Origin of the sequence: Pelagibacterium xiamenense, assembly GCF_021166475.1 — a bacterium.
Lineage (GTDB): Bacteria > Pseudomonadota > Alphaproteobacteria > Rhizobiales > Devosiaceae > Pelagibacterium > Pelagibacterium xiamenense.
Genome location: NZ_JAJOYS010000003.1, coordinates 168622 through 226292, shown reverse-complemented (window position 1 = coordinate 226292; position 57671 = coordinate 168622). Strand labels below are relative to the sequence as shown.

The 57671-nt window shown below is 62.2% G+C and carries 53 protein-coding genes (2 of these 53 only partly in view); 22 read left to right on the top strand and 31 right to left on the bottom strand.

Annotated elements, in window-relative coordinates:
• Together coaD and LSG43_RS13775 are read right to left on the bottom strand one after the other, a co-directional pair.
• On the bottom strand, positions 1-152 hold the 5' portion of the coding sequence (coaD, locus tag LSG43_RS13780; RefSeq protein WP_231805186.1) for a pantetheine-phosphate adenylyltransferase. It extends 337 nt beyond the left edge of the window; 152 of the gene's 489 nt are visible here — the first part of the coding sequence; it begins with the start codon at positions 150-152; the stop codon falls past the left edge of the window.
• Between the two features lie 71 nt (positions 153-223).
• Positions 224-793, bottom strand: coding sequence for a TetR family transcriptional regulator (locus tag LSG43_RS13775; RefSeq protein WP_231805184.1), 570 nt, complete (start codon positions 791-793; stop codon positions 224-226).
• Positions 794-860: 67 nt separating this feature from the next.
• Here LSG43_RS13775 and LSG43_RS13770 point away from each other — a divergent pair, with 67 nt between their 5' ends.
• The gene (locus LSG43_RS13770; protein ID WP_231805182.1) at positions 861-1388 is read left to right on the top strand and encodes a dihydrofolate reductase family protein; all 528 of its coding nucleotides are present in this window, start codon (positions 861-863) and stop codon (positions 1386-1388) included.
• Positions 1389-1391: 3 nt separating this feature from the next.
• Here LSG43_RS13770 and LSG43_RS13765 read toward each other — a convergent pair whose 3' ends face one another.
• Together LSG43_RS13765 and LSG43_RS13760 are read right to left on the bottom strand one after the other, a co-directional pair.
• Complete coding sequence (locus tag LSG43_RS13765; protein WP_231805180.1) at positions 1392-2009, bottom strand: LysE family translocator; 618 nt, start codon at positions 2007-2009, stop codon at positions 1392-1394.
• Between the two features lie 80 nt (positions 2010-2089).
• The gene (locus LSG43_RS13760; protein WP_231805178.1) at positions 2090-2788 is read right to left on the bottom strand and encodes a winged helix-turn-helix transcriptional regulator; all 699 of its coding nucleotides are present in this window, start codon (positions 2786-2788) and stop codon (positions 2090-2092) included.
• Between the two features lie 125 nt (positions 2789-2913).
• Between LSG43_RS13760 and LSG43_RS13755 the strand changes: the two genes are divergently transcribed.
• Positions 2914-3744, top strand: coding sequence for a class I SAM-dependent methyltransferase (locus LSG43_RS13755; RefSeq protein ID WP_231805176.1), 831 nt, complete (start codon positions 2914-2916; stop codon positions 3742-3744).
• 94 nt (positions 3745-3838) lie between these two features.
• On the opposite strand, the gene LSG43_RS13750 is transcribed toward LSG43_RS13755, so the two are convergent.
• Together LSG43_RS13750 and gyrA are read right to left on the bottom strand one after the other, a co-directional pair.
• Positions 3839-5071 (bottom strand): MFS transporter, encoded by a 1233-nt coding sequence (locus tag LSG43_RS13750; protein ID WP_231805174.1) that lies wholly within the window; start codon positions 5069-5071, stop codon positions 3839-3841.
• Between the two features lie 3 nt (positions 5072-5074).
• On the bottom strand, positions 5075-7849 hold the full coding sequence (gene gyrA, locus LSG43_RS13745) for a DNA gyrase subunit A (protein ID WP_369412492.1): 2775 nt from the start codon (positions 7847-7849) through the stop codon (positions 5075-5077).
• A gap of 232 nt (positions 7850-8081) precedes the next feature.
• Here gyrA and LSG43_RS13740 point away from each other — a divergent pair, with 232 nt between their 5' ends.
• From LSG43_RS13740 to LSG43_RS13730, 3 genes are all read left to right on the top strand, one after another.
• Positions 8082-9257, top strand: a complete 1176-nt coding sequence (locus LSG43_RS13740; RefSeq protein WP_439652043.1) for an MFS transporter — start codon at positions 8082-8084, stop codon at positions 9255-9257.
• Between the two features lie 86 nt (positions 9258-9343).
• Complete coding sequence (locus tag LSG43_RS13735) at positions 9344-9781, top strand: host attachment family protein (protein ID WP_439652036.1); 438 nt, start codon at positions 9344-9346, stop codon at positions 9779-9781.
• Positions 9781-10668 carry a YihY/virulence factor BrkB family protein gene (locus LSG43_RS13730; RefSeq protein ID WP_231805168.1) on the top strand — a complete coding sequence of 296 codons (888 nt, stop codon included), beginning with the start codon at positions 9781-9783 and terminating at the stop codon, positions 10666-10668. Before LSG43_RS13735 ends, LSG43_RS13730 begins: the two co-directional genes overlap by 1 nt.
• Positions 10669-10677: 9 nt before the next feature.
• Here LSG43_RS13730 and rocD read toward each other — a convergent pair whose 3' ends face one another.
• Entirely contained in the window at positions 10678-11880 is a 1203-nt protein-coding gene (rocD, locus tag LSG43_RS13725; RefSeq protein WP_231805166.1) for an ornithine--oxo-acid transaminase, read from the bottom strand.
• A gap of 11 nt (positions 11881-11891) precedes the next feature.
• On the bottom strand, positions 11892-12818 hold the full coding sequence (gene rocF, locus LSG43_RS13720) for an arginase (RefSeq protein WP_231805682.1): 927 nt from the start codon (positions 12816-12818) through the stop codon (positions 11892-11894).
• A 118-nt stretch (positions 12819-12936) separates the two neighbouring features.
• Between rocF and LSG43_RS13715 the strand changes: the two genes are divergently transcribed.
• The 3 genes from LSG43_RS13715 (at position 12937) to LSG43_RS13705 (ending at position 16251) form a co-directional block, all read left to right on the top strand.
• Entirely contained in the window at positions 12937-13380 is a 444-nt protein-coding gene (locus LSG43_RS13715; RefSeq protein WP_231805164.1) for an Lrp/AsnC family transcriptional regulator, read from the top strand.
• Positions 13381-13478: 98 nt separating this feature from the next.
• A complete protein-coding gene (locus LSG43_RS13710; protein WP_231805162.1) occupies positions 13479-15743 on the top strand; it encodes an efflux RND transporter permease subunit in 2265 nt (754 codons plus the stop codon).
• A complete protein-coding gene (locus LSG43_RS13705) occupies positions 15721-16251 on the top strand; it encodes a hypothetical protein (protein WP_231805160.1) in 531 nt (176 codons plus the stop codon). The genes LSG43_RS13710 and LSG43_RS13705 overlap by 23 nt, the downstream gene beginning before the upstream one ends.
• Positions 16252-16311: 60 nt before the next feature.
• Here the strand turns inward: LSG43_RS13705 and ssb are convergent, their stop codons facing one another.
• Positions 16312-16791 (bottom strand): single-stranded DNA-binding protein, encoded by a 480-nt coding sequence (ssb, locus tag LSG43_RS13700; protein WP_231805158.1) that lies wholly within the window; start codon positions 16789-16791, stop codon positions 16312-16314.
• A gap of 269 nt (positions 16792-17060) precedes the next feature.
• On the opposite strand from ssb, the gene LSG43_RS13695 reads away from it, so the two are divergent.
• The 4 genes from LSG43_RS13695 (at position 17061) to LSG43_RS13680 (ending at position 20956) form a co-directional block, all read left to right on the top strand.
• Positions 17061-17225 carry a hypothetical protein gene (locus LSG43_RS13695; RefSeq protein WP_231805156.1) on the top strand — a complete coding sequence of 55 codons (165 nt, stop codon included), beginning with the start codon at positions 17061-17063 and terminating at the stop codon, positions 17223-17225.
• A 209-nt stretch (positions 17226-17434) separates the two neighbouring features.
• Positions 17435-20329, top strand: coding sequence for an excinuclease ABC subunit UvrA (uvrA, locus tag LSG43_RS13690; RefSeq protein ID WP_231805154.1), 2895 nt, complete (start codon positions 17435-17437; stop codon positions 20327-20329).
• Positions 20330-20520: 191 nt separating this feature from the next.
• Positions 20521-20691, top strand: coding sequence for a hypothetical protein (locus tag LSG43_RS13685; protein ID WP_231805152.1), 171 nt, complete (start codon positions 20521-20523; stop codon positions 20689-20691).
• Positions 20692-20806: 115 nt separating this feature from the next.
• Positions 20807-20956, top strand: coding sequence for a DUF1127 domain-containing protein (locus tag LSG43_RS13680; protein ID WP_231805150.1), 150 nt, complete (start codon positions 20807-20809; stop codon positions 20954-20956).
• Between the two features lie 62 nt (positions 20957-21018).
• Here the strand turns inward: LSG43_RS13680 and LSG43_RS13675 are convergent, their stop codons facing one another.
• The 4 genes from LSG43_RS13675 to tpiA all read right to left on the bottom strand — a co-directional run bounded on the left by LSG43_RS13675 (position 21019) and on the right by tpiA (position 24415).
• A complete protein-coding gene (locus LSG43_RS13675) occupies positions 21019-21219 on the bottom strand; it encodes a DUF4169 family protein (RefSeq protein ID WP_231805148.1) in 201 nt (66 codons plus the stop codon).
• Positions 21220-21223: 4 nt separating this feature from the next.
• Positions 21224-22852, bottom strand: coding sequence for a CTP synthase (gene pyrG / locus LSG43_RS13670; RefSeq protein WP_231805146.1), 1629 nt, complete (start codon positions 22850-22852; stop codon positions 21224-21226).
• 113 nt (positions 22853-22965) lie between these two features.
• Entirely contained in the window at positions 22966-23508 is a 543-nt protein-coding gene (gene secG / locus LSG43_RS13665; RefSeq protein WP_231805144.1) for a preprotein translocase subunit SecG, read from the bottom strand.
• Positions 23509-23659: 151 nt separating this feature from the next.
• Positions 23660-24415: a triose-phosphate isomerase gene (gene tpiA / locus LSG43_RS13660; RefSeq protein ID WP_231805142.1), complete on the bottom strand. Its 756-nt coding sequence runs from the start codon at positions 24413-24415 to the stop codon at positions 23660-23662.
• Positions 24416-24574: 159 nt separating this feature from the next.
• Between tpiA and LSG43_RS13655 the strand changes: the two genes are divergently transcribed.
• The 8 genes from LSG43_RS13655 to lexA all read left to right on the top strand — a co-directional run bounded on the left by LSG43_RS13655 (position 24575) and on the right by lexA (position 32869).
• On the top strand, positions 24575-26446 hold the full coding sequence (locus tag LSG43_RS13655; RefSeq protein WP_231805140.1) for a peptidylprolyl isomerase: 1872 nt from the start codon (positions 24575-24577) through the stop codon (positions 26444-26446).
• Between the two features lie 4 nt (positions 26447-26450).
• Entirely contained in the window at positions 26451-27956 is a 1506-nt protein-coding gene (trpE, locus tag LSG43_RS13650) for an anthranilate synthase component I (RefSeq protein WP_231805138.1), read from the top strand.
• Entirely contained in the window at positions 27957-28553 is a 597-nt protein-coding gene (locus tag LSG43_RS13645) for an anthranilate synthase component II (protein ID WP_231805136.1), read from the top strand.
• Positions 28554-28572: 19 nt separating this feature from the next.
• Positions 28573-29586: an anthranilate phosphoribosyltransferase gene (gene trpD / locus LSG43_RS13640; RefSeq protein WP_369412490.1), complete on the top strand. Its 1014-nt coding sequence runs from the start codon at positions 28573-28575 to the stop codon at positions 29584-29586.
• A complete protein-coding gene (trpC, locus tag LSG43_RS13635; protein WP_231805134.1) occupies positions 29583-30386 on the top strand; it encodes an indole-3-glycerol phosphate synthase TrpC in 804 nt (267 codons plus the stop codon). Before trpD ends, trpC begins: the two co-directional genes overlap by 4 nt.
• The gene (moaC, locus tag LSG43_RS13630) at positions 30386-30862 is read left to right on the top strand and encodes a cyclic pyranopterin monophosphate synthase MoaC (RefSeq protein WP_255714353.1); all 477 of its coding nucleotides are present in this window, start codon (positions 30386-30388) and stop codon (positions 30860-30862) included. Before trpC ends, moaC begins: the two co-directional genes overlap by 1 nt.
• A 3-nt stretch (positions 30863-30865) precedes the next feature.
• Entirely contained in the window at positions 30866-32053 is a 1188-nt protein-coding gene (locus tag LSG43_RS16655) for a molybdopterin molybdotransferase MoeA (protein WP_231805130.1), read from the top strand.
• Positions 32054-32158: 105 nt separating this feature from the next.
• A complete protein-coding gene (gene lexA / locus LSG43_RS13620) occupies positions 32159-32869 on the top strand; it encodes a transcriptional repressor LexA (protein WP_231805128.1) in 711 nt (236 codons plus the stop codon).
• Here lexA and LSG43_RS13615 read toward each other — a convergent pair.
• Positions 32863-34977: a ComEC/Rec2 family competence protein gene (locus tag LSG43_RS13615; protein WP_231805126.1), complete on the bottom strand. Its 2115-nt coding sequence runs from the start codon at positions 34975-34977 to the stop codon at positions 32863-32865. The genes lexA and LSG43_RS13615 overlap by 7 nt on opposite strands.
• A gap of 78 nt (positions 34978-35055) precedes the next feature.
• Between LSG43_RS13615 and gltX the strand changes: the two genes are divergently transcribed.
• Entirely contained in the window at positions 35056-36486 is a 1431-nt protein-coding gene (gltX, locus tag LSG43_RS13610; RefSeq protein ID WP_231805124.1) for a glutamate--tRNA ligase, read from the top strand.
• Between the two features lie 201 nt (positions 36487-36687).
• Positions 36688-37977 (top strand): citrate synthase, encoded by a 1290-nt coding sequence (gene gltA / locus LSG43_RS13605; RefSeq protein WP_231805122.1) that lies wholly within the window; start codon positions 36688-36690, stop codon positions 37975-37977.
• On the opposite strand, the gene LSG43_RS13600 is transcribed toward gltA, so the two are convergent.
• The 17 genes from LSG43_RS13600 to proS all read right to left on the bottom strand — a co-directional run.
• Complete coding sequence (locus tag LSG43_RS13600; RefSeq protein WP_231805120.1) at positions 37964-39100, bottom strand: lipid-A-disaccharide synthase; 1137 nt, start codon at positions 39098-39100, stop codon at positions 37964-37966. The two genes, gltA and LSG43_RS13600, sit on opposite strands and share 14 nt — an antisense overlap.
• Entirely contained in the window at positions 39093-39920 is an 828-nt protein-coding gene (gene lpxI / locus LSG43_RS13595; RefSeq protein ID WP_231805118.1) for a UDP-2,3-diacylglucosamine diphosphatase LpxI domain-containing protein, read from the bottom strand. Before lpxI ends, LSG43_RS13600 begins: the two co-directional genes overlap by 8 nt.
• A complete protein-coding gene (lpxA, locus tag LSG43_RS13590; protein ID WP_231805116.1) occupies positions 39917-40726 on the bottom strand; it encodes an acyl-ACP--UDP-N-acetylglucosamine O-acyltransferase in 810 nt (269 codons plus the stop codon). The genes lpxI and lpxA overlap by 4 nt, the downstream gene beginning before the upstream one ends.
• The gene (fabZ, locus tag LSG43_RS13585; RefSeq protein ID WP_231805678.1) at positions 40723-41205 is read right to left on the bottom strand and encodes a 3-hydroxyacyl-ACP dehydratase FabZ; all 483 of its coding nucleotides are present in this window, start codon (positions 41203-41205) and stop codon (positions 40723-40725) included. Before fabZ ends, lpxA begins: the two co-directional genes overlap by 4 nt.
• A gap of 2 nt (positions 41206-41207) precedes the next feature.
• Entirely contained in the window at positions 41208-42173 is a 966-nt protein-coding gene (gene lpxD / locus LSG43_RS13580; protein ID WP_231805676.1) for a UDP-3-O-(3-hydroxymyristoyl)glucosamine N-acyltransferase, read from the bottom strand.
• A gap of 127 nt (positions 42174-42300) precedes the next feature.
• Positions 42301-44619, bottom strand: coding sequence for an outer membrane protein assembly factor BamA (bamA, locus tag LSG43_RS13575; RefSeq protein WP_231805114.1), 2319 nt, complete (start codon positions 44617-44619; stop codon positions 42301-42303).
• 189 nt (positions 44620-44808) lie between these two features.
• Positions 44809-45918, bottom strand: coding sequence for an RIP metalloprotease RseP (rseP, locus tag LSG43_RS13570; protein WP_231805112.1), 1110 nt, complete (start codon positions 45916-45918; stop codon positions 44809-44811).
• 58 nt (positions 45919-45976) lie between these two features.
• Positions 45977-46855, bottom strand: a complete 879-nt coding sequence (locus tag LSG43_RS13565; RefSeq protein WP_231805110.1) for a phosphatidate cytidylyltransferase — start codon at positions 46853-46855, stop codon at positions 45977-45979.
• A complete protein-coding gene (gene uppS, locus LSG43_RS13560) occupies positions 46852-47604 on the bottom strand; it encodes an undecaprenyl pyrophosphate synthase (RefSeq protein ID WP_231805108.1) in 753 nt (250 codons plus the stop codon). Before uppS ends, LSG43_RS13565 begins: the two co-directional genes overlap by 4 nt.
• Positions 47605-47651: 47 nt before the next feature.
• The gene (frr, locus tag LSG43_RS13555; RefSeq protein WP_231805106.1) at positions 47652-48212 is read right to left on the bottom strand and encodes a ribosome recycling factor; all 561 of its coding nucleotides are present in this window, start codon (positions 48210-48212) and stop codon (positions 47652-47654) included.
• A gap of 24 nt (positions 48213-48236) precedes the next feature.
• Positions 48237-48950 (bottom strand): UMP kinase, encoded by a 714-nt coding sequence (pyrH, locus tag LSG43_RS13550; protein WP_231805104.1) that lies wholly within the window; start codon positions 48948-48950, stop codon positions 48237-48239.
• Positions 48951-49086: 136 nt separating this feature from the next.
• Complete coding sequence (gene tsf / locus LSG43_RS13545; protein ID WP_231805102.1) at positions 49087-50013, bottom strand: translation elongation factor Ts; 927 nt, start codon at positions 50011-50013, stop codon at positions 49087-49089.
• A 164-nt stretch (positions 50014-50177) separates the two neighbouring features.
• Positions 50178-50990, bottom strand: a complete 813-nt coding sequence (gene rpsB / locus LSG43_RS13540; protein WP_231805100.1) for a 30S ribosomal protein S2 — start codon at positions 50988-50990, stop codon at positions 50178-50180.
• Positions 50991-51217: 227 nt separating this feature from the next.
• Positions 51218-54664: a DNA polymerase III subunit alpha gene (gene dnaE / locus LSG43_RS13535; RefSeq protein ID WP_231805099.1), complete on the bottom strand. Its 3447-nt coding sequence runs from the start codon at positions 54662-54664 to the stop codon at positions 51218-51220.
• An 805-nt stretch (positions 54665-55469) separates the two neighbouring features.
• Positions 55470-56156 (bottom strand): ABC transporter ATP-binding protein, encoded by a 687-nt coding sequence (locus LSG43_RS13530; RefSeq protein ID WP_231805097.1) that lies wholly within the window; start codon positions 56154-56156, stop codon positions 55470-55472.
• The gene (locus tag LSG43_RS13525) at positions 56149-57513 is read right to left on the bottom strand and encodes an ABC transporter permease (RefSeq protein WP_231805095.1); all 1365 of its coding nucleotides are present in this window, start codon (positions 57511-57513) and stop codon (positions 56149-56151) included. Before LSG43_RS13525 ends, LSG43_RS13530 begins: the two co-directional genes overlap by 8 nt.
• Positions 57510-57671, bottom strand: the final stretch of a protein-coding gene (gene proS, locus LSG43_RS13520; RefSeq protein WP_231805093.1) for a proline--tRNA ligase. The gene runs 1188 nt beyond the window's last position; the window shows 162 of its 1350 coding nt (coding positions 1189-1350); its start codon lies off the right edge, out of view; the stop codon is at positions 57510-57512. Before proS ends, LSG43_RS13525 begins: the two co-directional genes overlap by 4 nt.

The window sequence follows — 57671 nt, the reverse complement described above, 5'->3', positions numbered from 1 at the left end:
AGATCGGCTGAGAGAAACGGCTTTTTGGCCGCGTGCACGCCGATCCCGACGACGAGCCTGTCGACGAGTTTGGCGGCGCGCTCGATCACATCGAGGTGGCCGTTGGTCACAGGGTCGAAAGACCCGGGATAGAATCCGACGCGTTCTGTCATGGTCCGGTTTTTTGTCATGCGTAACGCTGCAGCGCAAGCCGGTACGCGCCGGGGTTCGCCGCGACGCCCCGCTAGCCGGGCCTGTCGGCAATCAGATCGCAGAAGGCGCGCAGATCGTTTTCGATGTCTTCGGCCGGCGCCGTGTCACGCTCGAAGGCCCACCACAATTGCGCGCCCTGCCATTGGGCCGCCATCAGCCGCCCGAGACGGTTCTGGCGGTCGGGATCGCGCGTCAGCCGCCGGCCAAGTGCCGCGGCGAGGGTTTTTCCCCATGCTGCCCCGCGCCGACGCAAGACCGGATCGCGCATATCCTCGCGCAGGAGCGAGAGCCCCTGCACGTAGTCTTCGATCTCAGGCGCCGATACCGAAAGTTGCATCAGCAGCGCCACCGCACCCTCGGGCGAATCCGCGCATACCGTGTCGGCATGCGCGGTGAGGGCATCGAGTTTATCCCAGAGCTGGGATAGCGCCGCCCGGATCATCGTCTGCTTTGTCCCGAACCGTTGCACCAGCGTTGCCGGCGATAGGCCAACGGTTTTCCCGACCGCGGCAAAGGTCAACGCATCCGGTCCTCTCTCTTGCATGATTGCGATCGCGGCATCGAGAACGCCCTGGTCAGTGATGGTCTTGGGACGCGCCATAGAAATTCCATTTGTAAACGAACATTCGTTTATTATTCTGGGCGCACGATAACAGGAGAGAATCATCATGGCCAGAATTCTTGGTTACATCGCCACCAGCCTCGACGGACGCATCGCAACTGCCGCTGACGGCCTCGACTGGCTGTTCAAATATGACGACATGGACCTCGGCGTGCACGACTACCGGACCTTCCTTGCGGGCATAAAGACGCTCGTCATGGGGCGGGCCACTTATGATTTTATCGCCCGTCAACCCTCCCCCTGGCCCTATGAGGGCAAGCGCGTCATCGTCGTGACCTCGCGTCCGATCGAGGCGCCGATGGGAGAGCTTACGATCCGGAGCGACGTCGACGCGCTCATTGCCGAGCTGCGTGCGCTCGACGATGGCGACGTGTGGATGCTCGGTGGCGGCAAGCTGCAGACGGCGTTTCTGGAGCGCGGGGCGCTGGACGAGATCGAGATTTATGTCATTCCCGAAATCATCGGCGACGGCCCCCTGCTCTTTCCCGCGAGCAGCGTCAGGGCATCGCCGACTCTCATTGCCGCCAACGCTATCGACAGGGGCTGTGTCAGGCTCCACTACGCCTTCAAGTAAGGCCTATGCGCGGCGTTGGAGCGCTAGCCAGACGCCGCCGCATATAAGCACCGCGCCCGAGACGCGATTGACCAGCCGGACACGTGCCGCCGAAAGCAGATGCCGCGCCTGCCCCGAGGCGAACGCATAAAGCGCGTCGGTCACCGTCGCGACCGCCATCACGATAAGACCCAGCACCATGATCTGCTCGAATGCCGGGCGGTTGAGATCGACGAACTGAGGCAGGAAGGCCCCGAGGAACAGCAGTGTTTTAGGATTGGCCCAGTTCACCAATGCACCCTGCCAGATATAGCGCCGCGCCGACATGCGGCGGCTGGCATGGAGGTCGAGCTCGCCCGAGGAGGTCAGCATTTTCCAGCCGATCCAGATGAGGTAGCCCGCGCCGATCAGCTTGATGATGGTGAACGCCTCAGCGACGACCGCCATCACGGCTTCGAGCCCGAGCGCCACGATCAGCACCATCGAGAACATCGAGATTTCCGTCCCCAGGATCGTCAAAAGCCCGGCCCGCGTTCCGCCGCCCAATGCATTGGCGACCACGACCGAAACCGACGGACCCGGTACGATGGAAAAGAGGAAACAGGCGGCGATATAGGTGATGAGGATTGTGGGATCGATCATGGGACAGCCTCCATTGTGCACCGAGCCATCCCGAAATCGCGGGAAAGATCAAGCGAAAAGAAATGCGTCCTGTATCCGCCTCAAACCGCAAGCCGTTCCCGCCGCGAGGCAACGCTCGCCAACGGCCCGAGATTGAGCCAATCGGCGAAACGCCGGCGCATGTCGCGCGATCCGTGCACCTCTACGCGGCCCTCCTCGAGCGCGCGGTTGAGCGGGACATCGCCACGGACCAGATAGGTCACGTCCTCGAGGCTTCCTGAAACGTAAAGGTCAACATCGAAGCCCGGATCGTCGACGCACAGGGCGCATCGGGCGTTTTCGTTGACGAACCACCATGTTGCCTTATGCGCCGGCTGGTCGTCGAATGCCATTTGCACCACAGACCGCGACTTGCCGAGCGCGCCGGGGTCGGCGCCTTTCTCGATCGCCCAGAGCAGCAGCCCCATGTCGATCTCGTGTTCGGCAAGTTCGCGGCGGGACCATCGCATGCCCCAGACGCCCAGCGTTTCGACGAGCGGAACGAATTCGCGGCCCGCCTCCGTGAGCGAATAGGCGCTGGAGCTTTCTCCTTTAAGGTGCACGCGCCTCACGACCCCCTCGGCCTCGAGTTGCTTGAGCCGGCGTGACAACAGGCTTGGTGACATCAGCGGCACCCCGCGCTGGAGCTGCGAGAACCGCCGCGGGCCGTCGCCGAGCTCGCGGATGATCAGCGGCGTCCAGCGCTCGCAGAACACCTCGGCGGCTTTCGCAACGGGACAGAACTGGCCATAACTGCGCATCGTATCCTCCCTCGCCATTCTGCACCGGCAGGCAGGGCTTCGCCACTACACATTGTGTACTAGTCAGCCGCACCCATTCGGCGATTATTTGACCCATGGCCAGCAAAGACACAGGAGGAACCGCCATGGAAAACCGTACCGCCGATGTCGCGGCCCATTATGCCCACCCGGACCTGATCGCCGTCATCGACGCCGGACTTGACGCGTCCGGTGTCTCCCGGGACCGCGCCGGGACGACCGACCTCGCGCCGGTCGACGAATTTCACACGCTGGGGCGCACCGGGACGATCGCGGCGCTCGACCTCATGAACCTGTCTCAGGGTGCCCGCGTCCTCGACGCCGGCAGCGGGCTCGGCGGCCCGGCCCGTGTGATCGCGGCCGAATATGGCTGCACCGTCGACGGCATCGACGTCACGCCCGACTATGTCGCGGCAGCGCGCGAGTTGACGCGCCGTCAGGGTCTTTCCCAAGACTGCCGCTTCACCGAGGGCAGCGTCACGGACCTGCCGTTCGAAAACGCCACTTTCGATGCGGCGATCACCTTTCACGTCGGCATGAACGTCGCGGACCGCGACCGCTTCTACGCCGAAGTCGCCCGCGTCCTGAAACCGGCGGGCATGTTCTGCGTCTTCGACGTGATGAAGGGGCCCGCGCCCGGCGTGCCCTACCCCATGCCCTGGTCGGAAACCGAGGCGAGGAGCCACATCAGGACGCGGGATGAAACGGTCGCCTTCCTTGAGGCCGCGGGCTTTGAGATCGTCGCCGAGCGCAATCTGCGCGAGGAGGCGGTCCCCTACTACCGCAAGGCGCTCGCCGAGACGGAAAAGAACGGCCCCGGCCCGCTCGGGCTGCATCTTCTGACCGGTGCCAATGCCGGGGAGAAGTTCGCCAACATCCTTTCGGCCTATGAGGCCGGGCAGATCGAACCGGTCATTCTGGTGGCGCGCAAGCGCTAGAGTGTTTCCAGGAAAAGTTGATAGACTTTTCCGTTTCGGAAACGCGACAAAACAAAGATCTAGAGCCCGGTTTTCTATCAAAATCGGAATAGCTCTAGGGCCTGCGAATGAGCAGCACCACGAGGGTGATCGCGCCCAGGGCTGCGAGCAACCCGCCGCCCGCAAGAAACGCCGCGCCGGTCCCGTATGCCGTCGCGACCAGGCTGCCAAGGAACGGCGCGGAGAGCATGACGATCATGGTCACCGCCTCCCCGGCCGCGTAGACCCGCGCGATCCGGTCGGGCGGGGTGTGGCGCTGGATGATGGTGCGGTACGGCACCATCATGAACGCGGTCGAGCCGCCCATCACGCCCAGCGCGACAAGAAAGGCGGCGAACGCAAGCGGATAGCCGGTCATTGCCGCGACAGCCAGTCCGATTGTGAACGCACCGGAAAGCAACGAAGTGGCCGCCATGACCCCCAGTGGCTGCCTGAGCGCCATCGCCCCGGCGATCAGCGCACCGACGAGGCCGCCCGCTCCCGAAACGGCAATCGAGAGCCCGAATGCTGTCGCATCGAAGCCGAACTCCGCGGTCAGCAGTGCCAGGAGGGCATCGAAGAGGAAAATCGCGAAGAACGCGACGCCGGTATAAATGAGTGCGAGCAGCAATAGCCGCGAACGTCCGAACTCGCGGACCCCCGCGAGCATTTCGCCGAAGAACCCTTCGGGCTTCTTCTCCCCGGGCAATTCGGCGCGCGGCAGGTCAAGTCCCAGGACCATGAGGGCGGCGATGAGCGACAGCACGGCGTTGACCCCGAACACGCCCTGCGCGGGCATCACCGCCAGAAGAAACCCGCCGACTGCCGGGCCCGCGATTTTCGATGTCTGGTTGATCGCCTGATGCAGCCCGTTGGCCGTGGGCAGAAGCGCATCGGGCGTCGAGGCCTGGATTGCCGATTGCCGGGCCGGCGTGAACGCGGAATCCACACAGCCGCGCGCAAAGACAAGCAAGAGCACGACAGCGGGATTGGGTGCGAAAACCAGCGCGAAGGTTGCAAGTCCGCGCCCGAGATTGCTCAGAAAAAGCACCCGCCCGAGCGGGCTGCAGTCGACCAGAAGCGCCGCGAACGGTCCGACAAGGATATAGGGCAAGGCCAGCGCCACGGCGAAGAACGCCAGGACGAACGGGCCCTCGCCCCAGCTGTAGACCAGCAGCGCGACGACCGCCGCATAGTCGAGCCAATCCGCGAAATCCGCCGGTACGCTCGCCAATGCGAGCCGGCGCGGTACCGGACGGGCCAGAAGGGCGCGATAGCCGTTTCGAGGCTGCGATCGCGCCGCTTCCATGGCTTATTCGCTGTCTGCCGGTCCGTCGTCTTCGGCGCCCTCGTCCTCGTCGCCATTTCCGCCTTCGGGCTCGGTGATCCGCTCGACCGAGACGACCTTCTCGTCCGCGGCGGTATGGAACACACGCACGCCCTTGGACGCCCGCGACGCGAAGCGGATGCCCTCGACGGGCACTCGGATCAATTGCCCGCCGTTGGAAACGAGCATCAGCTCGTCGGTCTCGTCCACCGGGAACGCCGCGATCAGGCTGCCGATCTCCTTGATCTTGGAGAGATCCGTTGCCTGGATGCCCTTGCCGCCGCGGTTCGACGTGCGGAAATCGTACGAGGAGGAGATCTTGCCGAAGCCCTTCTCGTTGATCGTCAGGATGAACTGCTGCGCAGCGTCCATCTGGGCGTAGCGTTCGACCGAGAGCGCTGTTTCGCCGGCTTCGTCGCCCTCCTCGGATGCGGGCACGTCGGTTTCGGCCTCTTCGCCCGTCGCCGCGCGCCTGTTGGCGCCATATTGCTTGAGGAACGTGTTGCGCTCGGCAGGCGTCGCCTCGAAGTGCCGCAGGATCGAGAGCGAGATGACCTCGTCGCCCTCTTCCATGCTCACGCCCCGTACGCCGGTCGAATCGCGGCCCTTGAAGACGCGCACTTTGTCGATTTCGAACCGGATCGCCCGCCCGGCCGATGTGGTGAGCAGGATGTCGTCGTCCACGCTCGCCGTTTCCACGCCGACAATGCCATCGCCCTCGTCGAGCTTCATGGCGATCTTGCCGTTCTGGCGCACCTCGACGAAATCGGAGAGCTTGTTGCGCCGCACATTGCCGCTGCGGGTCGCGAAGACCACGTCAAGCTCGCTCCAGCTCTCCTCGTCCTCGGGCAGCGGCATGATCGAGGTGATGCGTTCACCCTCCTCGAGCGGCAGCATGTTGATCAGTGCCTTGCCGCGTGCGTTGGGCGCGGCCACCGGCAACCGCCAGACCTTGAGCTTGTAGACGATCCCGCGCGAGGAGAAGAACAGAACCGGCGTATGCGTGTTGGCCACAAAGAGCCGCGCGACGAAGTCCTCGTCCCGCATCGCCATACCCGAGCGCCCCTTCCCGCCACGGCGCTGGGCGCGGTAGGTCGAAAGCGGCACGCGCTTGATGTAGCCGGCATGGGTGACGGTCACGACCATATCCTCGCGGGCGATCAGATCCTCGTCGTCCATATCGCCGGCGAATTCGTCGATCTGCGTTTGGCGCGGGGTCGCGTACTGCTCTTTGACCTCGTTGAGCTCGTCGCGGATGATCGTCAGCACACGCTCGCGCGAGCGCAGAATATCGAGATAGTCCTCGATCTGTTCGCCCAGGCTATTGAGTTCGTTGCCGATTTCATCGCGCCCCATCGCCGTCAGACGCGACAGCGTCAGCGCCAGAATGGCGCGGGCCTGTTCGTCCGAGAGCTTGAACGTGCCGTCCTCGTTGATCTGGTGGCGCGGATCGTCGATCAGCCGGATCAGTCCCTCGACGTCGCTGGCGGGCCAGTTCCGCTCGAGCAGCTTTTCGCGCGCCGTCGCCGGGTCGGGCGACGAACGGATGAGACGGATGACCTCGTCGACGTTATTGACCGCAACCAGCAGGCCGACCAGCACGTGGGCACGATCGCGGGCCTTGTTGAGCAGGAAGCGCGCCCGGCGGGTGACGACCTCCTCGCGGAACTGGAGAAAGGCCTCCAAGATCCGCTTCAAAGGCATCAACTCGGGCTTACCGCCGTTGAGCGCCACGAAGTTGCAGCCGAACGAGGTCTGCAGCATCGAATAGCGGTAGAGCTGGTTGAGCACCACGTCCGCAACCGCGTCGCGCTTGAGTTCAATCACCACCCGCATGCCCTGGCGGTCGGACTCGTCGCGAATGTCGGAAATCCCCTCGATGCGCTTGTCGCGCACCATTTCGGCGATCTTCTCGATCATCGTCGCCTTGTTCACCTGATAGGGAATTTCGGTGACGATGAGCGCCTCGCGCTCCTTGCGGATTTCCTCGACCTCGACCTTGCCGCGCATCAGGATTGAGCCACGGCCGGTCTCGTAGGCTGAGCGGATGCCGGATTTCCCGAGGATGATCCCCGCGGTCGGGAAGTCGGGACCGGGCATGATCTGCATCAGTTCTTCGACGGTGATATCGGCGTTGTCCATCACCGCAAGGCAGGCGTCGATCACCTCTCCGAGGTTGTGGCTCGGGATGTTCGTCGCCATGCCCACGGCGATGCCGCCGCCGCCATTGACCAGGAGGTTCGGGAACCGCGCCGGCAGCACCGAGGGCTCCTCAACGGAACCGTCATAGTTGTCGCGGAAATCGACCGTGTCCTTGTCGAGGTCGTCGAGCAGTTCCTTGGCGACCTTTTCCATGCGCGCTTCGGTGTAGCGCATGGCCGCCGGCATATCGCCGTCCACCGAGCCGAAATTGCCCTGCCCGTCAATGAGCGGCACGCGCATCGAGAACGGCTGTGCCATGCGCACCAGCGACATGTAGATCGCCGAGTCCCCATGGGGGTGGTACTTACCCATCACCTCGCCGACGGTAACGGCGGATTTGCGGTACGACTTGTTATGCTCGAACCCGAGTTCGTGCATGGCGTACAAAATGCGCCGGTGCACGGGCTTCAATCCATCGCGCACATCGGGAAGCGCCCGGCTTACGATCACGCTCATGGCGTAATCGAGATAGGACTGGCGCATTTCGTCCGTAATGGAAACAGGATTGATGCCGGTAGGCAGAATGCCGCCGGCGCCGTCTTCTGGGGTGTCTGTCACAATACTCGATCTGTATCGTTTCGCTTGAGTGAGATGTAGGCGATTCCGGAAGGAAAAGCCAATCGTGGCGTAGAGATATGGTGCCTTATTGGCACAGATTCCACACAAAAACACGCCGGCTCAAATTTGCCTTGCCGGACGCCTTGCACGCGCCGCAATTATAAGCTCATACCTAACATATCAGTGGCCGAAATGCCGGCTTCAGGGGATTCTTGGTATGAGTGAAACGACAATGCCGCGCCGCGGCACGAGCCTTCCGTTCGGCCTGCGCGCAGAGCGCGTTGCGGTCTCTGTGCTCTTTCTTGTCAATGGGTTCCTTGTGGGCAACTGGGCGCCCAAGGTGCCGCTTTTGATGGACCGGCTCGACATTGGAGAGGCGGTCGCCGGCATTCTGGTGCTGATGCTGGGCCTCGGCTCGGTTGTTGTCATGCCGGTTTTCGGCGCGCTTACGGCACGCAACGGTTCCGCCTTCGCGGTGCGCATCGCCGCCGTTCTCGCCTTGCCGACGTTGCTTTTGGTGACGCTGGCGCCCAATGTCTGGCTGGTCGGTGCCGCGGCATTCCTCTTCGGCGCCTTTATCGGCGGCATGGATGTCGCGATGAACGCCAACGCGGTCGCTGTCGAAAAACATATGCGCAAGGCGATCATGTCATCCTGCCACGGCTTCTGGAGCCTCGGCGGGCTCATCGGTGCCGGCTCGGGCGGCATTCTCGCCTCGGCGCTGGGCGAGGTCTGGCACGCGGTTGTGCTGACCCTCGCGGCAACGGCCGTGATTGCTTTGGTCTTTCCGCTCATCATCAAGGACCACCCCACGCCCGAGACCAAGGCGGCAACCAGGCTCGCGCTGCCACGTTCGCCCCTTCCCTACCTCCTGGGCATCATGGCGCTTTTTTCCATGATTCCGGAGGGGGCCATCCTCGACTGGGCTGCGGTCTATCTGCAGCGGGAGATGGGCGCCGATATTTCGTTTGCCGCGTTCGGGTTCGCTGCGTTTTCGGGCATGATGGCGCTGGTGCGCTTTGCCGGCGACACGATCCGTCACAAGCTCGGCGCGGTGACGACGCTGCGTGTGAGTGCCGGCTTCGCGCTCGTCGGCCTTGTCATCGCCGGTCTGGCACCCAATACGGCGGTCGCGATTTTCGGTTTCGCCTTTGCGGGTATCGGGATCGCCAATTTGGTCCCGATCGCCTTTTCGGCCGCCGGAAACCTGCCCGGCATCCCGGCAGGCATCGGCATGTCGGTGGTGACGGTGATGGGCTATTCGGGCATTCTGGTCGCACCGGGTGCAATCGGATTCATCGCAGAGCGTATTTCGTTTTCAACGATTTACATCTGCCTCGCCTTCCTCCTGGTGGTCACGATGGCCCTCTCGGGTCTTGCCAAGCCGGCCGATTTTTCGTCAGACTGATAAATCAGGAACAGTCGCCGCGTCCTGCGAGTTGCCTTTGGGACAACCAATGAAGGAGACTTGGCATGCAGGAGATGGATTTCAGGTTGGACAAGAAGGTCTGGGTATTGGTCGCCGATGGCGAAAAGGCCCTCTTCTTTGAGAACACCGGAAATCGGAAAACGCCAGTTTTCAAGGTTGTCCAGGAACTTGAACAGGAGAACCCGCCGACGCGGGAGCAGGGCACCGACGCGCCCGGCCGTATGAACGACAGCGGTCCGGGCCAGCGCAGTTCGGTGGAGCAGACCGACTGGCACCGGCTCGCAGAGGATCGGTTCGCCAAGGATGCCGCCGAATTGCTCTACAAATATGCGCACAACAATCGCTTCAAGCAGATCGTGCTGTGCGCCGCGCCCCGGATCTTGGGTGAATTGCGCAAGGAACTGCACGCCGAGGTCGCCGACAAGGTGATCGGCGAAGTTCCCAAGACGCTGACCAATCATCCGGTCGAAAAAATCGAGGCCATTCTCAGCAGTTCGTCGTGATGGCCCGCACCCTGCACGGCGCCTACAGACCGACCCGCATATCCCTGAGCGGTTGGGGCACCATCGTCTGGCGTACGATAAAGGCCATGGCGAACATGGACACCTCGCTGCGCTGCGCCGGGGTTGCGTTTTTCGGGTTCCTCTCGATCTTTCCGGCGGTTGCCATTGCCGTCCTTCTCGTCGGTCTGCTCGCCGATCCGGGGTTCATCGACGAGCAACTCCAGCGTATCGCCGCGTTCGTTCCGGAGATCGCACTGAATGTCATTGAAGAGCGGCTGCAGAACCTGATCAACCAGCCGCGCGACGGGCTCGGGCTGGGTCTGGTCATTTCGACAATCCTTGCGCTCTGGAGCGGCTCGCGCGGCACCAATGCGCTGATCTACGCGGCAGGTGCGGCCTATCACGAAACGGTGGACCGGGGCTTTGTGGCCTGGGTCCTGCTCTCGGTCGGCGTCACGGTCGGCGGCGCCATGTTCCTGATCGTGTCCTTGTCGCTCGTTGCCGCCCTGCCCGCGGTCGTCTCTTTCCTGCCGCTGCCCGGACCGACCGATGCGATCGCACTGGTCCTGCGCTGGCCCGCTCTTCTCGCCCTCGCTGTAATGGCATTTTCGCTGCTTTACAGGTTTGCTTTGGGCAAACGTTACGCGCGGCTGCGCTGGATCTGGCCGGGCGCGTTGCTGGGGTCGCTGTTGTGGATGATCGGATGCGTGCTGTTCTCGCTCTACGTCGAGAATTTCGGCACCTTCGAAACCAGTTTCGGATCGCTCGCCGCGGCTGTCGTGCTGCTGCTCTGGCTCTATAACTCCGCGCTTATTTTCGTGCTCGGCGCGACGCTGAACGCGGAGATGGAGTTGTACGCCAGGCTGGAAGCGAACATGCGGGCCTAATTCCGACGGTCAGGTCGACAGCACCGTGTCGAACACCTCCAGCGCGTCGTCGATCTGCGCCTTGGTTATGACCAGCGGCGGCGCGATGCGGATCGTGTCGTTATGCGTGTCCTTGGCGAGAATACCCTTGTCGCGCAGCCTGTAGCAGAACTCCCGTGCCCCGCCCGCTTCAGGGTGCAAGTCGACCGCGAGCATCAGCCCGCGTCCGCGCACATCCCGGATATGGTTGGATTTGATCGACTTCAGCCCTTCGAGGAAATAGGGCCCGAGATCGGCGGCGTTATCAATCATGCCCTCGTCCACCAGCACCTTGAGCGCCATGCGCGCCACGGCGCAGGCCAACGGGTTGCCGCCAAAGGTCGAACCGTGCTGGCCGGGTTTTAAAACGCCGAGCACCTCGGAATTGGAAAGCACCGCGGAGACCGGGTAGTAGCCGCCCGAAAGCGCTTTGCCCAGAAGCGTCACGTCCGCCTCGATGCCTTCGTGCTCCTCGGCGAGCAGCTTGCCGGTCCGGCCGAGGCCCGTCTGGATCTCGTCCAGTATAAGCGTGACGTTATGTTCCGTGCACAATTCCCGGACGCGCTTGAAATAGCCCGCAGGCGGAATGATCACGCCCGCCTCGCCCTGGATCGGCTCGACGAGAAAGCCCACGGTGTTGGGCGTAATCGCCTTCTCGAACGCCGCAGCGTCGCCGAAGGGAACGATCCTGAACCCGGGCGCGAACGGCCCGAAGCCGGTGCGCGCGTCCGGATCGGTCGAAAACCCGACGATCCCCATCGTCCTGCCGTGGAAATTGTTGGCACAAACGATGATCTCGGCCTTGTCCTTTTCCACCCCCTTGACCTCATAGCCCCACTTGCGCACGGCCTTGATGGCGCTTTCGACAGCCTCCGCGCCGGTATTCATCGGCAATACCTTGTGCGAGCCGGTGAGTTCCGCGATCTCCTGATAAAAATGCCCGAGCTGATCGTTGTGGAAGGCGCGCGAGGTGAGCGTGAGCTTTCTCGCCTGTTCGACCAGCGCTTCGAAAATGCGCGGGTGGCAGTGGCCCTGATTGACCGCCGAATAGGCCGAAAGGCAATCGAGGTAGCGCTTGCCCTCCACGTCGTAGACAAAAACGCCCTCGCCCCTGACGAGCGCGACGTCGAGCGGCTTGTAATTGTGTGCGCCGAGGCTGGACTCCAGCGCAATCAGATCTTCGGTGGTCGTCATCGTTTCAGCCTTTATGCAGGTTGCGTCGGGCGGTCGAATATGCGCCGGCCGAAGGCGCTGGCGGCCAGTTCGACCATCAGCCGCGCGCTCTTGCCACGGTCGTCGAGGAAGGGATTGAGCTCGACGAGGTCGAGGCTCGCCATGCGCCCGGTGCGCCCGATCATTTCCATCGCCAGGTGCGCCTCGCGAAACGTCGCACCGCCCGGGACCGTGGTGCCGACCCCCGGGGCGATGTCGGGCTCGATGAAGTCGACGTCGAGGCTCACATGCAAAAGCGCGTCATCGCGTTCGGCCTCCCCAAGGATTCGCCGCATGACGGCGCCGATGCCGTGCTCGTCGATCACCGCCATGTCGTTGACGTCCGCGCCCCGCGCATCGAGCAATTCGACTTCTGCGGGGTCGATCGAGCGCGCGCCCACGATGTGAAAATTGCCCGGTGGCAGCCTGGGGCTCTCTATCAACCCCTCGAACCCCGGCTCGCCGCAAAAGAACGCCGCGGGCATGCCGTGCATATTACCAGAAAGCGAGGTTTGCGGCGTGTTGAAATCTGAATGCGCATCGAGCCAGATCACGTGCAGCTTGCGCCCCAGCGCCTCGGCATGGCCAAGCGCTGCCGCGACCGTACCGAAGGCGATCGCGTGGTCGCCGCCAAGATAGACCACCGTCTGGCCATCGCCGAGCGCCCGCCGGCCTTCCGTGGCGAGCGCGCGCGCAAAGCCCGTCACGATTTCGGGGTTTCTTGCGTGGCCCTCAAAGCTGATCGGCACCGCCTCGGGCGTCACATCGCCCGCATCCGTGACGCTGTGTCCCAGCGTCGACAGCGCTTCGGCGATGCCGGCGATCCGCATGGCCTTGGGGCCCATGGAGCAACCCGGCCGGCTTGCGCCCTCTTCGAGCGGGGCGCCGATAAGCGTGATCGACTGCGATGGCCGCTGAATCATGAATCTCCCCTATGCCTCGATCCTAAGAGTGCCGCGCCCAGGCGCCGGCGAATAGTTGGTAGTATGATCAATATTGCGCTATATTTGCGCAGTTCGATGTCAACAGCTGCGCAAAATGATCAATATCGACGACACCGACCGCCGCCTCATCGCCCTCCTGCGCGACGACGCCCGCCTCCCCGTCGCCAGCCTTGCCGCGGCGCTGGGCATCTCCCGCGCCACCGTCAAGGCGCGGATGGATAAGCTCGAGGCGGCCGGCGTCATCCAGGGCTATACGGTCGTCCTTGCCCAGGATACCGCCAATGCGCCGGTGCGCGCGATCGCCATGATCGAGGTGGAGGGCCGCGTTACCGACAGGGTGGCCAAAGCCCTTGCGGGATTTCCACAGATCCGCGCGCTCTCGAGCACGAACGGCAGATGGGATCTCGTTGCAGAGGTCGAAACCGCCTCGCTTTACGATTTTGACAAGACATTGAATGCCATCAGGCTTATCGAGGGCGTCACGCTCACCGAAACCAGCATCCTTTTGGCATCACGATTGCGCCGCGAACGCAATTGATACTGGTCGGGCGGGTCTCATCTGCTGGACGGCGCACCGGCTAGCCATTACCACTGGCTAATCCATTTTAACTGACTCGCCGAAGGGGTCTTGGAACAGTGTCAATCGGTTTCGGACTGGAGCGCCTGGGCCTTCTGTCGCTCAAATGGCCGCGCATTGCCGCCGCCATCGTGCTTGCGTTTTCGGCGCTCTGCATTTTTGGCCTGACGCGGTTCGAGATCGACAGCGACCTGTTGCGCCTCTATCGCGGCACCGGCGCTGAATACGACCGCTATATGCGGCTCTCGGACAGCTTCGAAACCTTCGAGGACGACGTCTATCTGCTCGTTCAGAGCGACACCCTCACCGACCCTGCCGTCATCGAGGAATTGCGGTATCTGGGCCTCGAACTCGAGGTCAGCCCGTTCGCCGCCGGTACGCTTTCGCCCTTCTCGCTGCGCCAGCCGACGGAAGACGGGGCCAGCGTACCCGCGGTGCCCGAGGGCATGGAGACGCGCGAAGAGGTCGAGGCCGCGCTCGCGGAGCTGCGCGAGACCGACCCGATCATGCGCAACCTCATTGCGGCGGATAATTCGGGCATGGTCATGATCCTGTTCCCGAATGCCGAAAGGCTTGCCGCAGAAGGCGAGCGCGCGATGATCGAGAGCCTCCGGTCGCTGATCGCGTTCTACCAAACCGACGACATCTCCATAAGGCTCACCGGTCCGCCGGTGTGGAAACAGGAACTCCTCAACGCCGCCAAGAACGACCAGTGGATGTTCATGGTCGCGGGCGTGGTCCTGGGCTTCATCACCGCGCTCATCAGCTTCCGCACCTTCTGGGGTGCGCTGATCGCCACGCTGACGCCCGCCATCAGCGCGCTCTGGCTCATGGGGACGGTAACGCTTTTGTTCGGCGCGTTCACTTTCCTCACCAACATCGTCTCGGTTCTGGTGCTGGTCATCGCGTTCGCCGAGAGTATGTATTTCTGCCTTTACTGGCTGCGCATGTCCCAGGAGGGCATCGCACCGCGCGCGGCGCTCTGGCGCACCGTCGAGCGCGTCAGCCCCGCCTGCGCGCTGACGACGCTCACCACCATCATCGCGTTCGCCACGCTCACGCTTGCGCCCGGACAGGGGCTGCAGGAATTCGCCATCTCGGGGGCCATCGGCATGTGCGTCGCCTTCGTCGCGCTCGTGACGTTCCTGCCGCTGACCCTGCTCGCCGCGCTGCGGCTGGGTTACAAGACGCGCAAGCCGCCTTCGATCGCGCTGACGGCGCCCATTCCGGTCGCGCGGCGGCTGGCACGGGTTATGCCGCGCAAGATCGCGATTGCATCCGCCGCGATCGCGCTGTTGCTGCTCATCCCGCATTTCCTGCTCGAACCGCGCTTCGCGTTTCAGCACTTCCTGCCCACCAACAGCGAATCCCTCGCGATCAGCGCGGAAATCGACGAAGGCGTGGGCGGTGTGAGCCCGATCTATATTCGCGTGCCGCTTTCGGGTCCAACCGAAGCCATGAGCGATGCGGACTATGCGCGCGTCGAAGCCGCCCATCGCGTGGCCCAGCGCTATTTCGGTCAGGGCAAGGTGATCTCGGCCGCGAGTTTCGAACGGTATACGGATGCCGGCTTCTCCCGCGACGAGGTGTTCGATGCCGTGGGCGACTTCCTGCGCGCCCGGTTCGTGTCCGAAGACGGCTCGCAGGCGCTCGTGACGGGGTTTTCGCAAACGTCCGAGAACGCCGACCAGACCGAGGACCTCGTCACGCGTTTGCGCGCGGGGCTCGACGCGGCCGGGCTGGACGACGCCGAAATCAGCGGCTTCCGTGTCCTCTCGGCGGCCGCCAGCACGGACATGATCGGGACGCTGCAGATGAGCCTCGCGCTGGCGGTCCTGCTCTCGATCGTTCTGATCGGCGTCGCCTTCCGCTCCTGGAAGCTGTCGCTCGCGGCCATCATACCCAACAGCATGCCGATCCTTTTTACCGAATTGGTGCTCTATTCATCCGGCGTTCACCTGCAATTTACGACAGTGATCTCGCTGACGGTGGCCTTCGGCATCGCGGTCGACGACACCATCCACTTCCTTGCCCATTATGCCAGGGCGCGGGAGCGGGGCGAGACGATCGCGGAGGCCGTCGACACCACGCTCGATCGCGTCGGCCCGGCGCTGATCGCAACGACGCTGATCCTCGTCGTGGGATGTTCGGTGCTGATGGTGTCCGTTCTGCCGCAAGTGGCGATGTTCGGCATGCTCTCGATCATCACGCTGCTTGCGGCGCTGGTCGGCGACCTCATCGTTCTGCCCGCCATTCTTATCGGCGGGGCACGTCTATTTGCTCCTCGGAGAGAACTGTCTCATGAAGAAGTCACATCCTCTTAGCCCGCTTCTGGCTCTCGGCCTCGCAATCGTGGCGCTCGGCGCCGCCCAGCCGGCGCACGCCGCGCAGGAAGATATCGATCTGCTCAAGAGCTATGTCGGGGACTGGCGCGGCCGCGGCGTCGCGCAGGTGGCCTCGACCGGCGAAAGCGAAACCATGGTGTGCCGCCTGGGCATCACGGATTCGGGCACCGCGCAGGTGGCCTTCGACGGCCGCTGTACCGTTGCCGGACGGACGCTCGCGGTCGCGGGCACCCTCGCCTATGTCCGGGAGCGCGACCGCTATGAAGCGATCATGTCCTCGGTCGCGAGTTTTCGGGGTGTCGCGATCGGCGAACGCTCCGGCGACGACGTCAGCTTCGATCTGGTCGACCGGAACGCCGACGACGGCGACAACACCATCGCTGCCGGGATCAATCTTCTCGGCTCGGAAATCGTCATGGACCTGACAATCACCGACAACGAAACCGGCGAAGTCACTACGGCCAACGTGCCGTTCGCGGGCCAGTAGGCCGCAACATCGCCGCAAGGACAAAGGGCGGCCCTTCGGCCGCCCTTTTTTTCGTCCCGATCAGAACGGGATGTCGTCGTCCATGCCGCCGGGCTCGAAGGCCGGCTGGCTCGAGGGGCGCCGGTTTTCGGTCTGGCGCTGGTTGGAATAGCCGCCGCCGCCCCCGCCGCCGAAGTCTCCGCCCTCGCCGTTGCGTGCATCCAGCATGGTGAGGTTGGAATTGAACCCCTGCAGCACGATTTCGGTGGTGTACTGGTCCTGGCCGTCGCGTTCCCATTTGCGGGTCTGCAACTGCCCTTCAATATAGACCTTGGAGCCCTTGCGCAGGTAGTTCTGCGCCACCTTGACGAGCCCTTCGGAGAAAATCACCACCCGGTGCCATTCGGTGCGCTCGCGCTGTTCGCCGCTGTTGCGGTCGCGCCAGCGCTCGGAGGTCGCGATGCGCAGATTGGCGACCATGCCGCCATTGGGCAGGTTGCGCACTTCCGGGTCCGCACCCAGATTGCCCACCAATATCACCTTGTTGACGCTTCCCGACATCGCCTTAAGCCTTTCGTTCGTTCCGGCCGGATGCGCCCGGCCCCTTTCGTGCCGCGCACTATAGTCGTTCCCGGTCCCCGCGCGAAACCGCGCGCCGGGCTTTTGCACAGCGCAGCCAACGCTATGTTCTATTTTTGTTCATATTGTGGGTACTGTGTCAATGCTCACCCTGCCAAACCGGGTGCTGTGCAAAAGAGGGCTTGACGCGATTCTACTTGTTCCTATTATGTTCCTATTGTTGTCAGCGTGGGGAACAAGAGAACCGGCCAATGACTTTCGCCTTCGACACACTCGGCTATACTAAGGCTCGTGAAGCGGCAGGCGTCGCGCGCACGCAAGCTGAAGCCCGCGCGACCGCTGCGCGGAACATTATTGTGGCCGAGCTGGTTACGAAAACCGATTTAAACGATGCTTTGGAGCGCTACACGCTCTAGCTCACCATCCGCATTGGCGGTCTTTTGGTTGCAGGGATTGGCGCGCTGGCGCCGCTTCTGCGCCATCCGGTCTAAATCAGCGCAGCGGTTCTCTTGCGGCGCGTTGCCATAATGCTTAAGTGAACCGGGCGCCTAATCAGGCCCGTTTCCGGACACGACGTAACACCCTGTTCCCACGTGAGGGAACACGAACCTCCTTGGACTGGCCCATGACGGACATTTCGAACCCCAATCGCGACATCGTCATTCGTGGCGCCAAGGAGCACAATCTCAAGAACATCGATGTCCGCCTGCCGCGCGACAAGCTCATCGTGATGACGGGGCTTTCGGGTTCGGGCAAGTCATCGCTGGCGTTCGACACGATCTATGCGGAGGGCCAGCGGCGCTATGTCGAGAGCCTGTCGGCCTATGCGCGGCAGTTCCTCGAGATGATGCAGAAGCCCGATGTCGAGCAGATCGAGGGGCTTTCCCCGGCGATTTCCATCGAGCAGAAGACGACCTCGCGCAACCCGCGCTCGACGGTCGGCACCGTCACCGAGATCTACGACTATCTGCGCTTGTTGTTCGCGCGCGTCGGCATCCCCTATTCCCCGGCCACCGGTCTGCCCATCGAGAGCCAGACGGTTTCGCAGATGGTCGACAAGGTGCTCGCGCTCAAGGAAGGCACGCGGCTTTACCTCCTTGCGCCTATCGTCCGGGGCCGCAAGGGCGAGTACCGCAGGGAGCTTGCCGACCTCATGAAGAAGGGGTTCCAGCGCGTCAAGATCGACGGCACCTTCTATGAAATTGAGGAAGCGCCGGCGCTCGACAAGAAGCTCAAGCACGACATCGAGGTCGTGGTCGACCGCGTCGTCGTCAATCCCGACATTTCGAGCCGTCTGGCGGAGAGTTTCGAAACCGCGCTGCGACTCGCCGACGGCATCGCCTTCGCCGAGTTCGCGGACGAAACCGATGAAGATGGCACCCCCAAACGCCTGACCTTCTCGGAGAAGTTCGCCTGCCCGGTTTCCGGCTTCACGATCGCCGAGATCGAACCGCGGCTGTTTTCGTTCAACAACCCGTTCGGTGCGTGCCCGACGTGTTCGGGGCTCGGTACGGAAGCCAAGATCGATCCCATGCTGGTGGTTCCGGACCCCACCCTGTCGTTGCGCGACGGGGCCATCCTGCCGTGGTCGAAGACGTCCTCGCCCTATTACCAGCAGACGCTGCAGGCCGTCACCCGGCATTACAAGGCATCGACCGGTTCCGCCTGGCAGGATCTGTCCGAAGAGGTTCAGAACGCCGTCCTGTTCGGCACCGGTTCGACGCCGATCGAGTTCGTCTATGACGATGGCCTGCGCAAATATACGACCAAAAAGCCGTTCGAGGGTGTCGTGGGCAATCTTGAGCGGCGGTACCGGGAGACCGAATCCTCGGCCGCGCGCGAGGAGATCGAGCGCTATATGGCGGCGGCCCCCTGCCCGTCCTGCGGAGGCAACCGGCTCAAGCCCGAAGCGCTGGCGGTCAAGATCGACGGATGGCATATCGGCCAGGTCGCCGATCTCTCGATCAAGGCGGCCGCCGAGTGGTTCGAGGCGCTGTCGGACAAGCTCAACGACACGCAGCTGGCCATCGGCGAGCGCGTGCTCAAGGAAATCCGCGAGCGCCTTGCGTTCCTGAACGATGTCGGGCTCGAATATCTCACGCTTTCGCGCAATTCCGGCTCGCTTTCGGGTGGCGAGAGCCAGCGCATCCGGCTCGCCAGCCAGATCGGCTCGGGGCTGACGGGCGTGCTCTATGTGCTCGACGAGCCCTCCATCGGCCTGCACCAGCGCGACAATGCGCGGCTGCTCGATACGCTGCGCCGGCTGCGCGATCAGGGTAACACCGTGATTGTCGTCGAGCACGACGAGGACGCGATCCTAACCGCCGACCATGTGCTCGACATCGGTCCGGGCGCCGGCGTACACGGGGGCCACATTGTCGCTCAGGGCACGCCCGACGACGTCATGGAGACCCCCGACAGCCTGACCGGCCAGTATCTGTCCGGCCGCCGGGCCATTGCCGTGCCGTCCGAACGCCGCAAGGCCAAGAAGGGCCGCAAGCTCAGCCTGACCGGTGCGACGGGCAACAACCTCAAGAACGTTTCTGTCGATATTCCGTTGGGCATGTTCGTCGCCGTCACCGGGGTTTCGGGTGGCGGCAAGTCCACGCTCACCATCGATACGCTCTATCAGGCGGTCGCGCGGCGTCTTAACGGCGCGCGCGTGCACCCTGCCCCGCACGACAGTCTCATCGGACTGGAATTCCTCGACAAGGTGATCGACATCGATCAGAGCCCGATCGGCCGCACGCCGCGCTCGAACCCGGCGACCTATACCGGTGCGTTCACCCATATCCGCGAGTGGTTCGCCAATATGCCGGAGGCCAAGGCGCGCGGTTATGCGCCGGGGCGGTTCTCGTTCAACGTCAAGGGCGGGCGCTGCGAGGCGTGTCAGGGCGACGGCGTCATCAAGATCGAGATGCACTTTTTGCCTGACGTTTACGTTACGTGCGACGTCTGCAAGGGCCATCGCTACAATCGCGAAACCCTCGAGGTCCAGTTCAAGGGCAAGTCGATTTCCGACGTCCTGGAACTGACTGTCGATGAGGGCGTCGAGTTCTTCTCGGCGGTGCCGGTCATCCGGGACAAGCTCGTGACCCTGCAGCGCGTCGGGCTCGGTTACGTCAAGATCGGCCAGCAGGCGACGACGCTCTCGGGCGGTGAGGCGCAGCGCGTCAAGCTCGCCAAGGAGCTTTCCAAGCGCGCCACGGGCCGCACGCTCTACGTGCTCGACGAACCGACGACGGGTCTGCATTTCCACGACGTGGCCAAGCTGCTCGAGGTGCTGCAGGAGCTCGTCGATACCGGCAATACCGTGGTCGTCATCGAGCACAATCTCGAAGTCATCAAAACCGCCGACTGGATCATCGATCTGGGCCCCGAGGGTGGCGATGGCGGCGGCGAGATCGTCGCGGTGGGAACGCCCGAGGATGTTGCGAGTAATCCCCGCTCGCATACGGGGCGGTTCCTCAAGGAAGTCATGGAGAGGCGTCCGGCGCGCATGGGAACGGCGGCGCAGTAGCCGTTCGGGCGCCACTTTCGTCCATCGTGGGGGCACTTCTGTCAGCGTAGCCCCCATGATTGATTCATTGTGTCATCGTAGGATGACACTTCCATGCGGCCCGCGCATGGGCGTATTGCGCCTATCCCGATTTCCAGACCCCCCGATTCGTCCCTATTTTCGGGCCGTGCTGCAACAGCATGGAGGCATCCATGTTCATACGCATAGCCTGGGACCGCAAAAGCATCCCTGCCCGGCCCGTCGGCGGGCGCGACGACCTTCGCCGCATCGCGCTCTCGGGCCATCGGGAGTGCGACGATCTCGGCATTCCGCCACGCGACTTCGACAAAATGACCCGGAGTCTCTTCGACCGCCAAGACTGAATGCCCCGCTTTTCAAGGCATGCAGAAACTGCATAACGGCGTTGAGCAAAACCCCAGTGCACAAGTCGAGATTAGCCGACTATATCAGGGGCAACAAAACGAAAGGAGATTTTCCATGGGTATCCGCAAGACGCTTAAGCGCTGGTCCGCTTATCAGCAGACGGTTCGTGAGCTCAACGCTCTGGGCAACCGCGAACTCAACGACCTGGGCATCAGCCGCGGCGACATCGACCGCATCGCCCGCGACCACGCTAGCCGCCTGTAAAGCCGGCTAGCGACCTCCAAAATCAGACTGCCAAAATAGGCGCCCTTCGAAGGGCGCCTTTTTTATTGCCCCGATTTATCCCCGGGGCCGTTTTCTCGTTTATGTTGTTCAACGCGTTTGGTTTCGAGCGCGGTCTTGGCGTCCGAAAGCGTCCGTTCTGCCTTTGTGCGGCCGAACATCAGGCGGTTCTGGGCGGCCGTGGCGTCTTTCTCGGCCCGCGCCTTGCGCTTGCGGGCCTGTCTGAGATTGACGATCTCGGCCATGACGCTAGACGAGCCGGCTCTGCTCGACCGCCGCGGCGATGAACGATTTGAACAGCGGGTGCGGCTCGAAGGGACGCGATTTGAGCTCAGGATGATACTGGACGCCAATGAACCAGGGGTGGTCCGTGCGTTCGACGATCTCTGGAAGCTTGCCGTCCGGCGACAGCCCGGAGAACAATAAACCGTTTGCTTCCAATACCTTACGGTATTTCATATTGACTTCGTAGCGATGCCGGTGACGCTCGGAAATCCGGTTCGAGCCGTAAATATCGGCCACCCGCGACCCCCGCACGAGCTGCGCCGGATACGCCCCGAGCCGCATGGTGCCCCCAAGGTCGGTATCTTCCCCGCGCTGCTCCTTGTTGTTCTCCTTGACCCATTCGGTCATGAGCCCAACGACCGCTTCCCTGGTCGGCCCGAACTCGCTCGAGGAGGCCTTGGGCAGGTGCGCCGTGTTGCGCGCAGCCTCGATACAGGCCATCTGCATGCCGAAGCAGATCCCGAAATACGGCACGTCACGAACCCGGGCAAAACGCGCCGCGTTGATCTTGCCCTCCGAGCCGCGTTCGCCAAATCCTCCGGGGACGAGAATTCCGTGAATACCCTCGAGATACGGTGCGGGATCGTCGTTCTCGAAAACCTCGGAGTCGATCCATTCGAGGTTTACTTTAACGTTGTTGGCGATGCCGCCATGCACCAGCGCCTCGGAGAGCGACTTATAGGCGTCCTTGAGCCCGGTATACTTGCCGACGATGGCAATATTGACCGTGCCCTCGGGGTTGTGGATGCGCCGCGAAATCTCGCGCCAGCCCCCAAGATCGGGCGCCGGAGCATCCTTGATCCCGAACGCCGCCAGCACCTCGGCGTCGAGACCTTCCTCATGATAGGCGATGGGCACATCGTAAATCGAGGAGACGTCCAGCGCCTGGATCACAGCGGACGGACGCACGTTGCAGAACAGCGAAAGCTTGCGTTTCTCGCTTTCGGGAATCGGCCGGTCGCACCGCACCAGCAGCACGTCGGGCTGAATGCCGATGGAGCGCAGTTCCTTGACCGAGTGCTGGGTCGGTTTGGTCTTGAGCTCGCCAGCGCTCGGGATGAACGGCATCAGCGTCAGGTGCACGAAAACAGCATCGCCGCGCGGCAGTTCGTTGCCGAGCTGACGGATCGCCTCAAGGAACGGCATCGCCTCGATATCACCGACCGTGCCGCCGATTTCGCACAGGACGAAATCGAAATCCTCATTGCCGGACGTGACAAAGGTTTTGATCTCGTCGGTGACGTGCGGGATCACCTGGACCGTCGCGCCCAAATAGTCGCCACGCCGTTCCTTGGCCAGGATATCGGAGTAGATTCGGCCGGTGGTGACGTTGTCCTGCTGGTTCGCCGAACGGCCCGTAAAGCGCTCGTAGTGCCCCAAATCGAGGTCGGTTTCCGCCCCGTCGTCGGTGACGAATACCTCGCCATGCTGGTAGGGCGACATCGTGCCCGGGTCGACGTTGAGATACGGGTCGAGCTTGCGCAGGCGGACCTTGTATCCGCGCGCCTGCAGCACCGCGCCAAGCGCGGCCGAAGCCAATCCCTTACCAAGCGAAGAAACCACGCCACCGGTGATGAAAACGTACCGAGCCATGGGCTTAATACCTTACACAAGCTGCTATCGATTCGAAGCGCGTTGTTGCGCGCCCACACAAAAAAGAAGGGGATGTTGCCATCCCCCGCTTTCGTTCTTTCCCTGCCGGGACCCTAGTTCCCAGGCGTTTCGCCTTCGGTCGTTTCAGCGCCCGCCGAGGGCTCCGCGGCCGGTGCGTCTTCGGACATGGTCGACATCATCGAGCTTTCAGGCACGATGAGGTCGGAGTTGCCGGTGCTCTCTTCGGGCCGGGTCGAGGTATCCGTCGCAGGCGCAGTTTCGGGTACCGCCAGGTCACCTTCAGCGCCGCCCGATGCTCCGGGTTCGGCCAGATCCTCATCGCCTGTGCCCATGGCGTCGAGCGCGTCGAGCACTGTGGCGGGTGTGCCGTCCTCGTTCTGCGTTGCCTGCTCGAGAATCGAACTCGAACTCCGATCGAGCTGGCTGACGATGGTGAGACCGATCGCCGTCATCATGAACAACCCGCCCAGGATCGCCGTCGTTCGCGTAAGGAGATTGGCCGAACCGCGGGCCGACATGAACCCGCCACCGCCGCCGCCCATGCCCAGCCCGCCGCCTTCGGAGCGCTGCAGCAGTATGACGACGATCATGGCGACCACGATCAGAAGATAGGCGACAATCAATACTGTTGCCATCGGGAGGACGCGTCCTTCAAATACCAAGGACGCCCGCAACCTGGCCCAATAGACCGTGTTGCGGCGTCCCTTTCGTTCTCATGTTGCGCGCGGTTCTACACGCAATGGTTCGCAATTTCCAGCCGGGAAGTCGACTTTTTACGCAGTCGTCTTACGCGGCCACGATGATCGAAAAAAAGTCGTCTGCAAGAAGGCTCGCACCGCCCACAAGCGCGCCGTTGACGTTCGGCGTCCGCAGGATTTCCGCGGCATTCGACGGCTTCACGGACCCGCCGTAAAGAATACGCGCCTGCTCGCCTGCAGAGCCATACTTCTTGACCAGCAGATCCCTTATATGGGTGTGCATTGCCGCAATGTCATCGGCTGTCGCTGTCTTTCCAGTACCGATCGCCCAGACCGGCTCATAGGCGACGATGGTCTGGCTGGCGTCCTCGTAGAGCGGCATGGAGTCCGCGATCTGTTCGGCAACCACCTGATTCGCCGCCCCGGCGTCGCGCTGGGCCTGGGTTTCGCCGACGCAGATAATGGGCGTTAGCCCGGCCACGAGGGCCGCTACGGCCTTGTCACGCACGGCGGCACTGGTCTCGCCGTGATCGGTCCGCCGCTCGCTGTGGCCAAGAATGACGTAGCGAGCGCCTGCATCCACGAGCATCGGTGCGCTGATGTCGCCGGTATGGGCGCCGGATGCCTGAGCGTGGCAGTCCTGACCGCCTATGGCGATCACGCTGCCTTCGGCAAGGTTCGCGGCGCGATGGACCAGCGTGGCCGGCGGGCACAGGAGTACGTCCGCTGCAACCTCGCCGGCTTCCTCGAGCAGTGTATTCAAGCGCGCAATCTGTTCGAGCGCGGCACCCGCGCCGTTCATCTTCCAGTTCCCTGCGATCAGCGGCCGCAATCCGGTGCCCATTCCTACTCCTTTAACAACAGCTTGCCTCGACAGGTCGAATGGCTTAGCACCGTGCCTGCCTTGCGGGTGGATTTGGACACTGTCTATTATGCGCGCGCAAGAAAAGCCACACGGTTTGTGCCCCCACACGGCGCGAACAACGACCAAGAACGGGACCGCATGCTCGACAATTTGCGTAATTTCGGCCGCAGCTGGATCGCCAAAGTCCTGCTCGGCATTCTCATCGTATCCGTTGCCGGTTTCGGCATTCCGAGCGTCTTTCTCGATCTCAACGCCAACACCGTGGCGCGGGTCGGCGACCAGAATATATCGGTGCGGGATTTCAGCCGCATTTATAACGCGCAGCTCAACCAGTTCGCCCAGCAGACCGGACAGATGCCAACGGGCGAGCAGGCTATGGCATACGGCTTGCCCGGTGCTGCACTCAACCGGCTCGCCAACGACGCGGCGCTGGCTCAATTGGCGCAGCGGCTTGATCTTGGCGCTTCGGATGCGCGGCTTGCTCAGCTCGTCCGGCAGGACCCGGCCTTTGCCGGCGCACTGGGCACATTCGATCGGGACTCCTTTGTGTCCGTGCTGCGCCAGGCGGGGTATTCGGAAACAGAGTATCTCAATCTCCAGCGCCGTACGGCGATGCGCGAGCAGATTGGCGCGATGTTCGAAGGCGTCGCCCTGCCCGATGTCGCACTCGACATCGCCAACGCCTATGCCAATAATCGCCGTACCGTAGATTACGTGACGCTGAATCCGGTGCTTTATACCGTCTCCGAGGAACCGTCGGAGGCGGAGCTGGCGACATTCTTTGAAGAGAACCAGAGCCTTTTCCGCACGGGAGAAACGCGGCGGGTACGCCTCTTGCCACTCACGCCCGCTGCTTTGGCAGAGAATATTGAAATCAGCGAAGACGCGATTTCCGCCGAATATGAGCGTACCATCGACCGATATGTGAGCGTCGAACGCAGGACGATCACCCAGGTTCCGCTCGCGTCGGACGAGAACATTGCTCTGTTCGAGCAGGGCGCCGCAGACGGTCGCGGTTTCGAGGACCTCGTTGCCGAGGCAGACCTTGCTGACGAAGTGGTCGATTTGGGTAGCCGGACCCGCGCGGAAATGACGGACCCCGCCCTGGTGGAAGCAGCGTTCGGCCTTACTGAAGGCGATTTCACGCTCATCGAAGGTCCCGCTGGCCAGCGCGCTGTGTGGGTTTCCCAGATCGAGCCGGCAGGGACGCAGCCACTTGAAGAGGTCCGGGACGAGATCGCCCGTGACCTGGCGCTCGAGGAGGCGCGAGCGCTCTATCTCGATGCTTACGACGCTATCGAGGAAGCGCGCGCGGCCTTTCTTCCGGTCGACGAGGTCGCCGCCCAGTACGGACTGGATGTCTACGAGCTCGAATTGACGCGGAGCGGCGACGCGCTTTCGGAGGTCGACGACTTGCCCGATGGCGCTGACGGGCAGGTTGCGCAGAGCATCTTCAGTGCATCTGAAGACGCCAATATCACGCCAGCGATTACGCTCGGCGCTGACGAAACGGTCTTTTTCGAGCTCTTGGAAGTCGTCCCGGCGCGCGACCAAACGCTTGAGGAGGCGCGCTCCGAGGCCGTCGCGGCCTGGCAGGAACTACAGACTGACATGGCGATGACGGAAACCGCAGAAGGCATGGTTTCTCAGCTTGATGCCGGGTCGGACATCTTCGCCCTGGCTGCGGAGCAAGGCCTTGTCCCGCAGGCTTCCCAGCCGTTCGGCCGCCAGGGCACGGACGACGGGGCGATCGGCCCGGACGTTGCGCGTTCGGCATTCATGGGCCCCGAGGGCCATGCCGGCTACGCGACGACCCCGAACGGTGACGTCGTCGTTTTCCAAGTGACGGACGTGATCGAAGCGGACGTGTCCGAACCCTCGAATGTCTCGCAAGCCGTGGCGCAGGGTTTTGCCGATACGCTCTCTACAGGCTTCGTCGCCGGGCTGCGTACCGATTTGCCGATGCGTATCAACCAAGAAGCGCTCAATGCGCTGGTCGGGCTCGAGTAAGGTTATGACCGCCGAATTCGATACGTTTTCCGCGCGTTACGAGGCCGGCGAGGGACAAGTCCTGTTCAAGCGGGTCGTCGCCGACCTCGAAACGCCGGTCGGGACGTACCTTAAGCTGGCCGAAGGTCGGCGTTATGCCTTTCTACTGGAGTCGGTCGAGGGCGGCGCCGTACGCGGACGGTATTCGATCATAGGGCTCGAGCCGGACCTTCTGTGGCGGGTCGTCGAAGGTCGCGCCGAAATCAACCGCAAGGCCGGATCGCATCCGGATGCTTACGAGGTCGTTGACGGTGCGCCGCTCGAAGCTCTGCGCGCGCTGATCGCTGAGTCGCAGATCGACATGCCGGATGCTCTCCCAGCGAATTCAGCGGGCGTGTTCGGATATCTGGGCTACGATATGGTGCGGTTCATGGAGGAACTGCCCGATAGCAATCCCGACACGCTGGACGTGCCGGACGCGATCATGATGAGGCCCTCGATACTGGCGGTCTTTGATACGCTCAAGGATGAGCTGTTCTTTTCGGCTCCTGTTTATCCGCGCCCCGGCGTAACGGCCAAGCAGGCCTTCGAGGCGGCTCAGGAACGCATGGACGAAGCCATTGCCCGGCTCGAACGTCCCCTGCCCCGCGGCGATGCGATCCCGGATCTCGCCAAGCTGGACATAAAAAGCAATACGACCCGTGAGCAGTATTTCGACATGGTTCGGATTGCCCAGGACTACATCGCGGCGGGCGACATCTTTCAGGTAGTGTTGAGCCAGCGCTTCGAGGCCGATTTCACGCTTCCGCCGACAGCGCTCTATCGCGCCTTGCGCCGGACCAATCCGTCTCCTTACATGTATTTCCTCGAATTCGGGGATTTCGCCGTTGCAGGATCGAGCCCTGAAATCCTTGTCCGGGTCGATGAGGGCCAAGTGACGATCCGGCCCATTGCGGGCACGCGCAAGCGCGGGGCAACGCCCGAACGCGACAGGGCGCTCGCGGAAGAACTCCTTGCTGACCCGAAGGAGCTTTCCGAGCATCTGATGTTGCTCGACCTGGGCCGGAACGATGTCGGCCGCGTTGCCAAAATCGGGAGCGTGAAAGTCACGGACAAGTTCTTTCTCGAATATTATTCGCATGTGATGCACATCGTCTCGCATGTCGTGGGAGAACTCGATCCGAAATACGATTTCATCGATGCGCTGAGCGCGGGGTTTCCTGCAGGCACCGTTTCGGGGGCGCCAAAAGTGCGGGCCATGGAGATCATCGATGAGCTCGAAAAAGCGCGCCGCGGCGTCTATGCCGGGTGCGTTGGATATTTTGGGGCGGACGGGCGCATGGACACCTGCATTGTCCTTCGCACGGCGATACTCAAGGACAACAAGCTCTATGTGCAGGCGGGCGCAGGAATTGTCGCTGACAGCAAGCCAGAGCTTGAGCAACTCGAATGCGAAAACAAGGCTCGTGCTCTTTTCAGCGCGGCGGAGGAAGCGCTACGCTATGCTGGCCAGGCGAAGGTGGGCCAATAGATGAACGTGCTTTTCATCGATAACTACGACAGCTTTACCTACAATCTCGTACATTACGTGGGCGAGCTTGGGGCCGATCCCTACGTGGTCCGCAACGACAAGATCGCGCTCGATGAGATTGCCGCCAGAGCACCCGAGGCGATCATTCTTTCGCCGGGGCCGTGTACGCCTAACGAAGCCGGGATTTGTCTTCCGCTCATTGCTCGCTTTGCATCGTCCATCCCGATTTTCGGGGTGTGTCTGGGTCTGCAGTCGATCGGCCAGGCTTTCGGCGGTGAAATCGTACGAGCACAGGTTCCCATGCATGGCAAGGTCAGTATCATTACCAACGACGGACGCGGCGTTTTTCGAGGTCTGAACAACAGCTTTGAAGCAACGCGTTATCACTCGCTGGTCGTGCGCGAGGAAACCTTGCCGCCGGCGCTCAGCATTACGGCTCGGGCCGAGGACGGGCAGATTATGGGTCTGCAGCATCGCGATCTGCCGGTCCACGGCGTCCAGTTCCACCCCGAGAGTATTTCTTCGGAAAACGGGCACGCAATCTTGCAGAACTTTCTCAATATCGCGCGGGACTTCAACGCGCGTCACGCAGCATAACCGAACCAGGGGTATTGGGGTGGAGATCAAGGACGCGCTCAACCGTATCGCTTCGGGTCACGACCTGACCGGCACAGAAATGCGGGGCGTGATGAACATCATCATGTCCGGCGAAGCGACGCCGGCGCAGATCGGCGCGTTTCTCATGGGAATGCGGGTCAAGGGCGAGACGGTGGGCGAAATCGCCGCCGCCGTCTCGATCCTGCGCGAAAAGATGGTACCGGTCTCCGCCCCCGCCGACGCCATCGACATTGTTGGAACCGGCGGGGACGGCGCGGGCACGCTCAACATCTCCACCGGTGCCGCGCTCGTCGTTGCCGCCGCCGGCGTACCGGTCGCCAAGCACGGCAACAAGGCACTCTCGTCCAAATCCGGTTCGGCTGAAGCGCTGCAGGCGCTCGGCATCAGGCTCGACCTGACGCCCGAGCAGATTGGCGAGTGCATCGCCAAGGCCGGAATCGGGTTCATGTTCGCCCCGAACCACCACCCCGCGATGCGGCATGTGGGTCCCGTGCGCACGGAAATGGGTGTGCGGACCATGTTCAACCTGCTGGGCCCGCAATCGAACCCCGCGGGCGTGCGTCGCTATGTTCTGGGCGTTTACGACAATGAATGGGTTGAGCCTGTCGCGGCGGCGCTTCTGGCCAATCGGGCACAAGCGGCATGGGTCGTGCATGGCGATAGCGAGCTCGACGAGCTTTCGACCACCGGCCCCTCCTTCGTTTCCTCGATCAAGGACGGCAACCTCACCAGCTTCGAGGTGACGCCCGAGGATGCGGGGCTGCCCCGGGCGCAGCTTTCCGACATTGTCGGCGGCGACCCCGAATACAACGCGAGCGAGTTGCGCAAATTGCTCGATGGCGTGAAAGGCCCCTATCGCGATATCGTGCTTCTCAACGCGGCCGCCGCCTTCATTGTCGCCGCTAAGGTCGAGACACTTAAGGACGGCGTTACGCTTGGCGCAGAAACCATCGACAGCGGCAAAGCCAAGGCGCGGCTCGGGGCACTTGTCACCGCAAGTCAGGCAGCGTGATGACGGACATCCTTAATCGAATAGAGGCCTATAAGCGCGACGAAATCGCTGCCGCCAAGATCGCGAGACCGATCGGCGACATTACCGCAATGGCCCGCGATCAAGCGCCGCCGCGCGGCTTTGTGGAAGCGCTCAGAGCGAAGCGCGATGCCGGTCTATACGCTCTGATCGCCGAGATCAAAAAGGCAAGTCCCTCCAAGGGACTGATCCGCCCCGATTTCGATCCGCCAGCATTGGCACGTGCCTACGAGGCCGGCGGTGCCGCGTGTCTTTCGGTTCTGACCGACAGCCCCTCCTTTCAGGGGCGCCCTGAGTTTCTGGGTGCCGCGCGGGAGGCGACCCGGCTGCCGGCTTTGCGCAAGGATTTCTTGTTCGAGCCCTACCAGGTCGCCGAAGCGCGCGCGTGGGGCGCAGATTGCATCCTCGTCATTCTCGCGTCCGTCGATGACAATGCCGCGCGGGCACTTCTCGACGCAGCCGCCGAGTGGGGGATGGATGCGCTGGTCGAGGTTCACGATGCGCCCGAAATGGAGCGGGCGCTGGCGCTCGGTGCAACATTCATCGGTATCAACAACCGGGATCTGCGAACATTCGAGGTCAGTCTCGATACAACGGTCAAGCTTGCCAAGATGGTCCCGGAGGATCGGCTTCTCGTGAGTGAGAGTGGTATTTTCACGCATGCAGACCTCACTCACCTTGAGCGGACGGCCGGTGTCGGTGTGTTCCTTGTGGGCGAAAGCCTCATGCGCCAGGATAATGTGACGGCAGCGACACAGGCTTTGCTGACGGGAGCGGCGTGATGCCCGATCTCACGCACCTCAATGAACGGGGCGAGGCCCACATCGTCGATATCGGGGCCAAGGCGGAAACACGGCGACGCGCCGTAGCTGCTGCGGAACTGCATGCCACCCCGGAGATCGTAGCGGCGATCTTCGGCGGAGGGCTCAAGAAGGGCGACGCGGTTGCTGTTGCGCGCGTTGCGGGGATCATGGCGGCGAAGAAGACGTCCGAGCTTATTCCCCTGTGCCATCCGATCCCCATGACAAAGATCGATATCGATATCGAGCCCAAGGGCAAAAATGCCGTTTCGGTGACCGCAACCGTCGAGACCACGGCGCGCACCGGGGTCGAGATGGAGGCGTTGACCGCAGCGTCGGTTGCTGCGCTTACGCTCTATGACATGGCCAAGGCGTTGGATAAGGCCATGACGATCACCAATGTCCAACTGATCGAAAAGAGCGGCGGAAAGTCCGGCACTTTCAAGCGCGAGACTTAGGCCGTGATTTCCGTTGACGAAGCGCTGGCCCGTATTCGCGCCGCGATCACGCCAAGCCCGCCCATTGCCGCAGCGCTTGGACAGGCGGCCGGACGTGTACTGGCGGAACCGGTCACAGCGGAGATCGATCAACCGCCGTTCGCCGCAAGCGCGATGGACGGGTATGCCGTACGAGCCGCGGATGTCGCGGCAGGGGCGGTTCTCACTCAAATCGGGGTTTCGCAGGCCGGACGCGGGTTTGACGGAAATGTCGGCCAAGGCGAGTGTGTGCGGATCTTTACCGGGGCGCAAGTACCCGAAGGCGCCGATGCGGTCATCATGCAGGAGCGCACCGAGACTGACGGGACGAACGTCCGGTTCGAATCCGGCACCGAAGCGGGCGCGAACATTCGCAAACGTGGCAATGATTTTGCCAAGAATGACGTACTGATTGCCGCCGGCGAAATCATGACGCCATCGCGTATCGCGCTGGCTGCGGCGGCCAACCATGCGATGTGTACAATTGCAACGCCGCCGAGAGCCGTCCTGATCGCCACGGGTGACGAACTGGTCCCGCCGGGCTCTCCCCTTGGTGCGGACCAGATTGTGGCGTCAAACTCGTTTGGCCTGTCAGCCATGTTCGATCCGCTATGCGGTGCGGTCGTTGATCACGGGATCGTGCCCGACGATCGCGCCCAGCTAGCCGCCGCAATCGGCGCGGCACTGGACGATAATCCGGACGTCCTCGTGACAACGGGCGGCGCAAGTGTGGGCGAGCACGACTTCGTGCAGGACGTACTCAAGGAATGCGGTGTCGAGATCGATTTCTGGCGCATCGCTGTCCGACCGGGCAAACCGCTGATGTTCGGAACCAGAGGGCGGACGCTCGTCTTCGGCTTGCCAGGCAATCCCGTTTCGGCCCTTGTCACGGCGCACGTTTTTGTCTTACCCGCCCTGCGTGCACTTCTCGGTGCGCCCGAACCCCCTCGCCTGCGCCTCCCGCTCGGCGACGCAATCCCGCCGAATGGGCCGCGGCAGCACTTCTTGCGCGCCCGGATATTCTCGGAACCCGAGGGCACAGTGGTCATTCCCATTGCCCAGACCGACAGCGGCCACCTCTCTTCACTGGCACAAGCGAACTGCCTTATCGTCCAGCCCGCAGGCGATCCGGGCAAGGCTCCCGGAGATCCGGTCGATATCTCTTTGCTTTAACAGGCTGCAAAACCGGTCAATTCGGGCAAAAGACTTGCGGAACATTTACGGAACACGTATAAAAGTTCAGTCTTTGTTCCGATTCTTTTGCGACGGAGGGGGCCGATGCTCACCCGCAAACAGCACGAATTGCTCATGTTCATCCACGAACGGATGAAGGAAAGCGGTGTTCCGCCCTCCTTCGACGAAATGAAGGAAGCGCTCGATCTCAAATCCAAGTCCGGCATTCACAGGCTGATTACGGCGCTGGAGGAGCGCGGGTTCATACGACGGTTGCCGAACCGGGCACGCGCGCTCGAAGTTGTAAAGCTCCCCGATTCGATGAATCCTTCCCTAGGTGGCCGGAAAGCGCGGTTCGAGCCCAGTGTGATCGAGGGTAATCTAGGCAAAGTGCCCCCGAAGCGGGCCGACACTCCGGATCAGGGGGGCGGCGACGCTGTATCGGTTCCGGTCATGGGCCGGATTGCGGCGGGTACGCCGATCGAGGCTATCCAGACCCATAGCCACTCGATCACCGTGCCACCTGAGATGCTGGGGGCTGGTGAACACTTCGCGCTTGAAGTACGAGGAGATTCGATGATCGACGCCGGGATTTTCGACGGTGACACGGTGCTGATCCGCAAACAGGAAGCTGCCGGCAATGGCGAGATCGTCGTCGCACTGGTCGATGACGAAGAAGCGACCCTCAAGCGGTTGCGCAAGCGCGGCAATGCCGTCGCGCTCGAGGCTGCCAATCCTGCTTATGAAACACGCATATTCGGCCCTGACCGCGTCAAGGTTCAGGGACGTTTGGTGGGGCTGCTGCGCCGCTACTGAGCACCGACCCGCCACGGTCGATCGGGGTCGACGACGGCCGGCTTCACCACAAATCTGTGTGCACCGATATCCCAGTAGAGCATATGGGCGCCCGACCGTTCCAGCGCGCGCTGATCGACGACAGTCGCGCGTGCAGCGCAGGACTGCGGCGCAGAAATGCGGGCGACGACGACATCAGCGATCCGGCAATCGTCGGAAAAGGCTGCGACATTTGTCACGTATGCCAGCGTGAAGTCCAAATCGGAGGCAATAACGCAGCCGATTTCGTCGCAATTGGTTGTCTCGTGGTTTGACCCGATTGGTTCCATGTACCGTTCGGACCAAACATCGGTCGCGAAGGTGTTCGTTCGCCCGGCGACGAGGGCAAGTTGACTATCGTGACGAACGGCGATCGCCTGGCTGGTATCGGCGATCAGGATATCGGGCGCGCGTTCCAGTCCGAACAGCAGTACAAGCGGCATGACCAGAGCCGGGCCGAACAGTCTGATCGGCGTTTGAAAGAATGCGAGCCAAGCCAGCCCAAATAGGGCGAATACAAGCGCGAGCGGCGAGAGGATCGGGCTGGGATCGAACCCGCCGCCAATTGCGTGGACGAGTCCGGCGCACCAGATGACCGCCTCGATACTCCAGCCCATGATTTGATAGAGCGGGCCGTCCAGGCCGAGCGGAATGGCGAGCGTCGCAAAGAGCGCCGAAGGCATCATGATGAAAGAGACAATGGGCATGGCCAGAAGGTTGCCCATAAGCCCGAAAGGCGCCGTTTGCTGGAAGTGGTAGGCGGAAAACAGCACGGTGGCGAGACCGGCGATTATGCTGGTCATGGCAATATCGATGACAAATGTCGCGATCGGATGGCGAGGCTCAAGTTGCCTCTCGCGTCTGGTGCGCGCGAGTTCGTAGGCCGCGATGAGCGCAACGACTGCGGCGAACGAAAGCTGGAAGCTGGCGCGGAAAACGCTTGCCGGGGCGATGGCAATGATGATCAGTGCCGCGATCGCGACATTCCGCATTGTGAGCGCCTGGCGACCGGCGAGAATGGCGGCAAAGACAAGCGAGAGCATGATCGTTGCACGGATCGCGGAAATGCCCATGCCGGAAATGACGAGATAGGCGCAGGCCGTCACGAGTGCGCCGGCAGCAGCGGTGCGCTTGATGGGAACACGCTGGGCTACGCCGTAGAACGCCGCCAATCCGAGGCGGATGAAGGCGAACATTGTTCCTGCAACGATGGTGAGGTGCAGCCCGGAGATGGCAAGCACATGAGCAAGGCCGGCGGCGGCCATAAGGTTGCGGTCTTGCTCGCTGATCCGGCTCTGGTCGCCCGTGATAAGTGCGACCGCAATACCCCCAATGCGATCGTCGAGAGCGGCAAGGACGCGCTGAGCGATGAAGGAGCGAACACCGGAACTCAGACGCACCACGTCGCGCGATGACCCCGGCGTAATCTCGATCTCCCCCTGAACGGCACCGTATGCGCCTATGCCCTCGAAGTAACTCACGAATTGAGAGTCGTAGCCCCCGGGAACAATTGGGCCCGGAACCGGATAAAATCGGATTCGGGCTGATAGCATGTCACCGGGCGCGATATCGGTGCTATCGAAAACGGTGACCCGAGCCCGGCGCACACCGGGATCGTCGCGTGCATCATCGGGCCGAATGCGGGAAATCACGAGGCGCTGTACTTCTCCATTGTCATAGACCACGGCGTCAACTTGCGCCCGGTAGACACCATAGCGCGGTCCATCGAGCATAGGGGTCCCGAACAACGCGCTGTGGATCGGCAGTATAACGAGGCCGGCGTAAACCGCGCCGACGAGGACAAGGAAACGGGTTGCCACGTACCGGGTGCGGTTGAGGTAGGCCAGAACAGCTAGAAGAACGGCACCCGCACCGAGGGTCGACCCGTGTGGTTCGCCAGGCAGCGCACGGTAGAGAAGCATGCCCAGAATGACTGCGCAGGGCAGGATGACGAAGAGGCGGCGCTCGGAGACGGCATGAGCGATTTCCTCCTGCAGGCGCGCCGCACCGGCAAGGCCGAGGAGCCCTGCGCGCCGGAGAGTTGGTCGCGTTCCCTGCCCGTTTCCGCCAGTGACCGCGCCGTCGATCATTGGGGCGCCCCCTGCCCTTGCGCTCAAGAGCCGCTATGGTACACACGGGCGCAACTATTTTCCAAATGGTCTTGTCGTATGTCCAAACCTGTCGTCACGCGTTTTGCGCCTTCCCCTACCGGTTATCTGCATATCGGAGGCGCACGCACCGCGCTCTTCAATTGGGCATTCGCCCGCAATACGGGCGGCAAGATGCTGCTGCGCATCGAGGACACCGACCGTGAGCGCTCGACCGAAGCCGCGGTGACCGCGCTTCTGGATGGGTTGAGCTGGCTCGGGATTACGTGGGACGGGGAACCATACTCGCAGTTCGCCCGGGCGTCGCGGCACGTGGAAGTCGCCAACCAGCTCCTCGCTGAAGGCAAGGCCTATCGGTGCTATTGCTCGGCAGAGGAGCTTGCCGAAATGCGCGAACGGGCGCGTGCCGAGGGTCGTCCGCCACGTTATGACGGCCGGTGGCGCGATCGCGATCCGTCCGAAGCGCCCGAGGGCGTCAAACCGGTCATTCGGATCAAGGCGCCACAGAGCGGCGATATCGTTGTCAACGACCACGTCCAGGGCGATGTGACGTTCAAGGCCGAGAACCTTGACGACTTCATCATCCTGCGTTCGGACGGTACGCCGACCTATATGCACGCCGTGGTGGTCGATGACCACGATATGGGCGTTACTCATATCATCCGCGGGGATGATCATCTTACCAACGCGGCTCGGCAGATCGTCATCTATCAAGCCATGGGATGGGACATACCGGAAATGTCCCACATTCCGCTTATCCACGGACCCGATGGAGCCAAACTTTCCAAGCGACACGGTGCGATGGGCGTCGAAACCTACCGGCAAATGGGGTATCTCCCGGAAGCCCTGCGCAATTATCTCGCTCGTCTGGGCTGGGCGCATGGTGACGATGAGATCTTTTCGACGGAACAGTTTGTCGCGTGGTTCTCGCTCGAAGCCTTGGGCAAGGGTGCGGCGCGATTTGATTTCGGAAAGCTCGACAATCTCAACGGCCACTACATCCGCATGGCAGCGCCTGAGCGTCTTTATGAGGTCATGGTCGATACGGCGTCCGAATTGGGCCGGAACGCCGACTATCTGGGGCTGATCAACAACAAGGAGACGGCGCTGGCGGCCATACCCGAGCTACAGCCGCGCGCCAAGACCGTTCTCGAGCTCATCGATTTGGCGCAATTCATTTATGCGCAAAGGCCACTGCCGGTCGATGAGAAAGCCGCCGGGCTCCTAAACACCGACGCCCTGGGGCATCTCGCTGCGCTTAAGGAACGCCTTCAAGGGGTCAACGAATGGTCGGTGCCCGAAATCGATGCTGCCGTCCGCGAGTACGCGGAAAGCGTCGGTTTGAAGCTGGGCAAGGTTGCCCAGCCTCTGCGCGCCGCTCTGACCGGACGCACGATTTCGCCGGGCATTTTCGAGGTCATGGTGCTCATCGGTCGTGAGGAAAGTCTCGCGCGTCTGGGCGATCAGGTGCGCGCCGTCGCGCGTCATTGAGCCCGTCCTTTACGTCGCAGGACAGTACATTTCGGCTCTTTCCCTATACGTCAAGACTTATGACGTAGTTGCAAGCGCGCGCTAAATCGGATACCGAGAAGCACCGTTTGCTGCGACGCAGATTTTTCGCCCTTTTTTGAACCGTGCAGACTTTCTTCTTGCTCCGGTCATATGGGCTGCACCTGGCTTGGGAGGCGATGCATGAGTGAGAAAACCGCGAAACTTTCGATCGGTGACGAGACCTTCGAGTTTCCCGTTTTGAGTGGCAGTGTTGGGCCGGACGTCATCGACATTCGCTCGCTCTACGCCAAAACCGGCTTGTTCACCTACGATCCCGGTTTCACATCTACCGCAGCGTGCGACAGCTCGATCACCTATATCGACGGGGATAAGGGCGAACTGCTTTATCGCGGATACCCGATCGACCAGTTGGCCTCTCAGAGCAATTATCTCGAGGTCTGCTATCTTCTGCTTTACGGTGAGCTGCCGGGCAAGGCTGAACTCAAGGATTTTGCCAACCGCGTGACGCGGCACACCATGGTGCATGAGCAGATGCACTATTTCTACCGTGGTTTCCGCCGGGATGCGCACCCCATGGCCATCATGACCGGCGTTGTGGGTGCCATGGCCGCGTTCTATCATGACTCCACCGACATCGGTGACCCGGTCCAGCGCGAGATTGCGTCCATCCGCATGATTGCCAAAATGCCGACGATAGCGGCGATGGCGTACAAATATTCCGTCGGTCAGCCCTTCGTTTATCCGCGCAACGATCTCGATTACGCGTCGAACTTCCTGCACATGTGCTTTTCGGTTCCGGCCGAGGAATACAAGGTCGATCCCGTTGTCGCCAAGGCGATGGACAGGATTTTCACGCTGCACGCCGACCACGAACAGAACGCTTCGACCTCTACGGTTCGCCTTTCAGGGTCTTCGGACGCCAATCCCTTTGCCTGCATTGCAGCAGGCGTTGCTTGCCTATGGGGCCCGGCACACGGCGGCGCGAACGAGGCGGCGCTCAATATGCTCCGGGAAATCGGCACCGTCGACCGCATTCCTGAATTCATTGAGCGCGCCAAGGATAAGAGCGATCCGTTCCGCCTGATGGGCTTCGGCCATCGCGTCTACAAGAACTACGATCCACGCGCTGCAGTTATGCAGGAATCGGCGCGCGAGGTGCTCGAACTTCTCGGCGTCGAGGACAATCCCACGCTGCAGGTCGCGCAGGAACTCGAAAAGATCGCGCTTTCGGATCCTTATTTCGTCGAGCGCAAGCTCTATCCGAATGTAGACTTCTATTCGGGTATCATTCTCGATGCTGTCGGTTTCCCGACCTCGATGTTCACGGCGATCTTCGCACTTTCACGCACGGTGGGCTGGATCGCGCAGTGGAAGGAAATGATTGGCGATCCGCAGAAAAAGATCGGCCGTCCGCGCCAGCTTTATAACGGCTCGGGTGCGCGCGACTACGTGCCGCTCAGCGAGCGCTGACGCCCTGCCCGAGCCAGAATGCTACCCGCTCAGCGGGATCGACAAGGGGCGCCTCGGGCGCCCCTTTTTCCATCAGGTCGCGGACCGAGGCGAACGCCGCACGCTGGGCCCATCGTTGTGTAGTGTCATCGAGCAGTTGCGTGAGTACGGCAATCGCTCGCTCGGGCGCTGCGGTATGGGCAAAAAGGATTTCGGGCACGATCTCGCGCCTTGCGATGATGTTCGGCAAGCCGATCGTCTTGATCAGCGCCTTGCGATAGAGCCGCACCTGGGCGCCTTCGGCGACGTAGGTGATCGCGTGGGGAATGCCCGCGAGCGCTAGCTCGAGCGTCGCCGTACCGCTTACGGCGAAGGCCAGGACAGCTGCGTTCATAGCCGCGCGCCGTTCGGATTCCTCGCTTGTTACCGAAACCGAGGCGGGCCAATCGGAGACCGCGTGCGCCACCTTGTTGTGCAGGCTGGCGGGCGTTGGTACAACGAAGCCGTCGACGGCGGGATGGTCGGCAAGCGCCGTTGCGACAGAACGCATAAGCGGTAAATGCCGTGTCAATTCGCCGGACCGGCTGCCCGGCAAGAGCAGCACGGGCCCTTTTTCCGGTTCGGACCGTCGCATGGGGAAGCGTTCGAGCGCCGGATGGCCGACATAGCTGGTCAGCGGACCGCCGAGCTCCTTCATCACCTGGGGTTCGAACGGCAGGACACTCAGGACCTCATTGTAAAGAGACGCGATTTTGGCTGCCCGCTCGGGCTTCCAGGCCCAAACCGAAGGCGCGACATAGAGGATGATCGGTTTATCATACCCTCGCTGGCGAAGCGCTCTTGCTACCGTATGGGAGAAGACCTGGGCATCGACGAGAACGACAGCATCGGGCCGCGTGCGCAGCACCGTCCGGACCGTCTGCCGGGCGCGCCAAAGCAGCAGCGGCAGACGGCGCAGCACATCGGCGTACCCCATGACAGCGAGGTCATCGATGGGGAAGAGCGTCTTGAGGCCCTGTGCGACCATTGCCTCCCCGCCAACGCCGGATACGGTGACGTCCATGCGGGATTTGAGCCCGGAAATGAGGTTGGCGCCGATCCGGTCGCCCGATGCCTCACCGGCGAGGATGAAAAGCTCAGGCATCTTCGGCTGCGAACCCGATAATGGCAATGCCAGCGGCATCGGCACGGGCAACGAGTTCCTCGCGCTCGATGAGCAGGGTCCGCCCGGCCTCTACGGCGATGGCCGCGATGCCAGCCTCCGCGGCGGCCGTCACGGTATCGGGGCCAACAGCCGGCAGATCGACGTGAAGGGGCTGACCTGGCTTCGAAACCTTTGCCAGGACCATGCGCGCCGCGCCGTCGCCAACAAGGCCACGGGCCCGGAACTCCCTGCAGCGGACCAAGAGGGCGTCGGTTCCGGCGATATCTTCGGTCGCGATGATGCGTGCACCCGATACAATGAGAGCCTGCCCCAGGTCGAGTTCCCCTGCCTTGCGCGCGGATCTGAATGCGAAGCCGGCAATGGTGGCAAGCTCGCTATCGGGACCGACGGCGCCAATGCGCCCCTCCGGAGCAAGAAGGTCCGAGACGATTTCGTGTACCCCGATGAAGGGAATGCCCAGAATCTTCAGTAGCGTCGCTCCCAATTGGGACAGTTTGGCGTCGCCTTTTGCCTTGGTCTCTTCCTTGTCGCCGGCGAAATCGGCCAAGGTTTCCCGCTCGCGGTCCGACATGTGCATGCCGCCGACCGCGCAGACGTGCGTGGCTTTGAACTTTCTGATTTCCCTCAGCACCTGGTCCGGGCGCGATATCTTGATCTGGAACGGATCTTCGTCGGCAAGATCAGCGCGCGGGTGCAGTGTGAGCACCCTCACCTCCCAGCCCGCTTCACGCGCCGCAGCAAGCGCCCTTGGTACCAGCGCGCCCGAGCCCGCGACCAGTGCCAGGCGGCGGCCGGTCATGCCTCGGCGCTGTGCCCGTTGCGCGGCATGCACAGCGCACGCTCGGAGGGTTGGCGCACGAACTCGATCACCTGCTCGACCAATTCCTCGCCCTTGAAGATTTCCGCAGCGTCCTCGATGCGCTCGCGCAGTGTCCCTTCGTTGGAGAAGATCATGCGGTAGGCTGCACGAAGCGCGTGGATCGACTCGCGATCGAACTGGCGGCGTTTGAGACCAACGAGATTGAGGCCGCCCAGATAGGCCCTGTTCCCCAGCACCGAGCCATAGGGAATAACGTCATTCTCGACAAAACTCATAGCGCCGACAAAGGCATGAGCGCCAATCCTCACGAACTGATGCACGCCACATATGCCGCCGAACCGGACATAATCCTCGACAACGCAGTGGCCCGCGAGGCTGGCCTGGTTGGCCATGACCACGTGATTGCCCAGGCGACAGTCATGGGCCACATGCACGCCGACCATGAGCAGGCAATTGTCGCCGACACGCGTCTCCATGCCTCCGCCCCTGGTGCCGGGGTTGATGGTGACATGTTCGCGCAGCACACAATCTTTTCCGATCGTGACGGTACTCGGCTCGCCCTCATACTTGAGGTCCTGCGGCGGATGGCCGATCGAGGAGAACGGATAGATTCGGGTCCGTGCGCCGATTGTCGTGCGCCCCTCAATCGAAACGTGCGACGTGAGGACGACGCCATCCTCGAGCGTTACGTGGTCGCCGATAATGCAGTATGGGCCGATCTGGACGTTCTCGCCGATCGTCGCAGAAGCGCTAACGATCGCCGTGGGATGGATAGCGGAACTCACGCGTTTTCCTTGACAATCATCGCCCCAATTTCGGCTTCCGCAACGACAGCGCCGTCGACTATGGCGCGGGCCTCATAGCGGCCTACGGTCTTGCGACGATGAATCTTGCGGATGTGATATTCCAATCGGTCACCTGGTTTTGCTGGCTTGCGGAACTTCACATTGTCGATCGTCAGCAGGTAGACAATGTGCTTTTCACCGGATTTGTTCTCGAGATTGATGACGATGGCGCCGGCCGTCTGTGCCATGCCTTCGATGATGAGCACGCCGGGAAAGATCGGCTCACCGGGGAAATGACCGAGAAACTGGGGCTCGTTGTAGGTCACGTTCTTGATGCCGACGGCGGATTCGTCGCCATTGATATTGATGATCTTGTCGATCATCAGGAACGGATAGCGATGGGGCAGCGCCTTGAGAACGGCGTCGATCTCCATAGTCGAGAGCGTTTCGCCCTCGGCGCGCGACTCTTCCTCAAGCATGGTCACTTCTTGTCCCCTTTCGTCACCCGTCTGATGGCCGCGATCTCACGCTTCCACGATTTTACATCCTGCGCCGGCGCGCCGGCAATGTTCGAACCGGCCGGGAAGCTATGCGATACGCCGGCCCGCGCAAGAACAAGCGTTCCCGCGCCGAGGGTCAAGTGTCCGGCTGTTCCTGCGCCGCCGCCCATGACCACACCATCTTCCAGGATTGTTGAGCCGCTTAGTCCACACATGCCCGATATCACACAATTGCGTCCGATGCGGCAATTGTGGCCGATCTGAACAAGATTATCGATCTTCGAGCCTTCGCCGATAACGGTATCACCCAGCGTGCCGCGGTCTATCGTCGTATTGGCGCCAATCTCGACCCTGTCCTGGATGATGACACGGCCCAATTGCGGTATCTTTTTATGCCGGTCGGCGCGAAGCTGGAATCCGAACCCCTCGCCCCCTATGACGACACCGGACTGCAGGACGACATCGTTGCCAAGGTAGGCGCACTCCACAACGCACCCTGCTCCGATGACGCAGTTGCGGCCGATGGCGACGCCCGCGCCGATAACGGCATTGGCACCGATTACCGTTCCCGCGCCGATTTCAGCGCCGGGTCCAATAACAGCGCCGGAGCCAATGTCGACGCTCTCTTCACTCGTATAGGTGCCGGATTGGCCACCCGCTGCAACAACACGCCTGGTGTCTTCGGGATACAAGACGTTCAGGGCATCAATGAAGACGCTATAAGGCTCGTCGCAAATGAGTGCGACCGTATTTGGCCCGACATGGCCAGCGAGCTTATCGTTGACGAAGATGGCGGCGGCCGTCGCGCCTGCGAGGTGGTCCTTATAGGCGGCGCTCGCGGCGAACGAGATGGCGCTGCCATCAGCGTCCTCAAGATCGCTGGCTCCAGCGATCATAACCTCGCCCCGGCCTTTTAGGTCCAGTCCGGCATGCCCTGCCCGCGCCATGAGCTCAGAGAGCGGGAAAGGACCGTTGCAGGGGTGAAAGCGGCTATCGATCATTTGGCTGCGCCGAAAAGGAAGCCGCGGAGCGAGGGCGCACCGCGGCTTGTTTCGTTGGTCCTGACCGCGGCGATCAGAACAGCGTGGAAAGAGTCAGCTGGAAGACCTGCGTACGATCCTGCTCCGCGGAGTCGATGACGTGCGCAAAGTCACCACGCAGAGGTCCGACCGGCGAGGCCCAGATCACCGAGGCACCAACGGAGGACTTGATGTTCTCGCCGATACCGGTCGAGTCTGCGCCCTGGACGTCAGGCGTCCCGTCGATCCAGCCAACATCACCCCAGACCGCGCTCCGCAGACCCCAGGATTCGGGCAGGAACGGGATTGGGAAGTCAACTTCGGCCGAAAGTCCCGCGTAGGACAGGACACCGAATGCGTCCTCAGTCCCTTCCGTCCAGCGAGCGCCCATGCCGCCTGCGGCGAAGCCACGCACGAAGTTGGGGCCAAGCCGGAAGGCTTCGGTCGGGTTGATGCCGCTACCACCCATGTCGGCAATCGTGCCGCCCATGGCGCGAATGCTGCCGATCACGTCGTACTCTTCCCAAAGCGGGTAGTAGTACCGGGCCCGCGCTTCGGTCTTGAGGTAGTCGTAATCGAGGCCGGCGTATTCCTGGCTGAAGGTCAGGATAAGGCCTTCATTCGGATTGCGCTGATCGTCGAGGGTGTTGAACGTCAACTCATAGCCGACCGAGATCTTGTCGGTGCCCGAGGAGGGCAGGTTCGTAATGTAGGCCGGCGCGTCGTCGGTATTGAGGAAGTCCTTGTGCTCGTATCCCACGAAGGTGGTCAGCGAAAGGTCGTCCATCAGCGGCATCCCGAAGCGCAGGCGACCGCCGGTCACGTCGGTTCCATAGGATCGCGTGCTCGATTCTTCGGTAATGCGCCGGTAGAGATCGAAGCCGGACGAGATATCGAGACCCATGAAGCGCGGCTCGGTGAAGCTGAAATCGTATGTCTGGCCCGATTCGGACCGGCCGATCGCGGCGCGCAGGTACTGACCGCGACCAAGGAAGTTCCGCTCGGTGAGCGAAATCTCGCCAAAAAAGCCGTCCTGGGTCGAATACCCGCCGCCGATGCCATACTCGCCGGTCGCCTGCTCGACGACGGCAACGTTGAGAACGACGCGGTCGGGCGCACTGCCCGGTGCCGAAGTCACCTGAACCGACGAAAAGAAACCGAGCGCTTCGACGTTGGCGCGTCCCTGGGACACGAGCGTCCGATTGAACGGATCGCCTTCGGAGAAGTTGAATTCACGGCGGATTACGAAATCGCGGGTCTTGGTGTTGCCTGTGATGTTGATCCGCTCGACGTAGACGCGCGCGCCTTCATCGACGAGGTAGGTGATGTTGAAGGTCCGGTTCGCGATGTCGCGGTCGATGCGCGGACGCACCTCTGCGAAAGCAAAGCCCTGCTGGGTGGCGCGGACAGCCAGTTCCTGGGTCGAATCCTGGAGATCCTGAAGCGAGTAACGCCCACCCTTACGCGTTTCGATCGCCCCGCGCAGCGCATCGGTGTTGAGGCCGGCGATGCTGGTCTCGATGGCGATATTGCCGAATTCGTAGCGCTCGCCTTCTTCGATGGTGAAGTTGATGAAATACGCATTGCGCTCGGCGTCAAACTCGGCAACCGAGGACAGAACGCGCGCATCGGGATAGCCATGGTTGGCGTAATAGACGCGGATGCGTTCACGATCGACTGCAAGGCGGTCTTCGTCATACTGGTCGTCGCGGAACAGCCAGCTCAAAAGGTGCGATTCCTTGGTCGTGATGACCGATTCGAGCTGCATGGAGCCAATATTGTTGTTGCCGGTGAAATTGATCGCGGCAATGCCGGCACGGTCGCCTTCGTTGATGTCGAAGATGACGCGAATGCGACCGTCCTCAGCGGTTTCGGTCCGCGAGGAGACTGTCACGTTGGTGTAGCCGGCGCGGTCGTAGGCCGCCTGAATGACAGCAACGTCCGACGCAATGGCGTCGGGCGAATAAACGCGGCTGGTCGCAACCTCGACCATGGTGTTGAGCTGGGCGTCAGTGAAGCGCTGGTTGCCCTCAAACCCGATTGCGGCAACCGATGCACTTTCGCTGACGCGGACGACGAGCGTGCTGCCGGACATTGAAATCGACGCCGACTGCACAACGCCGCTGTTCACCAGGGCCTGGCGGGAGGCCTCGATCTGCGCAGCCGTGGCCGTGTCACCGGGCCGGAGCGTCAGGTAGGAAAGGATCGTCGCGTCATCGACGCGCACGTTGCCCTCAACGGAAATCTGGGAAATCGTCTGGGCCTGCGCCTGGGTCGAGCCGAGCAGCCAACCGGAATTTCCGACCATCGGCGCCACGGTCAATAGCGCCAGTGCGAGAACGACGCTGTGCAAAAGCTTGGCTTTATTCATCATGATTATGCTTGCTTGCCCTGTGAGACGTGTGCCGGGAATCGCACGAAGGCACGGATTCCCCCGTTTCCGATCAACACGTTTTTACCGGTTTTTGCCTTGAGGGCAAGGCGAAACGCCTGTCCCGGCGGCTAAAAGATCGGTGGACATGTAATCGTGCAACACTTGCTAACCCTTTGATACGTCGTCGCGTTAGACGATGTCGTTGACGACCGTGAAGATCATCAGCGAGACGACGAGCGCAAATCCGATGCGGTATCCGATCTCCTGGGTCCGCCGGCTCAGCGGTCGTCCGCGTAGCGCTTCGAACACGTAGTACATCAAGTGTCCACCATCCAACATCGGCACTGGCAAGAGGTTAACTATGCCAATGTTTAAGGACAAAAGTGCAGTTAGGTTAACCAATGCCAAAAAGCCAAGCGTGGCGACCTCGCCCGAAACCTGGGCCATGCCGACCGGTCCTGCAATCTGATCGAGATCGCCACGGCCAATGAAAAGGTCGGCGAAAAAGGCCAGCGTTCGGTCGATGATGAAGTGGACCTCCTCGAAGGTCATACCAACAGCCTCTATCGGGCCCGGGCGGTAAAGGACCCAATCGTCGGCCTCTGCCGAACGCGTCACCCCGATCACCCCGAGCGTAAGCTCGCGTCCGAAACGCGTGGTTGCCGTCTGGGATTCGGGAACAACCGAGAGTGTCGTAGGCTCCCCATGGCGTTCGACAACAACCGAGACCAAACGGTCCGGCGCCGTCCCAATGAATCTCTGGAAATCCGAAAACCCACGCACGGGAAAGCCGTCGACGGAAAGGACGCGGTCGTCCGGCATGAAGCCGGCTTCCTGGGCGACAGACTGCTCGATGACCTCGCCGATCACGGGTTCGAGCGTCATCCGCCCGTAGCCGATCAGCATGACGTAGAGTACGAGGAAGGTGAAGAGAACGTTCGCCAATGGCCCCGCGACAACGATGGCCATACGCTGCCAGACAGACTTGTTGACGAAGAGCGTCTTCCGGGTTTCCGCATCGTAGCGATTGGCCGCGTTCGGATCTGGTACGCTGGCGGCATTCATGTCGCCGGTGAAGCGCACATATCCGCCCAGCGGTATCGCCGCGAGGCGCCAGCGGGTTCCGCGCTTGTCCGTCCAACCGAGGAGTTCGGGTCCGAAGCCGATCGAAAAGGCGTCGACGGAAACGCCGTTCCAGCGCGCAACAAGGTAGTGCCCCATCTCATGGACCACGACAATGACAATGAGGATCGCCAGGAACGGAACGATATAGAAAAAGAACGGCAGGGATTCGCTCATCGTCTTTCGGCATCCTTTGGCACAGGCCCGGCATTTCCGGACGCAAGAGCCGCTTATTTTACCAGAACAGTATGCCCTGCGGCACCGCTCCCAGCCCTCTATGGGCGAGCCCGATGCACCAGAGAACGAGTGCAGCCATGGTCAGGCTGTCGATGCGGTCCATAAGCCCGCCATGCCCGGGAATGATATCCCCACTGTCCTTAACAGCAAAGCGCCGCTTTATCGCACTTTCGGCAAGATCACCCGCCTGCCCCGCGATCGAGACCACAACGGCGATGAGAAGGCCAATGATGAAAGGGGACGGTGCGCCGAGCGCCCAGCCGGCGATGAACCAGATGACCAAACCGCCGAGTGTGCCGCTCACGAGCCCACCGGCCGCGCCCGACCAGGTCTTTGAGGGCGAGACGTCTGGAGAGAGCTTGGTACCGCCGACGATTCGGCCGACGAAATAGGCTCCAGAATCGGTCAGCCAAGTGATCGAAACGAGATACAGCCCCGCCCATATCCCTGCGCCCGAACTGCCGCGAATGGCGAGGAAAGCCATCGTGATCAGCCCGAAATAGGCGATGCCCGCAATACGCCACCCCCTGTTGGGCGCCTTGATGAGGATACCGGCGATGACCGCGACGGCGATGATGATGGTTCCGGTCCAGGCGCCATTCATGGGATGGGCGAGTGCAGCGAGCCCAAGGAGGCCCATAATGAGCGCAGCCGGCCACCCCTTGTGTTCTCCCGAGATCATGCTCTCCCATTCACGGTAGGCACCGGCCATGACCAATGCGACCAGGAGCGCGAAGGGGAGCCAACCGGCGATCAGCGCAATCGCCGTGAGCGGGATGAGGATGACGGCGGACAAGAGCCGGGGTAGGAGGTCGGGGCCGAACGGCCAGAGGGGCCGGTTTACTACCGATTTTGCGTTCGTTTTCTCTTCGGTCACGTCCCGATACCGCCAAACCGCCTGTCGCGTTCCGTGAAGGTCTGCAGAACCCGGACGAAAACCGATTCGTCGAAATCGGGCCAGTTTTCCTCCACGAACACCAGTTCGGCATAGGCAGACTGCCAAAGCAAGAAATTTGAAAGACGCATTTCGCCGCTGGTACGGACGATAAGGTCGGGATCGGGAAGGCCGTGCGTACCCAAATGCTCGGCGATCGTCGTTTCGTTTATATCATCGGCCGCGAGGGCGCCCTGGGCTACCTTCTGTGCGATCACGCGGGTCGCAGCCGCAATTTCGGCCTGCGCGCCGTAATTGAAGGCGATGACAAGGTTGAGGCCGGTATTGGCTGCGGTCGTGGCTTCGACCTCTTCGATGATCCGGCGCAATTCCTTGTCGAGCGTTTCGCGGTCGCCAATGATGCGGATCTTGACGTTGTTCCGGGCCAGCCGATCCAAATCCGACGCCACAAAGCGGCGCAAGAGCCCGAAGATGAAGCTCACTTCCTCGGGCGGCCGCCGCCAGTTTTCGGAGCTGAAGCTGAACAGCGTGAGGCAGGACACACCGTAGGCAGAGGCAAGCTCGACGATGCGCCGGACCGCCTCGACGCCAGCCTTGTGTCCCTCGGTGCGCCTCAGGCCGCGCAATTTTGCCCAGCGGCCATTGCCGTCCATGATCACCCCGATGTGGCGGGGGACCGAGAGCGTTTGCTGCGCTGGCGGGGCCGATGCAACGGCCGGCTTGGTCGACATGATGTCACTCACGATTCGGACCGGCCGTCCGGCCCGCAGGCCTTGGGCTAGACCTGCATGATTTCCTGTTCCTTATGGGCGACCAATGCATCGATCTCTGCGATCGCATCATCGGTGGCTTTCTGCACCTTGTCGGAATTGACGCGCGCGTCATCCTGACTCATTTCGCCGTCTTTTTCGAGCTTGCGCAAGACGTCCATGCCGTCGCGGCGCACATGCCGGACGGCGACGCGCGCCTGTTCGGCATATTGGTGGGCGACTTTGGACAATTCGCGGCGGCGCTCTTCATTGAGTTCGGGCAGCGGCACACGGATGAGGGCGCCTTCGGCGATCGGGTTGAGGCCAAGGCCCGACTCCCGGATCGCCTTTTCCACGGCGCCGGCCATCGAGCGGTCCCAGACCTGCACCGAAAGCATCCGTGGCTCGGGCACCGAGACGGTCGCGAGTTGGCTGAGCGGCGTCGCGCTGCCATAGGCGTCAACGTGGATCGGATCGAGCAAACTCGCGCTGGCGCGCCCGGTGCGCAAGCCGGCCAGATCGTTCTTCATGGCGTCGATGGACTTGTTCATCCGGGTGCGGAGATTTTCGAGCGAAAAAGCGTCAGACATTGTTTCTCCCCGTGTTCTCGACCTCTAGCCGACGCGTGTGCTGGGCGCGCGGCCCTCGATCACGCCGACGAGGCCTTCTTTTGTTTCCAGTGCGTAGACGATTATCGGTAACCGGTTATCCCGGGCAAGGGCAAACGCCGCCGTGTCCATAACCCGCAGGTCACGCGCAATGACGTCCTCGTGCGAAATCGTTTCAAAGCGTTCGGCCTTGGGATCCTTCATCGGATCGGCGGAATAGACGCCGTCGACCTTGGTGCCCTTGAGGAGCACATCGCAGCGCAATTCGATCGCCTTGAGCGCAGCGGCGGTATCGGTGGTGAAGAACGGATTGCCCGTACCACCCGCGCATATGACCGTCGCGCCGCCTTCGAGCGCCGCAATGGCGGCGCGCTGGGTGAAGGTGTCGGCGATGGAGGGCATGGTAACGGACGAAAACACGTGCGGCCGCCCCCCTGCCCTGCGGATTGCGTCACCCAGGGCGAGCGAATTGATGACGGTGCCCAGCATGCCCATATGGTCGCCGATCACACGGTCGCCGCCCTTGGCGGCGACGGCCATGCCGCGAAAAATATTGCCGCCGCCGATCACGATGGCGACCTGCACGCCCAGCCGTGTCAGATCGACGATCTGGCGCGCGACCTTGTTGAGGAACTCAGGCTCGATACCATATGATTGATCTCCGGTGAGGGCTTCACCGGAGACCTTGAGCAACACGCGGGAATAGCCGGGTTTCGACATCTGCCTGCCCTGTTTACCCGAAGCATGGTTTGTCGGACGGACGTCGGGGACCACGCTTCATGCCTCTACTCTATCGCGTCCCGAGGGACGCGGTAACACCTACGCTTAAGCGAATCCCGGGATTTCGCGGGACACGTTACGCGGTGCCGGCAGCGGCGGCAACCTCGGCAGCGAAGTCAGATTCCTGCTTTTCAACACCCTCGCCGAGCGAGTACAGGACGAAGCCGGTGACCTTGATCGGCGCACCAACATCGCTTTCGGCATTCTTCACGGCCTTTTCGACCGAATTTTCGCCGTCGATGACGAAGGTCTGGGCCAGAAGCGTGACTTCCTCATAGTACTTGCGGATCCGGCCTTCGACCATCTTTTCGACGATGTTGTCGGGCTTGCCCGATGCTTTGGCTTGCTCGCTGAACACGGCGCGTTCACGCTCGACGGCTTCGGGATCGAGGTCGTCGGCCGAGAGCGAGAGCGGCTTGGTGGCGGCGATGTGCATCGCGACCTGCTTTCCGAGCGCCTCGAGCTTGGCCTTGTCACCAGCAGACTCAAGTCCGACCAGAACGCCGATGCGACCGAGGCCGTCGGCAATCGCGGAGTGCACATAGCTGCCGATAACGCCTTCGCCGACTTCGAGCATGGCGGCACGGCGCAGGGTCATGTTTTCGCCAATCTTTGCGATCGCTTCGGTCAGCTCGCCCGAAAGGGTACGGCCGCTGTCGGGGTATTCCGCCTCGGCAAGCGCGGCAACGTCGCCGTTTACATCGAGGGCGAGCTTGGCGGCATTGCGGACAATCGACTGGAACTGCTCGTTGCGGGCCACGAAATCAGTTTCCGAATTGATCTCGACGATCGCGGCGCGGTTGCCGTCGGTCGCGATGCCGACGAGTCCTTCAGCGGCAACGCGGTCAGCCTTCTTGGCAGCCTTGGCCAGCCCCTTGGTCCGCAGCCAGTCCACGGCGGCTTCGATATCGCCATTGGTTTCGGCCAGGGCCTTCTTGCAGTCCATCATGCCCACGCCGGTCATTTCGCGGAGCTGTTTCACGTCTGCAGCACTAATCGACATCTCGTCACCTCTTGTAAGCGCATCGGCCCGCGGCAACGCCGGTCGGGACCGATGATCCTGATCCATCGCGCTTATCACGCACGCATATGACAGTTTTGTGCGGGCGGATGCGCAGCCGGGCTCGCTGGAAACGGAGCCCGGCGCATTTTCGTGTTTATTGCGCTTTAGGCCTGCGCGGTCTGCTCGGTCGCGGGCTGCTCTTCGGCAGCAGGCTCCTCGGCGGGCGCTTCGAGCGCAGGCTCTTCGATCACTTCGGAGGACGCGCCGAGGTCGGTGCCGAGCGCGGCGGACGAGCGCGAAATGCCGTCGATCGCAGCCTTGGACACGAGCGAGCAGTAAAGCTCGAGCGCGCGGGCGGCGTCGTCGTTACCCGGGATCGGGTAGTCGACGAGATCCGGATCGCAGTTGGTGTCGACGATAGCGACGACCGGAATGCCGAGCCGGCGGGCTTCCTTGATCGCGTTGGCTTCTTTATTCGTGTCGATCACGAACAGGAGGTTCGGGACATTGCCCATGTCCTTGATGCCGCCGAGGTCGCGTTCGAGGCGTTCCTGCTCGCGGCTGCGCTGGAGGCGTTCACGCTTGGTGAGGCCCTGGGCGCCTTCGGCCTGGAGCGCTTCGAGTTCGCGCAGGCGGGCGATAGAGTGGGAAATCGTCTGCCAGTTGGTCAGCATGCCGCCAAGCCAACGCGAGTTGACGAAGTACTGCGCAGACTGACGCGCAGCTTCGGCGACGAGGGGCGCGGCCTGGCGCTTGGTGCCCACGAAAAGAACGCGGCCGCCATCGGCTACCGTGTCGCTCACGAGCTGCAGCGCACGGTAAAGCGCCGGGACGGTCTGGCTCAGGTCGATGATGTGAATGTCGTTGCGAACGCCGAAGATAAAGCGTTCCATCTTGGGGTTCCAGCGGTGCTTCTGGTGGCCGAAGTGAACGCCGGCCTCGAGCAACTGGCGCATGGAAAAATCTGGCAAAGCCATATCTGGTGGTCTCCTTAACCGGTTATGCCTCTGCAAAGGATGTGCAGCGGGAAAACCCGCCACCGGTATGGCGCTGTCGCTCCTGATAGTGTCGCGTTTCCAAAACGAAGTTGTGTTGACCACGTCTTCTGGAAACACTCCAGAGCCCAGAACCAGCCTTTGCATGTGGATTTAGACGAGCCGGGCTATAACGCAGGGGCCCAGCCTTGGCAAGCCAAGATATGGTGTCAGTTAAGCCGCACGTCAATGACGCCGTTGATGGCCTTGAGCCCGCCGGCTAGCTGCGGGGTCAGGCGGAACTGCCCCGGAAGCTCGATTTCGAACTCGCGGGCGCCCGCATCGCGGATCAGGATCAGGCTCACGACCCCCTCTCCGCCCGGCTGGAGCTGGGTCTTGATGGGCGCAAGGCACTTTTCGCTGCCAGCAAAGATGGTGAGCCGCCGGCCGAGCTTTTCGACCGAACCGTCGATGGGCTCGGCCTTGAGCATCCGCAGGCGCACCCCGTCTGGCCGGGATTCGGCACCGACCTCCAGGACGAGGGATTTGCCGGGTTCGAGAAGATGCGCGTAGTCGCTGATCTGCTCGGAAAAGGCGATGCATTCGTACGATCCACTCGGGTCCGAGAAAATCATGATCGCCATGGTCGAACCCTTGCGGGTCTTGCGGTCCTGGCGGGAGACGAGCGTGCCGGCCAGGCGCCCGGCGACGGCACCGTCGCGTGCGGCACGCTCGAACTGTGACCATTGCTGGACACGCAGGCGGTCGAAGAGTTCGACATAATCGTCGAGCGGGTGAGCCGAGAGATAGAAGCCGATTGCGGCGTGCTCGCGGGCCAGGCGCTCGGTCAGCGTCCAGGGCTCGACGTTCTCAGGCAGCCGGATGGGCTCGGGCTGGCTCGAAGCGAACATATCCTCGATACCATCGGCCCGACCCGACGTCTCGCGCTGTGCCATGCTGATGATGGTGTCGGCGACGGCGACGATCTGTTCGCGGCGTTTGGTGATCTGGTCGAAGGCGCCCGCGTTGATCAGGGTTTCGAGCGTACGCTTGTTGATGATCTTGGGATCGATGCGGCGCGCGAAATCGGCAAGATCGGCAAACGGTCTATCGCCGCGCACGTCCACGATGTGCTCGGCTACCTGCCGGCCGACGCCTTTGACAGCGCACAGCGAATAGTGAATGCGGCCGTCGCGCACCGAAAAGTTGACTTCCGAACGGTTGACGCAGGGCGGCACGACTTCGATGCCCTTTTTCTGGGCCTCACGGCGGAAGTCCGAAAGCTTGTCGGTCTGCGCCATGTCGAGCGTCATCGACGCGGCGTAGAATTGCTCGGGGTAATGCGTCTTCAGGTATGCCGTCTGGTAGGATACCCAGGCGTAGGCGGCAGCGTGGCTCTTGTTGAAGCCGTAATTGGCGAATTTGGCCAAAAGGTCGAAGATATTGTCGGCGAGCGCCTCGGAAAGTCCGTTCTTGACGGCGCCATCGCGGAAGCGGACGCGTTGCTTGTCCATCTCCGCCTTGATTTTCTTGCCCATGGCACGGCGCAACATATCGGCTTCGCCGAGCGAATAGCCCGAAAGGAGCTGGGCGATCTGCATCACCTGTTCCTGATAGACGATGATGCCGTAGGTCTCATCGAGCACGGCCGAAAGCGTCTCGTGGGGGTAATCGACCTTTTCGGTGCCGTGCTTACGGTTGATGAAGCTCGGGATGTTGTCCATCGGACCGGGCCGATAGAGCGCATTCATGGCGATCAGGTCTTCGATACGGTCGGGCTTCAGCTCGACCAGCGCGCGCCGCATGCCCGGACTTTCAAACTGGAAGATGCCGTAGGTGTCGCCGTCGGCATAGAGCTTGTAGGTAGGTGCGTCCTCGAGCGGGATGGCGTCGATATCGAGTTCGGTCCCCGCCTCCTTGATCATATCGACGGCGTAGCGGATCGTCGTGAGCGTCTTTAGACCCAGAAAGTCGAATTTGACGAGCCCGGCGGGTTCCACCCATTTGAGATTGTATTGAGTGACCGGCATGTCCGAGCGCGGATCGCGGTAGAGCGGCAGCAATTCGTGCAGCGGACGGTCGCCGATCACGATACCGGCGGCGTGGGTCGAGGCGTGGCGGAAGAGGCCTTCAAGCTTGCCGGCGATGCGCAGGAGTTCGGCGACGGTCTCGTCTTCGTCGCGCATCATCTGCAGACGCGGTTCGTCATCGATGGCCTGTGCCAGCGTCACCGGATTGGCGGGATTGTTGGGTACGAGCTTGCAGATCCGGTCGACCTGCCCGTAGGGCATCTGCAGCACACGGCCCACGTCGCGCAGCGCGGCGCGCGGCTGCAGTGTTCCGAAGGTGATAATCTGGGCGACCTGATCGGACCCGTATTTGCCCTGTACATAGCGGATGACCTCTTCGCGGCGCTCCTGGCAAAAGTCGATGTCGAAGTCCGGCATCGACACACGCTCGGGATTGAGGAAGCGTTCGAAGAGGAGGTTGTAGCGCAGCGGATCGAGGTTCGTGATGGTGAGCGCGTAGGCAACGAGCGAACCGGCACCCGAACCGCGCCCGGGACCGACCGGGATATCGTGGGCCTTGGCCCATTTGATGAAGTCCGCAACGATAAGAAAGTAGCCGGGGAACTTCATGTCCCGGATAACTTTCAACTCGAACTCGAGGCGCTCTTCGTATTCGGCCTGGGTGCGGTCCTCGGCCATGCCGAAGTCCCTGATGCGCATCCTGAGGCCTTCGCGGGCCTGGCGCGCGAGCTCTTCGCCCTCCGCGGCCACAGCATCGGCTTCGTCCATATCGGACGCGGCGGCAAAGCGCGGCAGGATGGGGTCGAGCGTGTGGGGGCGGAAATTGACCCGCTTTGCGATCTCGACGGTGTTTTCGACCGCCTCCGGCAGATCCGAAAAGAGCGCGAGCATCTCTTCGCGAGTCTTGAAATAGTGCTGATCCGAAAGTCGCCGGCGCTCGGTCTGGGCGACAACCGATCCCGACGCGATGGCAAGCAGCGCGTCGTGGGAATCGAAATCGTCCCTTTTTGGGAAATATGGCTCGTTGGTCGCGACCAACGGCCAGCCATGGCGGTAGGCCAGCTCGATCAGGCGTGGTTCGACGCCGTTTTCGAGCGGGCGGTCGTGGCGCTGGATCTCGACGTAGAGCCTATCGCCAAATGTTTGGGCAAGCCTTTCAAGGCGCGCTTCGGCCTGAGCGTCGAGCCCCGCGGCAAGGAAGGGATCAATCGCGCCCTCCGGCCCGCCGGTCAGGCAGATGATGCCCTCGGCGTGCCCGCCGTCGAACCACGCGATATCAGCAGCGACCTTGTTGTCCACGCCTTCGAGATAGGCGCGGCTGACGATGGTCGAGAGATTGGCAAAGCCCGTTTCGGTCGCGGCGATCAGGACGACGCTGCCCTTGCCCAGATTGACGCGGTCGTTGGGCTTGTCCTCATCGGTACCGAAGTCGAGGGCCAATTCGCAGCCGATAATGGGCTGAATGCCCTTGCCCGAGGCCTTTTCCGAGAATTCGAGCGCGCCGAAGAGGTTGTTGGTATCGGCGATGCCGATGGCGGGCTGTTCGTCCCTGGCTGCCATGTCGAGAATGGCAGCAAGCGGAAGCGCACCCTCGAGAAGGGAAAACGCGGAATGTACGTGAAGATGGACGAACCCCGGACCGGACATGGACGGCTCCTTGACTTGAGTCTCTTGTGCCATGCCGGACCCGCCGCGCCAACCACGGGTCCGGCCAATTCACAAGCAGTGCCCTCACGAGAGGTGGGTGAGGATGTCCAGGTAGAAGATCGTCGTGCCGCCGAAGGCGGTCAGGGAAACAAGGGCCATGAAGTCTTTGACGAAGGTGAGCATGGTTGCCTCCATTGAGTTCCGTGTTTGTTCTTATACGTTCCTTTTTTGTTCCTGTCGATAGATTCCCCGGAGCGGGCGAGTCCATTATTAACAGAATCTGAATCGATCAGCAGCGCACGCGCATACGGCCGACAGCCTCTCGGCTTCGGGGTGCAATGGTGTAGGCGGTATGCGGCGAGACGTGGCCTCATACTGAGTAGTAATAGAAGTGCGAGGCACGCCTCGCCGCATACATCCGGGATTTTCGGCTTATGGATACCCCGCCGGGGACGATCCCCTCCCTCTTTCGAGGGTATGGCGCGCTGATCCTGGCCCGACGCATCGGGGGACGTGTCGCCTTGGCGCGAGTGAGCACCCTTTGGGCCTCCGCTGGAGCGACCTCCATCGGACCCGAACCGGCCTGGCGGACAATACCGGAGCGCCGCGGGATCTAATGAGGCCTCGGCTCAGCCCCACGCGTCCCGTCTCTCCAATCCTGCCCTCACCGGAAGCTCGTATGCATCCTCGCCCTTGGTGCGGCCGTGAGGAGAAGTATGGCAGGGGTTTGGGGGGCGGGGATAAGTTCGCGTGGATGCCTGTCCGTACAGGGCGGGGACAGGGATCTCCGAAGCCCCCTGCTCGGCTACAGCGTCGCAGGGACGATGCGGCCATCCTGGATGGTGACGATGCGGTCGGCACGGCGCGCCAAATCGTGGTTGTGGGTGGCGATGATCGAAGCGGCGTCGTGCTGCTTGACGAGGTTCGAGAGCGCGGCGAAGACCGTATCGGATGTTGCCGGATCAAGGTTGCCGGTGGGTTCGTCGGCGAGGACCAGTGTCGGAGCGTTGGCCGTGGCGCGGGCGATGGCGACGCGTTGCTGCTCGCCGCCGGAAAGCTCGGCCGGGCGGTGGTCGTGGCGATGGGCAATGCCCATCACCTCCAAAAGCTCCATGCCGCGGGCCTTGGCCTGCCGGTCCCCTGCCCCGGCGATCAGTTGCGGCATCATGACGTTTTCGATGGCGCTGAACTCGGGCAGGAGGTGGTGGAACTGGTAGACATAGCCGATGCGATAACGGCGCATGAGCGTACGCTGACGATCTGACAGACCGGCCGTCGACTGGCCTGCGATAGCGACATCACCACTCGATGCGCGTTCGAGCAGCCCGCAGATGTGCAGGAGCGTCGATTTACCGGCGCCCGACGGTGCAACGAGCGCGACGAGTTCGCCCTTTTCGACCGAAAGGTCCGCGCCCTTCAGGACGTGCACGGCGCCATCTCCATCGCCATAGCTCTGGCGGACATCGGACAGGGACAGCAGCAGGTCACTCATAGCGGAGGGCCTCGACCGGGTCGTATTGGGCGGCGCGCCAGGCGGGATAGAGGGTGGCAAGGAAGGAAAGTGCCAGGGCCATCAGGAGCACCGTCGTGACCTCGCCGGCGTCGACGCGCGACGGCAGCGCCGAGAGCAGAAACACCTCGGGCGGAAAGAGCGCGATCCCGAGTACCTCGGATACCCACGCGCGGATGGTTTCGGCGTTGATCGCCAGGATGACGCCGAGGACAAAGCCGATGAAGGTACCCACGAAGCCAATGGCCGTCCCGGTCATGCAGAAGATGCGCATGACCGATGCGCGGGTCGCGCCCATGGTGCGCAGGACCGCGATATCCTGGCCCTTGTCCTTGACCAGCATCACGAGGCTCGAGATGATGTTGAAAGCCGCGACAAGGACAATCATCGAGAGGATGGTGAACATCACCACGCGCTCGACCTGGAGCGCGGAGAAGAACGTTTCGTTCCGCCGCTGCCAGTTGGTGAAAATCATCGGCCGCTCGGCGGCCTGTTCGAGCGGGAGTTGCATGACGCCCGTCGCGTCGGGGTCCTGGAGGAAGACTTCAACCGCCGTGGCCTCGTAGACGCGCTCATAGGCCGCGTCGATTTCTTCATCGGTCGCCATTAACGGCGGCTCTTCGTGGCCCTCGCGGAGCCGGTCTGAGTAGGCGCGGAAATAGTCCTGCGCCGATTGGAGGGGCATATACACGTAGAAGCTGTCGAACTCGACCATGCCGACATCGTAGATGACGTTGACCGGATAGGAGCGGATGCGCGGGGTCGTGCCAAAAGGCGTCTGGCTGCCGCGGGGACTGACGATGGTGATCGCGTCGCCGATGGTGACGCCGAGGCTCTGGGCGAGCCGCTGGCCGATGGCGACGCCCTCGAGTTCGTCCCAATTGTCCCAGCCGCCCAGTTCGGCGCTGTTGTAGAGCAAGGGGAGCTTGCGGATATCCTCAAGCGTCATGCCGCGCACATTGATGCCGGCGGAGTTGTAAGGGCCGGACGCGAGTGCCTGTCCTTCGACGAAGGCGACGGCGCTGACGACGCCATCGACCTCTTCGAGGCGGATCTTGACGTCTTCGTAGTCGGTGAACGTCTCGTCTACCGGGAAGGCGGTGAAATGTCCGTTGAGGCCGAGGATCTTGCTCAGGAGTTCGTCGCGGAAACCGTTCATGACGCTCATCACGACGATCAGCGTGGCGACGCCGATGGCGATGCCGACCATGGTGAGCGAGGCGATGACCGAAATGAACGTGTCGCGCCGGCGGGCGCGCAAGTAGCGCCCGGCGACGAGCAGTTCAAACCGTGAAAACGGGCGGGTGCCGTTTTCCTTGCCGTTCGTGGCGGCGGTCACACCGTGTCTCTACGTTCGGGTTCGATCAGCGTTTTCAGGCGATGGACGGCATCTTCGATGCCGATGGTTTCGCGCTCGCCGGTCTTCCTGTGCTTGATTTCGACCTCCCCGGATTTGAGCCCGCGCGGGCCAGCGATCAGTTGGAAGGGAATGCCGAT

Bases quoted from the DNA above. Each gene is read 5' to 3' on its own strand.
- LSG43_RS13770 (WP_231805182.1), top strand. From the start codon at position 861: ATGGCCAGAATTCTTGGTTACATCGCCACCAGCCTCGACGGACGCATC.
- fabZ (WP_231805678.1), bottom strand. From the start codon at position 41,205: ATGCTTGAGGAAGAGTCGCGCGCCGAGGGCGAAACGCTCTCGACTATG.
- LSG43_RS13530 (WP_231805097.1), bottom strand. From the start codon at position 56,156: ATGAGTGACCTGCTGCTGTCCCTGTCCGATGTCCGCCAGAGCTATGGC.
- LSG43_RS13655 (WP_231805140.1), top strand. From the start codon at position 24,575: ATGCTCGACAATTTGCGTAATTTCGGCCGCAGCTGGATCGCCAAAGTC.
- LSG43_RS13750 (WP_231805174.1), bottom strand. From the start codon at position 5,071: ATGGAAGCGGCGCGATCGCAGCCTCGAAACGGCTATCGCGCCCTTCTG.
- moaC (WP_255714353.1), top strand. From the start codon at position 30,386: ATGCCCGATCTCACGCACCTCAATGAACGGGGCGAGGCCCACATCGTC.
- rpsB (WP_231805100.1), bottom strand. From the start codon at position 50,990: ATGGCTTTGCCAGATTTTTCCATGCGCCAGTTGCTCGAGGCCGGCGTT.
- LSG43_RS13705 (WP_231805160.1), top strand. From the start codon at position 15,721: ATGAAGAAGTCACATCCTCTTAGCCCGCTTCTGGCTCTCGGCCTCGCA.
- lpxI (WP_231805118.1), bottom strand. From the start codon at position 39,920: ATGACCGGCCGCCGCCTGGCACTGGTCGCGGGCTCGGGCGCGCTGGTA.
- LSG43_RS13685 (WP_231805152.1), top strand. From the start codon at position 20,521: ATGTTCATACGCATAGCCTGGGACCGCAAAAGCATCCCTGCCCGGCCC.
- rocD (WP_231805166.1), bottom strand. From the start codon at position 11,880: ATGACGACCACCGAAGATCTGATTGCGCTGGAGTCCAGCCTCGGCGCA.
- gltA (WP_231805122.1), top strand. From the start codon at position 36,688: ATGAGTGAGAAAACCGCGAAACTTTCGATCGGTGACGAGACCTTCGAG.
- LSG43_RS13775 (WP_231805184.1), bottom strand. From the start codon at position 793: ATGGCGCGTCCCAAGACCATCACTGACCAGGGCGTTCTCGATGCCGCG.
- LSG43_RS13615 (WP_231805126.1), bottom strand. From the start codon at position 34,977: ATGATCGACGGCGCGGTCACTGGCGGAAACGGGCAGGGAACGCGACCA.
- LSG43_RS13675 (WP_231805148.1), bottom strand. From the start codon at position 21,219: ATGGCCGAGATCGTCAATCTCAGACAGGCCCGCAAGCGCAAGGCGCGG.
- LSG43_RS13695 (WP_231805156.1), top strand. From the start codon at position 17,061: ATGACTTTCGCCTTCGACACACTCGGCTATACTAAGGCTCGTGAAGCG.
- bamA (WP_231805114.1), bottom strand. From the start codon at position 44,619: ATGATGAATAAAGCCAAGCTTTTGCACAGCGTCGTTCTCGCACTGGCG.
- tpiA (WP_231805142.1), bottom strand. From the start codon at position 24,415: ATGGGCACCGGATTGCGGCCGCTGATCGCAGGGAACTGGAAGATGAAC.
- secG (WP_231805144.1), bottom strand. From the start codon at position 23,508: ATGGCAACAGTATTGATTGTCGCCTATCTTCTGATCGTGGTCGCCATG.
- LSG43_RS13645 (WP_231805136.1), top strand. From the start codon at position 27,957: ATGAACGTGCTTTTCATCGATAACTACGACAGCTTTACCTACAATCTC.
- pyrG (WP_231805146.1), bottom strand. From the start codon at position 22,852: ATGGCTCGGTACGTTTTCATCACCGGTGGCGTGGTTTCTTCGCTTGGT.
- LSG43_RS13755 (WP_231805176.1), top strand. From the start codon at position 2,914: ATGGAAAACCGTACCGCCGATGTCGCGGCCCATTATGCCCACCCGGAC.
- gltX (WP_231805124.1), top strand. From the start codon at position 35,056: ATGTCCAAACCTGTCGTCACGCGTTTTGCGCCTTCCCCTACCGGTTAT.
- LSG43_RS13760 (WP_231805178.1), bottom strand. From the start codon at position 2,788: ATGCGCAGTTATGGCCAGTTCTGTCCCGTTGCGAAAGCCGCCGAGGTG.
- LSG43_RS13730 (WP_231805168.1), top strand. From the start codon at position 9,781: ATGGCCCGCACCCTGCACGGCGCCTACAGACCGACCCGCATATCCCTG.
- uvrA (WP_231805154.1), top strand. From the start codon at position 17,435: ATGACGGACATTTCGAACCCCAATCGCGACATCGTCATTCGTGGCGCC.
- trpE (WP_231805138.1), top strand. From the start codon at position 26,451: ATGACCGCCGAATTCGATACGTTTTCCGCGCGTTACGAGGCCGGCGAG.
- LSG43_RS13600 (WP_231805120.1), bottom strand. From the start codon at position 39,100: ATGCCTGAGCTTTTCATCCTCGCCGGTGAGGCATCGGGCGACCGGATC.
- LSG43_RS13680 (WP_231805150.1), top strand. From the start codon at position 20,807: ATGGGTATCCGCAAGACGCTTAAGCGCTGGTCCGCTTATCAGCAGACG.
- LSG43_RS13765 (WP_231805180.1), bottom strand. From the start codon at position 2,009: ATGATCGATCCCACAATCCTCATCACCTATATCGCCGCCTGTTTCCTC.
- lexA (WP_231805128.1), top strand. From the start codon at position 32,159: ATGCTCACCCGCAAACAGCACGAATTGCTCATGTTCATCCACGAACGG.
- LSG43_RS13715 (WP_231805164.1), top strand. From the start codon at position 12,937: ATGATCAATATCGACGACACCGACCGCCGCCTCATCGCCCTCCTGCGC.
- pyrH (WP_231805104.1), bottom strand. From the start codon at position 48,950: ATGTCGAAACCCGGCTATTCCCGCGTGTTGCTCAAGGTCTCCGGTGAA.
- dnaE (WP_231805099.1), bottom strand. From the start codon at position 54,664: ATGTCCGGTCCGGGGTTCGTCCATCTTCACGTACATTCCGCGTTTTCC.
- LSG43_RS13740 (WP_439652043.1), top strand. From the start codon at position 8,082: ATGCCGCGCCGCGGCACGAGCCTTCCGTTCGGCCTGCGCGCAGAGCGC.
- tsf (WP_231805102.1), bottom strand. From the start codon at position 50,013: ATGTCGATTAGTGCTGCAGACGTGAAACAGCTCCGCGAAATGACCGGC.
- ssb (WP_231805158.1), bottom strand. From the start codon at position 16,791: ATGTCGGGAAGCGTCAACAAGGTGATATTGGTGGGCAATCTGGGTGCG.
- frr (WP_231805106.1), bottom strand. From the start codon at position 48,212: ATGTCTGACGCTTTTTCGCTCGAAAATCTCCGCACCCGGATGAACAAG.
- rseP (WP_231805112.1), bottom strand. From the start codon at position 45,918: ATGAGCGAATCCCTGCCGTTCTTTTTCTATATCGTTCCGTTCCTGGCG.
- lpxD (WP_231805676.1), bottom strand. From the start codon at position 42,173: ATGGCGCGGGCAGGGCATGCCGGACTGGACCTAAAAGGCCGGGGCGAG.
- uppS (WP_231805108.1), bottom strand. From the start codon at position 47,604: ATGTCGACCAAGCCGGCCGTTGCATCGGCCCCGCCAGCGCAGCAAACG.